Below are 41,167 nucleotides of genomic sequence, written 5' to 3'. Positions count from 1 at the left end.
TCTATAAAACTTAAATTACGTTTACTATTTTGTCGAAATATTTCATATTATTTAACCAATCGCAATTTTAATTGCCAATACATTCAACTGTTTGTTATATTTGCAGCCTTGCGAGTAAAGTAGATTTTAAATTATCATGGTCAATCTCATTTTATTTGGCCCTCCCGGTAGCGGTAAGGGTACACAGAGTGCTAAGATTATTGAAAAGTACGGGCTTATACACCTGTCTACCGGCGACTTGCTGCGTAATGAGATAGGCAGTAAAACCCCGTTGGGTCTGGAAGCCACCAAGTTTATGGATCAGGGTTTGCTGGTTCCTGATGAAGTGGTGATAGGTATGATCGGCTCTAAACTGGATGCAAACCCTGAGGCACGGGGTTTCATTTTTGACGGTTTCCCGCGCACTACTGCGCAGGCAGAGGCGCTGGACAAACTCCTGGCACTGAAGAAAACCTCCCTGTCACTTGTCTTATCCCTGGATGTACCTGAAGACGAACTGGTAAGGCGCTTGCTGAACCGAGGCCTGACCTCTGGCCGTAAAGACGATGCCAACGAAGAGGTGGTAAAAGCCCGTCTGGTAGAATACCATAACAAAACCGCTCCTGTGGCTGATCACTATGCTAAGTACGGTAAAGTGAAGAAAGTAAAGGGTGATGGCACTGAAGAAGAAGTATTCGAACTGCTTTGCAGGGAGATCAACGACCTGGTGGCCGAAAAGGTATAATTACCCGTTTATCCGCATACAGTACGGTTTTAACACCTTCATTCATATACGCAAAGATTAATAAGTTTCAGCTTAAAGCACATTCATTGTGCTAATTCGCTTAAACTTAACGATCTTTGCGTTTATTTTTTAGGCCGGTGACACGGCAAACTTGTTAAAATCTGAGACCAGTGGAAAAAGCGAACTTCGTAGATTATATCCGTGTATATTGTAAATCCGGCAAAGGCGGAGCAGGAAGTATGCATTTCATGCGTACCAAATTCAATGCACAAGCCGGTCCGGACGGAGGCGACGGAGGCAGAGGCGGACACGTTATATTAAGAGGCAACTCACAATTGTGGACACTGCTGCATCTGCGCTGGCACAAAAACCTGCTTGCGGAAGATGGTGAAAATGGTAGTGGCGACAACTGTACGGGGCGTTTCGGAAAGGATATTATCATAGAAGTACCGCTTGGCACACAGGCCAGAGACGAGGAAACCGGCGAGGTAGAAGCTGAGATTCTACACGACGGGCAGGAAGTGATCTGGATGCCGGGTGGTCAGGGTGGCCGCGGCAACGCCTACTTCAAATCCCCCACTAACCAGACTCCTGAGTATGCGCAACCAGGCATGCCAGGTATCGAAGGCTGGAAAGTAGTAGAACTGAAAGTACTGGCAGACGTTGGTCTTGTAGGGTTCCCGAATGCAGGAAAATCCACGCTCCTCTCTACTATTACTGCCGCTAAGCCTAAAGTGGCAGACTATGCATTCACCACGCTCACGCCCCAACTGGGCATGGTAGCATACCGTGATAACATGTCGTTCTGTATGGCCGATCTCCCGGGAATTATCGAAGGAGCACATGAAGGGAAAGGACTGGGACATCGCTTCCTCAGACATATTGAAAGAAACGCCGTATTATTATTTCTCATTCCGGCCGATAGTCCCGATCACCGCAGGGAATTTGAGGTACTGGTAAATGAGCTGGAACAATATAATCCCGAACTGCTGGACAAACAGTTTTTGCTGGCCATCAGCAAAAGCGACATGCTGGACGATGAATTGAAAGCCGCTATAGCAGAGGAACTTCCGAAAGGTGTACCACACGTATTCATTTCCTCTGTTACCCAACAAGGGCTTACTGAACTGAAAGACATGCTCTGGACTGCACTTACCGACAAAAACAACGAGGTAAATACAGCTGAAGCTAATGACGTTGCCGATCCGGAGTAGCCAACGCAGGTGCGGAGGATAACGTAATCGCCGTTTTTACAGGATCCCGCATACCATGAAAACACTTTTTTTAGGAGCAGCGTCTGCACTGACACTGCTGGCATGCCGACAAACCATGCCTCCGCATAAGGAAAGGCAGGTGCAAATCGATACAATGTTGCTGGTTGCCCCGTCAGACCAGCCACTTATGAAAGTTGCCTCCAACGAAGTATCCGTAGCAAGCAGAGACTCTACTACGTATATTCGTTTTGGTGGTTGCTATCTATCGCTTGACTGGATTGTTCCCGATGATGCGCGCAACAACTTTGAACTCCATCCAGATACTGTCTATCTCACTCTTCAACCAGGGCATTCGCTGGAAGGGCAAATGCTGACTGTTACTACCAATGACGCTGAAAAGATAAACGTCTGGCAAAGCTATGAAACCAGCCTTGTAGCAGGTAACTATCCCCTGAAACAATGGAAACACCACCGTTCCGGTTGGGAGTCGCTGCAAGCCGAAGCCAGCAATTTCTTTATCTGCAGAAAATATACTCCTGAAGAACGCCGCATGTTCCCCATAGTAAGCATTGCCACGCTGCATGCCTACGTTAAGAAATTTCTCGGCAAGGAGGTATATGCACGCATAGCAGGACAGGATACGCTTCCACACGCCGTCATCAGTAGCTACTACCTGAAAGTTAACACTATCAGGAAAAACTCTTCCATCAAAACCAGTAAGTTGCTCATTATAGAGGTGATGTGAAAATTAAAAACCGGCAATGCAGAAGCAGCGCCGGTTTGAACTGATACACTGTGCTTAACAGAACAGAGGGTTTTTATTGTGCTGACGGGTTGAATAACATTGCTGTACATAAACAGTTTCTGTAATTCTTTGCCGCCAGGATAGGATAGTTAATGCAACTTTTACATCCGTCCCAGAAATGGGCATCATGTGTTATTTCATTGTAAGTAACCGGCTCAAAGCCCAGCTTACTGTTCAGTTTCATCACTGCCAGACCGGTAGTGATACTGAAGATGCTGGCCGCCGGGTATAGTTTTCGGCTTAATTCAAAAATCTTCTGTTTGATAGCTGCAGCTACTTTCATTCCACGATAAGGTGGCGCTACAATCAAACCACTGTTGGACACGAAGCGGTCATTGTCGTAAGACTGGATATAGGAAAACCCGGCCCAGACACCGCTTTGGGTAAATGCAATTACGGCGTTCCCTTGCAGGATCTTTGCCCTGATCGCCATGGGATCGCGTTTTGCAATACCGGTACCTCTCGCTATTGCTGAGGCTTCCATTTCTGCCGCAATAGGCAGGGCAAAATCAACATCAAAAGGAGTGGCAATTCTGACGACTATATCTTCATCTGTTTCCATCGTTACTTAATTGTTGTTGTATATAAAGACTATAAATGGCATCTGGTATCAGGGAGTAGATCCTGATCCTGCTTACCGTGTCGCCTACGGGCACTTGGCATAAAGCAGGCAGGAACACACGGGTGATGGCGCTTTTCACCACTTCGTTGCCCCGCTCATAAAGTTTGCCGGCGAGTTTCAGACACTTTTCAGCCACCGGGAAGTTCTGTTCCCGCAGCTGCTTTCCGGTGTATTCACCTAGACAACTAACGGTTTCGTATATATGAAATATGGCCGGAAACTGATGTAGCGCTTTTCTGAGTGCCGGTATATTGTCTTCAATATAGGCCGGCACTTCATATTGATTAATCATGGCTGTGCATTGTTAATAATATGAGAGATATGCCAAACCTTATTCCATATTAGGTTAAAGAAGTGCAAAATGCAGTATTCACAGGGGCTGGGGACAACCGCTTCTTCATCAGGCTAACCATAAAGCCTTCCGTTTCTGAAAGGTTTTTTCAGTTTTTGAAAATAAAAAAGACGATCACGGTCGTAATCGTCTTTATGTCAATATCTTAAATGCTGATTTATGCCGTTGCTACAGCAGGCGACAGGCTTTGTCTGTTTCTTGCGCTCTTCGTCTTCTTGCGGGTCCTGTTGATCCAGAGGATGGTGCCGGTAACCGGGAAAGTGGCGCCCAGCAAGGCAAGTACCAATGCAAATATCTTTGAAGGCGTTCCGAAGATTGCGCCTGTATGCAACGGTTTGATAGTGCTGCGGATCTGCTGCCCAAGATTTTTCTGGGCAAACGTCTGCGACAACAGCACCTTACCTGTAAACTGGTCCAGGTAATAGCTGGTAGTGGCGCCTTCATGCGTGATACCAGCAGGAAGCAATGTCACCATAAAAGATGCTGTGGAATCTTTCGGGGCTGACAGGGAATAATAAATGGCGTCCGGCGCCTGCTGCTTCACCAGGGCCAGTGCCCCTTCATAAGAGATCGCAGCAGTGCCCGGCGCCGCTTCAGCAGCGGAAGCAGGGGCTTCTGTTGCCTTGGGAGAAGTACGTAAGGCGGCATACATTCCTTTACTGAACCATTCGAACGACCAGGTAAGACCAGTGAACGCCGAAACGAATAAGAAGATGGACGCATAAAACCCCAGTACAATATGCATATCGTGATTAAGACGTTTCCAGCCTCCATCCCATTTCACTTTGATCCGTTGTTTGAAAATATTACGTGTTTTAGGCCACCAGAGAACGATACCAGTGATGAGGATGAATAAAAAGATGAAGGTGCTGATCCCCACAATCACCTTTCCCGTAGAACCGGCCAGCAGCCTGCGATGTAAGGAGAATATCTTATAATAGAATGTTTCCTGGTAGCTGAAAAGGGCTATGACTTTACCTGTGTAGGGATTTACAAAGGCTGTGCGGCCTTTCTCTTTCCGGGGCGACGGCTTCGCTCCGGCGGCATTTTTCTCTTTACGATCTTTGCTTTCGCCTTCATGGTCTTCTTTCTTTTTCCCACCTTTCTTTCCTTCTTCCAGGCCTACTGCCATTGTACGAGACGGATCTGAAAACACCTGAATGCGGGTAATATTGGCGCCAGGCACCTGCTGCTTTACATTTGCAGCTATTTCGTCCAGGGTTAGGCGCCGGCCCATTTGCTGCACAAAGTAACGGTCACGATTAAATGCTTCCGTCAGCTCCTTTTCGAATACCAGCAAGGCACCGGTAAGACAACTGACGGTTATAACAAGACCTGCGGCCAGGCCAAGATATAAATGTATGCGGCGGAAAAATACTTTCATATCGGGTTGATCGAAGGGGCAAAGAAACGATCCCAACCGGGAAATATAAGTACGAAACCGGAAAAAGATTTACGCAATGCGAAATTTTTGGGGGGATTCAGAAATTTCGGAACCATGGGAATGTCAGAATTTTAAATACCAGAGAGATAAAGTAGTGTTACACCCATGTTTATCTTCCTCATTAACCAATTCAGAAATTCACATAATTCCGAAATCACCATATTATAACAGGTTGCCCAGCATGCCGCCGGCAGCATTCTTCATTTCAGCTTCCCATGCACCTTCAGCACTCTTCAGGGCACGGTTCAGGGCGGTGATCAGCAGATCTTCCAGTTCTTCCTTGTTATCTGCTGTAAGCAGGTGGGATGCCACATCGATGCTCTTTACCTGACGGTTGCCATCTACAGATACTTTCACGGCGCCATCAGCCGCTTCCCCTTCCAGGGTTACATTTGCCAAACGCTCTTTTCCTTCTTTCATTTTTTGCTGGATCTGAGTCAGCTTTCCAAATAGATCAAACATATTTCCGGAATTTTTTTGTACGAACCGCAAATATAGCGATTACCATGTTGGTTCTGTGTCGATTATTTTCCTCTCCGGTACCTCTACAGCCAACAATTCCGTATCTTACCGCACGTATAAGCATTAAGAAATAATGGAAACTAAAGTTTGTATCATTGGTGCCGGTCCTGGTGGTGCCTGCGCGGCATTACAACTGGCTCAACTCGGCATTGAATGTATCGTAGTGGATAAAGCTGTATTTCCGAGAGATAAAGTGTGTGGCGATGGACTCAGCGGAAAAGTACTCACCATCCTGGAAAGGATAGACAAAGGCATTGGCGAGCGCCTACAGAAAGCCGCCTTTAAAATGGATAGCTGGGGCGTGACCTTCGTAGCCCCCAACCGCATCGGGATGGATATTCCTTACAAACCCGACTACCAGAAACAAAAAAATGATCCCCGCGGATTTGTATGCAAGCGCATCGACTTCGATAACTTCCTGGTGGATGAGCTCAAACGTCGTTCCGAAATTCGTTTATTCGAAGGCGTTAGTATAGACAAATACCGGCTGGAGGAAGACGGATATTATCTTTCCAATAACGACGGTTCCTTCCAGGTGAAGGCGCAGATAGTATTGGTCGCCAATGGCGCGCATTCTTCCTTCACTAAGGATGTAGCCGGTATCAAAATGGAACCGGAGCATTATGTAGCTGGTATCAGAGCCTATTATAAAGGTATCAGCGGCCTGCATCCCGACAGTTTTATAGAACTTCACTTCCTGAAGAATATGCTGCCCGGCTATCTCTGGATCTTCCCGTTGCCAAATGGAGAAGCTAACGTGGGCGTAGGTATGCTCAGCAATACTGCCAGAAATAAAAAGGTAAATCTGAAAAAACTGATGTTGGATACTATTGCTACAGACCCCACCATGAAAGATCGCTTTCAAAATGCGGAACTGGTAGGCAGCATCGATGGCTATGGACTTCCGTTAGGCAGTAAGAAAAGGAAGCTGCACGGTGAGCGCTATATGCTCATCGGCGATGCCGGCTACCTCATTGACCCATTCACCGGGGAAGGTATAGGCAATGCGCTGTACTCCGGCAGAATAGCCGCTCAGCAAGCGGCAGCGGCTATTGAAGCCAATGATTACTCAGACCGTTTTTTGGATGCCTACGATGAAAACGTATACCGCATCCTTGGACCAGAACTGCAGGTGAGCACGAAACTGCAAAAGCTCATCAAATATCCCTGGCTCTTTAACATGCTGATGAAAATGGGCTCCCGCAACAGACAGCTAAAAGAACTTATGTCGTGCATGTTCCACGAGGTTGACCTTCGTAAGAAACTGGGCAAGCCGATGTTTTATGTAAAACTGTTATTTAACCGGTAGTTATAATTTTCTTCCTGTGAGATATTTAAACAGATTAGCCGTTCTTTTATTCTTTCCTGCCGCGCTGAGTGCGCAGCAGGCCAGCCATACAACCAGCGGAGAAGCAGGGGCATCCCGTATCTCCATGAATGCGAAAATAGCAGACCAGCTTGCAGGACTGCCGCTGAAATGCCTGGACCAGCCGTTTCCATATAAGACGGGGGTTGTTTTCACCGACAGCTCACTACTCACAGCACCGGTGAATTATCATCCTGCCTTCTACGGCTGCTTTGACTGGCATAGCAGCGTGCATGGCCACTGGATGCTGGTACGCCTGCTGAAAATGTTTCCTGATATGGAGAAGGCAGGTCTTATCCGTACCAAACTTGCGGAACATCTTTCAGCTGCCAATATCAATACCGAGCTGAAACTATTCAGCAGCAAGGATAACAAGAGCTTTGAACGCATCTATGGCTGGAGCTGGCTGCTGCAACTACAACGCGAGTTACTCACCTGGAATGATCCGCTGGGCAAGGAGTTGAGCCAAAACATACAACCACTGGCAACGCTGTTTTCCAAATCATATATCGACTTTCTGGGTAAGATTATGTATCCTATCCGCGTGGGCGAGCACACCAACCTGGCCTTTGGTCTGTGCCTCGCATGGGATTACGCTCAAACAACCAACGATACTGCGCTCCGCGATGCTATCCGTAAAACCGCGCTCCGCTTTTATGCAGCGGATAAGAACGCGCCAGTATCCTGGGAGCCAGGAGGTTACGACTTTCTCTCTCCCAGCCTCGAAGAGGCTGACCTGATGCGTCGCATACTTCCCGAAAAGGAATACCGCTCGTGGCTATACGCTTTTCTACCTGGTCTGTTCAAGTCTCCTATTACGATCCTGCAACCCGGACAGGTAAAGGATCGCAGCGACGGGAAGCTGGTGCACCTCGATGGCCTTAATCTGAGCAGGGCGTGGTGCCTTGAAGCCATTGCCCGGCACGGCGGTAAAAACCAAGTAGCTATACAAGCATTAGCTGACAAGCATCTTGCTACGTCATTTCACCAAGTGGCCAGCGGAGATTATATGGGCGAGCACTGGCTTGCATCATTTGCCGTATACCTTCTCACCGCAGAAAAACAGTAATAACTTATTGATCTTTCACAATAGCGGCTGACCCAAAAAGATCAGCCGCTATTGTGAAAGAAGGGCAAGCCCTTGATAAATTGAATTACCCAACCATTATGGTCAAAAGCGGCGCAGTCAAAAAAGCAAAAGTGCGCTTTTAACAGGCCTTTGACCGGAGGATGACCGGGGGATGACCGGGAGTATCTTAATTGAGAAACTGATCTGTTGTTACCACGGCAGCATAATAAAACGCCAATGCCCCCATCAGTGCTTTTTGTACCTGTAATGCATCCACCTTTTCACCGTTAACCTCCAGGTCTCTTGTGGCGCAAGCATCAGCGATGACTGTACAATTGTAACCCAAATCCTTGGCTGCCCTGGTAGTAGCATCTACGCATGCATGTGTCATCATGCCGGTAATGGTGAGGTCTGTAATGCCATTTTTTTGAAGATACTCCTGCAACTCTGTCTCCCTGAAGCTGTTGGGGTATTGTTTGGTGATTATCTTTTCTCCTGCTACCGGCGCCACTTTCTGGTTAATTTCAATGCCCGGCGTGTTTACCACCAGAAATCCGGCGGCAGGATCTGTAGCAACATGTTTAATGTAGATCACCGGAATATTTTTTTGACGGCTCCTTTCCAGCACTCTACGGATATTATCCGCAGCGCCCTCTGGATTTACCAGCTCCATTTTACCTCCTTTGAAGTAGTCGTTCTGAACATCGATGATAATTAATGCTTCTTTCTTCATTTTTCTTTGTTTAATAGTGGATTTTGCAAAAACACCCTGTGCAAAAAAGGTGACTAAGACGATTAATGAAATCAAAACTCTCATATGAAATATGGTTTAGTTAAACATGGGAATGCTGTATCCCAACGCAAAGGTTACGACAACACAACACATTATGATTGACCTAGGTCAATTGTAATGTCAGTATCCCATAAAGTGTTATTTGCGTTTTGATTTCAACATCCTGCTGAGAAAGGCAGGCGTAACGCCGATGAAAGAAGCGATCTGTTGTTGTGAGAGGGTGCCGGTAAGAGAGGGATACTGGATGCAGAATTTCTCGAAACGCTCCGCAGCAGTCAGGCTTAGGATGTCAGTGATGCGTTGCTGGCTCACGGCGAAAGCCCTTTCAGTAAGGACCCTGAAGTACTGTTCAAACTGGGGTACTTTTCTGAGCAGGTCCTGTCGTTTCTCTTTTGTGAGTACAAGCGTGCTGGTATCTGCAATAGCTTGAATAAACAGGTTTCCGGGTTTTTCGAAGACAAAACTCATATAATCCACCACCCACCAATCCACCGGCGCGATGGTCAATATGCGTTCTTCTCCTCTTTTATCCAGGAGATAACTTTTCACACATCCCTGGGTGATAAAGGTGAAATGGTTGGAATTACTGCCTTCCCGCTGCAGGTACTCTTTCCTTTGAAAGTCTTTTGCGTACAACAGCGACACGAAATAGTCTTTCTCTTCCTCAGAAAGAGAAATATGCTTACCAACGTTTTCCAATATCAGGGTGTGGTCATTCATTGCATGTTTTTATTCGACTGAAAAGGAAAAGGCCGTCTCAAAAGAAACGGCCTTTTCTTCTTATTGTTTCGTTATCAGATCGTTTCGGCATCAAAGATGACAACTTTCTCCCAGTACTGTTTACAGTTTTCCACGAAATTCAGGTGCACCGGGTGTACCTGATATTTGTCGTGCGCGTCCATATTATCAAACACGCAAATCAAGTTATAGCTGTAGCTTTTGTCTATTACCGGGCGAAAGGTCTCTGCAGGTTTCCCTACGTTGAAGATCTTTATCTCGTCGATAGTGTGCAGGCTGGTTACGCCGGCCTCAAACCTTCTTACGTCATCAGCGGACAGCCCGGGTTTGAGATAGAAATTAACTACGTGCACAAATTTTTTATCCAAGGGCTTCATGTTCTTACAGTTTAGGTCTTTTAAATTAAGAACTCATTTCTGGAAAAACAAATGCCCTCAGGCTTCCCTGTTCACATATTTATTTACTGTATATAGATTTACCGCATATACCAGGGCCAATACCAGCACAATACCGGCAAATACAGGGACACCAGGCCAGTGACTGACGATCATCTCATGCTGTGCCAACACCGCTGCGGCCCAGTATTGCAGACCAGATACCAGCAACAATGAAACGATACCAATAATGACATATAGCGGCACAAACTGACGGAGCAGATAGCGCCTCAGCTGGGCCGGGGCGGTACCCAGCATCACCAGTAGTTGTATTTCCCGTTTGCAGGAGGCTATCACCAGCTGAATGAACATACTGAAAACCAGCATAGCAAACAGCAGCAGTATCAATCCAAAAAATCCAACAACAGATACAATTGTCTGTACGATCATCCGGGTTTTACTGAACTTCAGCTTGTCCTGGTTGGTGGTATAGCCATTGTCTTCCAGGAACTTCACCAGTGACGGACTTGAAGGGTCCGGAGTTTTGATGATTATCCGGGAGGTAGGTGCTTCTCTGGATGTACCATACTTTTCGTTGGCCCACTCCATAAAGTTGGCGGGCACCAGGAAAGAGGAAATCCTGTCTGAGAATCCTACAACATGTCCCATGTATTGTTCTGAGATGATGTTATTGGAGATATTTACCTGCAGGGGAAGGGCTTTGACAGTTTCCTGCGAGATCTGCGGCAGATCCTGGCTCAGTGAGAATCCGAAGTTATAAAGGTTCAGGAAATCACTCGGCAGGACAATGGGGATAGTACGATCTCCAGGCTGCCATTTCCATTCATCATTTTTCACATCAATAAAGCTATCGGGTACGGACTCAAAAAACATTTCGGTGGCAAAGTGCAGATCGCCGGGGGCCTGTACCACTACTTTATAGCGGCTGGAGGTAATTAACCCGAACGCTTGTACGAAGGGTTGCTTTTTGATATTCCCGATTTCTTCAGGGGTAAAGGCGCTTTTGCCAGCCTGGCCCATAATAGCGTTGGTAATCTTTTTATTGATCACGAGAAAATCAGCAGTCTCATTTTGGTTTTTGGTGCTGTAGAGCAGCTGATTAAAATTGGAGTGCACCTGTATGGCTACCAGTATCAGCAACATAGCAATACCCAGCCCAACGGAAGCCATCAGGAAGCGGCTTTTGCCAACTCCGGTCTGTATTATTTTTTTAAGCAGATCAAAAAATGGGCGCATGAAAAACAATATTAAAGCTGATAATGCACATCATACTGAAAGTGCTGGTCATTATCCAGGTCTGTTAAAATAAAGCCTGCATTACGGGCTTTGCATTCTTCGGCGATGAGGGCGGCGGCGCGCTGGATATTTTCTTCATCCAGGTGGCTGAAGGGCTCGTCCATAAACAGCCATTGAAAAGGCTGTACCAGGGCCCTGATGATAGCGATACGCTGACGTTCGCCATAGGAAAGCGTTTTGCCGCTCTGGTGCAGGACGTGGGTGACATTCAGCCGGGCTGCCATCTCTTCCACTTTTTCCTGACTGCAATATGGTTGCTGTTGCATCACCCGTTTCAGGGAAATGTTTTCGAGGGCTGTGAGCTGCTCAAACAGGCGGAGGTCCTGAAACACGATACTGATTTGCTGCTGGCGCATAGTGGCCAGTGCATTTTTGTCGTACGACTGCCAGGGTTGCCTGTTAATCAGTATTTGCCCTGTATAGTCGTGTCTGATATTGTAGAGATAATGGACCAATGTGGTTTTGCCGGTGCCTGACGGTGCTTTGATCTTCACAAAGCTGCCTGGCTGAAAAGATACATCCTGGTTCCAGATACCGGAAGCGCGTTGCAGCAGCTTATCTTTAAGAGGTATTGGCAGCAGGTGATTGAGCTGAATTTGCATGACCGGGTTACTGTTTAACGATCGCTAATATAGCGTTTAATTTTACGATAAAGGGCAGATGAATTGAAGGGTATTCAATCCATCTGCCCTTTGAAATCGTTTTTGGTATGCTTAGTGAGCAGGGCTTACGACTGCATCAGCAGCGGCGGCGGAATCTACAGGAACAGCGAAGAGGCTGTCTTCAGCGGCTTTCTGTTTTGCCTTTTTAGCCTGATCCAGTTTAGACATTTCGGTAGCAAAGTTGATCAGCTGTACGAGGCTGTTTTCATCCTTGTTTTTCAGGGTGAGTACAGCTTCAGAGCGTTGAACATCACCACTGTAAGGCTGTCCGACAATAGTGAAGTCCTTGAGCAGGCCTTTAACTTTGGCCATCATGGCTTTTCCTTCATCGCTGTCTGCCTTATCAGCAGGAATGGTGTTGATCACTTTTTCGAGATCAGCATAACCGCCCAGCATGCTGCCTTTGATTTTGCTCTCGAGGCCTTCAGGCAGTTTGATGCTGCCTTTACCAGCCAGGTATTGTTGTAACAGCACACTGTCTGAACCAACTGTGATATTCTTTTCAGTAATGGAAACAGGTGGTACACCTGCTGCGACAGCGGGGCTGCTGATTACATAACGATCTCCTTCTTTGGTAAAGATGTCTTTCAACATTGGTGAGGTCATCACTTTGTTGAAGGCATCTTTGTTGCCCACTTTCATATTAAAGATCCATTTAGCGGAAGGCTCGTCCTTAAATTCTCCGGGGAAGTAAGGAGATTCTTTTTTGGTTACGGCGAAGTCGGAAGCGATATAGGTGAATTGACCGTCGAATGCATTAACAATATCGTCAAGAGAGAGGCTGGATTTAGCCAGGAACATATTCACCAGGCCGTCCATACCGGTTGACTTAATGATCTCAGCGATCATGTGCAGGTCAAACGCATAGGAGATAAAGCCGGTAACATTTTCTGAAGGGTATTTTTTCAGCGATTCGATATCGATCTCTTTCTTGCCATATTTTTTATAGATAGTGGCCATTTCTTTACCCATATAGGAGTTGCCGTTCATTACCACTTTACCTTTTTCGAAGTTAACGGTAGCGGTATAGAAGGCGCCATCCATCAGTTTTTTGAAGTTGGCAGGGATCATGGTGAACTGTCCGCTGTTATAGATAGCCTCCGGATTTACGAATACGCTCATGTCTGAATTTTCTTTCAGCAGCTTAGCAAAAGGTTCCAGAGAGCCGGCGGTTTCTTCTTTTTTGAGGTGGAACAGGTGATCCACTTCTGTTACGAGTTCCTTTGCGGCATCATCGTTGCTGGCGGTAACGAGGGCGGCCGGAGTAGCTGCTGCGGAGTCTGCAGCAACCTCAGTAGCGTCGCTGTCGTCCGGGCCGGGTGCACCGGGAACACCAGGGATAGCAGACGGGAGTTTGTTCAGGTTGTCTGTATCATACCCATAGATAGAGATTACGGTGTTTTTGTTCCAGGCAATCACTGCGCCTTCCTTGCTTTCCCAGATATACTTGAAGTCGTTCTGTGTTTTCAGGGAGAAGTCGGCAATATTTTTCTTCAGGTATGCTTCAAATTTATCAGCATCCTGAAGGCTTCCGGTAAGGCTGATGTAGGATCTTTTTTCCTGGAAGATGAAAGAGGCGAAGAAGTGGCCTTTCAGATCCACACCGGAATTTTCAGCATCTTTCCAGCTCTTCATTACTTCATTGGCAGTATCCTTGCTCTGTAAAGAAGTAAAAACTTTATCCATAGTAAGGCCACTGGTAACCAGTTTCTGGGTGATTTCCTTTGCGTTAAGCTCAAGAATTACGCCGGCCGTCTTAGGGATATGCTTACTTTCATCCGGTACCTTAGAGCAGGCGGACAGTATCACCGCTGCAGAAACAGCGGTTAACAAAACTTTGGAGATTGTTCTTTTCATAAAAGATATAAAAATTAATAATTAAACGTTGGAGTTACACACGACATACTTTCCCACTATCGTGGTATTTCAATCCCGCAAAAGTACGTATATTTTTGTAGCTTATATGTCCAATTTTCGTGGGGAGTATACAATAAATCTATATCGATATAGTTAATACCTTTGCTACTAATAACGTTACTACTAAACTAAGACTATGAATTTGCTACTTACTATGAAACTAAAACTTAAAACCATAGAAAAACCGTTATGTTCCTGATTTTATTACAGTACATCCGTCCTGTTGCGGCGATAGAGCACTTCATGGAGGCGCACACAGCGTTTCTGCAGAAGTATTATGACAGCGGCAAATTTATCATGTCTGGCAGAAGGAAGCCCAAATCCGGGTCTTTGATAGTGTGCCAGGCATCCAGCCGCAAAGAGGTGGAACAGATTATGAGCGAGGATCCTTTGGAAAGGCACCAGCTGGCATTGTATGAGATCATTGAGTTTGAGCCTACTGCTATGTCAGCGCCTGTTGCAAGATAGACTGTCACAGACTACGCCAACGATCTCCACCTAATTATTTTACACTGTTGATTACTGTATGAAGTAAATGACTTTAGTCAGCCATTTGCTACTGTCCTTCTCTATGCCCGGATCTGTCACATACATTTCCATCATGGGCGGCACAATTTTCTTTCCCTTATTTGCTGCAAACTGTTGTAAAGCAACGTGTGCATTGGCTGTTTTATCGTATGGGCCATAATAATCCACGTAGGCAGCTTTGGATGCGGGTAGTTTAATAATTTCAAAGCCGGGGCCGAGTGTGCTTCCTTCGGGTACCGGTATTGCAGCGGCCATATCGGTCTGATGCTTTTTTTCGTCCCAGGAGAAGAATAACCCGCAAGGCACGCCAGGCTGTAAATTGGCTGCTGTAGCTGCTTTATAGATTTTTCCAAGGTTAGATCGATAGAATGCGGAAATGTCTTTCATGGAAATAGTCTGGCGTATGGCTGCATAGGTAGTTGCGGGGAAGTCCATTTCTTTTACGGTAACATCGATGCCGTTGGGTGTGCCGGGGCCATCCTTGTCGGCCTCCGCCATGCTTTTAAGGTTATTGAGTCCTTGTTCGAAATCCTTTTCCAGCGAGCCTTTCATAAAGAGGGTCATTATATTTTGAGGGCGACCATAGTGTGCGTCAAAACCCCAGATGACCTTGGTTTTCCCGGCGGCCTCATTCAGGCTGAAGAAAACATCGGACTCTGATCTGAATGGAGATATAAAGGTGAGCTTCTGTTTTATGCTTTTATAGGGGTCCAGTTCGAGATGCTGCAACCGGCCTTCCCCGATCTTCTCCCCTTTCCAGCTGTCAATAGCACCAATGGTGCCATCATCGCCGGTAATAGTATACCTGGCAGTAGAGTCCATCTTCCGCCAGGTGCTCCATTCATTGAAACGGTTGAATTTCACAATATCTTCCCATACCATAGAAGCCGGGGCGTTAACCTCTACTGAGCGTTCTACATGTATACGGGTGGGTGCTGCAAAAACGAGTACAATAAAAATAAGCAAGAGAATACCTATGATCCAGGCGAGTGCTTTTAATACTTTCATAACTCCCGGGGATTGATTACAATAAAAATACGTTTTTTTATTGTGCCAGCCCGTGGGGAACGTTGGCATTACTGTGGGTCGTTGGCGGGTTATTCCTTTCCTTTCTCTTTTTCTTTATAGTGCTGATCTGCTTCCTTAGCTTTTTCAAAGTCAAGGATCACTGAGTTAATGCAGTAACGTAGTCCTGTAGGCGGGGGGCCGTCATCGAAAACATGTCCCAGGTGAGCCTTACAGCGGCCACACATTACTTCCGTCCGGTGCATGCCATGAGAATTGTCGGGGGCGTAGATTACACTTGCCTTTGTGATCGGCTCAAAAAAACTGGGCCAGCCGCAGCTGCTCTCAAATTTGGCATCGGAAACAAAAAGCGGATTACCGCATGCAGCACAGTAATAAGTGCCTTTGTCCTTACTATTCCAGTATTTCCCTGTAAACGCCCACTCGGTTCCTTTTTCTCTGGCAATGTTAAAAACGTCTTTGGAGAGGATATCCTTCCACTCCGCCTCCGTTTTATTCACTTTGCCGGTATCCGAATGGGAATAAAAGTCGCCCTTCTTTTTTTCTTCCATTGATTTCTTTTTTTCGCTGTTTTGCGAGTATGAACAGTTGGTTACTAAAAAAGTGAAACTCAAAAGTATCAGATTCCGCAGGTACATATATGCAGATTTGTATCGTTAACTTAGCATTAACACCGTCGTTGTGATGCTGTCATAAGCCAGAAAAAATTTCGTTCTATAAAATTACGTAGGAATAGGCCTAATGGATTGTTAATATCTCCCGGCATTTACAAAAGTGTTGGTATTTTGTTTGAAACCAGCTGATAATCACCGGCCAGCAACTCCATATAAATTACTAACTTTACGCCAAAAGGCTAGTAAGTGGCGGATATCATCAATTTATTACCAGACAATATAGCGAATCAGATAGCTGCGGGCGAAGTGATACAAAGGCCGGCATCGGCGGTAAAGGAATTACTGGAGAATGCAGTGGATGCAGGTGCAACGGAAATTCAGCTGATCATAAAAGATGCCGGCAAGGAATTAGTACAGGTAATTGATAACGGCGGCGGAATGAGTGAAACAGATGCCAGGATGTGTTTTGAACGCCATGCAACCTCGAAAATACAGTCAATAGAAGACCTTTTCCAGATCCGAACTATGGGCTTCCGGGGTGAGGCGCTGGCATCCATTGCAGCCGTTTCGCAGGTTGAACTCAAATCCCGTAAAAAGGGTGTTGACCTTGGCACCTATATAGAAATCGACAACAGCCGTGTAAATAAACAGGAACCCTGCCAGACTGCAGAAGGCACCAACATAGCCATGAAGAACCTGTTCTTCAACGTGCCGGCGCGCAGAAACTTCCTCAAAAGCAATACTGCTGAAATGCGGCATATTGTGGATGAATTCATCCGGGTAGCCATGGCGTTCCCCCAGCTTCAGTTCTCACTGGTAAGCAATAACCAGCAACTGTTCTACCTGGAGAAAGGTTCTCTGAAACAGCGCATTGTGGCTATCCTTGGCCAGCATTACAACTCCAGGCTGGTGAATGTAAAGGAAAGCACTGATTACATGAATGTATACGGTTTTGTGGGGAAACCGGAAACGGCGAAAAAGACACGTGGCGACCAATTCTTCTTCGTCAATAACCGTTTCATCAAGAGCCCTTACCTGCATCATGCAGTAATGAGCGCCTTTGCCGACATTATCCCGGCAGACAGCTTTCCGCTGTATGTGTTATTCATTGATGTAAATCCTGAGCACGTGGATATCAACGTACATCCGACGAAGCAGGAAATCAAGTTTGACGACGAAAAGGTAATGTACGCCTTCATACAAGCCACGGTGAAACATGCCCTGGCCCAGTTCAGCGTTACGCCTACCCTCGATTTTGATCTGGACCCCAATATCCAGTCACTTGATGCGGTCAGCAAACCTTTTACGGCACAGCAAAAGGAAGATTCCACCCAATCTCCACTATATAAATCTTTCACACAGGCTAACCAGGCGCATATGATCGACAAAAGTTCCAGCAGCAGTAACCTGCGCCACTGGAAAGATCTGTATGAAAAAACGCCTGCTGCGCCGGAGGAAAAATATACCGTCAGCGCCTATAGTGAAGAAGAGCCTGAAACGCGACCAGCTGTCACATATGAGAGCCAGCCGCATGCCACCGCTTCCGTTATTGATGAGCGCTGGCAGGATACACCTACTGATCAGAAAGTACCGGTACAGGTACATCAGCAATACATTTTATCGCAGATTAAATCAGGCTTTATCCTGATAGATCAGCATGCGGCGCATGAGCGCATTCTTTATGAACGTTACATGCGCGCCCTACAGGAAACTCCTATCGCCACGCAGCAAAGCCTGTTCCCGCAATCATTGCAGTTGCTGCCTGCCGATGCCGTAATGATCACGGAGATGCTGCCAGAGCTTCAGTCCCTGGGATATGAGCTGGAGCCCTTTGGGAATAATACTTTCGTGGTGCGTGGCACTCCGGCGGACCTGCAGGGAGGTAATGACCAGGCTACGATAGAAGGGCTGCTGGAACAGTTTAAGCACTTCAGTGAACTGAAACTGAACCGCCGTGAGCAATTAATCCGCTCCATGGCCCGCAACAATGCCATTCCCGCGGGGAAAGTGCTTTCCTCCCGCGAGATGCAGAACATCATTGATGAGCTCTTTGCCTGCAGCATGCCCAATGTGGCGCCCGGCGGGAAGTTCACCTTTATTTCATTTAAACTTACAGACCTAGCCCGGATGTTTGAAAGAGACCGGGGCTAACAAAGATATAACCGGCTTCCGGCAACATTTCAGCCTTGTGTACGGAAGCCGGCATCATATTGATCCAGCAGTTTATATAGAGATATGAACTGCTGGAATTTTTTTTCATACCCGTCTTTCTTCGACAAGTCAGGTTGAAAAATAGTCCCCTCTTCCTTATCCGCTTCTACAGTCAGCGGCAGGTTCAAGGCTTTAGCAGCCAGCATGATAGCACCCAGTACGGAGGCATCACTTTGCCGGCGCAGGTGCATGGGCTGACCAAAAATATCCGCCAGCAGCTGTACCCAGCCACGGGAGCTGGTAAAGCCACCGCTTACAGAAATTTCATTTACAGGACCACATGTTTCCTCCATCGCTTTCCTGATACTCAGCAGCGCAAAGCAGATACCTTCCAGTGTGGCACGGACAAAGTGGGCCGCTGTATGCCCAGCCTGTATACCAATAAACGCCGCCGTAGCCTGACTGTTCCATACAGGAGCACGCTCTCCCAGGAGATAAGGCATGCATAACAGTCGGCCGGCATCTGTCTGCAACGCAGCATCCACCAATGAAGGGAGATTTGCCAGCGGCTGTTGCAGAAAATCGCGTACCAGCCACTGCAATACCACCCCACCGTTATTGGAAGCACCGCCGGTGATGTAGACATCGTCCGTCAGCAGGTAGGTGAAGAGACGCCCTTCCGCATCAATGAGCGGTTGGCTTCCGGCCATGCGCATTGCGCCGCTGGTACCGATAGTAAGAGTAGCGTGCCCTGGGTTGAGGGCCTGGCTGCCCAGTTGCGCCAGACAACCGTCGCTACCACCCACAATAAAGGGGGTTTCAGGCGGGATGCCCAGTTCAGCGGCAATGGCTGGTTTGAGATCAGTAAGTACAAATGTGACCGGCACGGGTATGGGTAGGTGTGCGGTACTGATGCCTGCAAATGCCAGTGCGCCGGGATACCATTCCTTCCGCGCAATGTCAAACATGCCGGTGGCGGAGGCCATGGAATGATCCGTTACATATCTGCAGAAAAAATGGTGGAGTATATATTCTTTAATCCCTGCAAACATGACTGCGCGGGCAAACACTTCGGGCAGGTGTTGCTTCAGCCAGCGGATCTTGCAAAGCGGCGACATGGCATGTACGGGGGTTCCGGTATGGTGATAGATGTCCTTTCCCTGTTGGGTATTGCGCAGTGTGGTAGCGATTACGTCGCTGCGGTTATCAGCCCAGATAATGGCTGGTGTGAGTGGTTGCCCTGCGGCGTCCATGGCGATGAGGCTATGCATCGCGCAGCTGAAACTGATGGCTGCCGGAGGCTGGCCGGCTTTTGCCACCACTTCCCGGATACCGTTCTTCACGGCTGCCAGTAAAATAGCGGGATCCTGCTCACTGAATCCGGGAGCAGGATGAGTTGTTTCATATGCTGTCTGACAGCCTGCAATCACGCTCCCGTTGAGCCCAAGCCCAATCGTTTTAGCACTGCCTGTACCGATGTCCACTCCGATAATAAATGTTGTTTGGTCGCTCATATAAAAAACCTTCCATTTTCCGTATTTAATTTATAGATTTAAAACCGGTCTTTATAAAATCATGGTCTAAAAATTTCCACGCAAATGGCTTTTGAAATTAAGAAACAGGCTAAGCTTTATGATGTATGTATCGTTGGTTCCGGCGCCGGTGGCGGTATGGCAGCCAAAATGTTATCTGAAGCAGGCCTCAAGGTAGCCCTCCTGGAAGCAGGGCCTAAATATGATCCGGCCGACCCGGAGCAGGCCACCCAACTGAAATGGCCTTATGAATCACCCAGAAGAGGAGCCAGTACGACCCGACCTTTCGGCGACTTCGATGCAGCCTACGGTGGATGGGAGATCAACGGTGAGCCATATACGAAGAAGGGCGGCACCGAATTCGACTGGTTCCGTTCCCGTATGCTGGGAGGCCGTACCAATCACTGGGGACGCATTTCCTTACGCTTCGGAGAGCGTGATTTCAAACACAAAAGCTATGATGGTCTTGGTGATGACTGGCCAATCAGCTACCAGGATGTAGCGCCATACTACGACCGTGTAGATAAACTTATCGGGGTATTCGGCAGCCGGGAAAACCTGCCTAATGAACCAGATGGTTTCTTCCTTCCTCCTCCCAAACCCAGGCTGCATGAACTGATGGTAATGCGTGCCGGGAAAAAAATGGGATTACCGGTTATTCCTGCACGTTTATCTATCCTTACCAGATCTGTCAACAAAGACCGTAGCCCATGTTTCTACTGCAGCCAGTGTAGCCGCGGATGTACCGTATACGGCGACTTCTCCTCTTCTTCTGTGCTGGTAAAGCCTGCTTTGAAAAGCGGACATGTTGACCTTTACACGAATGCAATGGTGCGCGAAGTTCTGACAGACAAGGCTGGCCAAGCCTCTGGTGTAGCCTATATCGACAAAAGCGATATGCAGGAATACTCTGTCAATGCCAAAGTAGTGGTACTTGCTGCCAGTGCCTGCGAATCAGCCAGGTTGCTGCTCAATTCCAAATCTGCTGCACATCCCAATGGTCTTGCCAACTCCAGCGGCGTAGTGGGTAAATACCTGCATGACTCCACTGGCGCATCCAGATCGGGTTTTCTGCCCTTCCTGATGGATCGTAAACGTTACAATGAAGATGGCGTTGGCGGTATGCACGTATACGTTCCCTGGTGGCTCGATAATAAGAAACTGGACTTTCCCCGTGGTTATCATATAGAACTTGGTGGCGGTATGAATATGCCTTCCTACGGTTATGGCTTCAGCATGGAACGTATGAACGGCAAGTATCCGGGCCGTGATGGTAAACCTAAAGACGCTGGTGGTTATGGTAAATCACTTAAAGATGACTATCGCCGCTTTTATGGCGCTCATATAGGATTTGCGGGAAGAGGCGAATGTATTGCGCGGGAAAATAACTACTGCGAAATAGATCCCAATGTAGTAGACAAGTACGGCATTCCCGTTCTGCGCTTCAACTACACCTGGACCGATCATGAGATCAAACAGGCCAAACACATGCAGGATACTTTTGAACAGCTCATTACAGAAATGGGCGGTATCCCCAGCGGTACCAAACCCGGCGCTGATACCAACTACGGGCTTGAAAACCCGGGTCGTATCATTCACGAGGTAGGTACCACACGTATGGGCGATGATCCTAAGAGGTCCGTTCTCAATAAATTCAACCAGGCACACGATGTAAAGAACCTGTTTGTGGTGGATGGCGGCGCATTTGTATCGCAGGCTGACAAAAACCCAACCTGGACTATCCTCGCGCTTTCTATGCGGGCATCAGAATACATCGTTGATCAACTGAAAAAACAGAACATTTAAAATCTATTTTTATGGATAGACGCGAGTCGCTCAAAGCACTGGCACTTGGTACTTTATCTGTAGGCACCATCATATCAGCCACCGGTTGTGACGATAAAAAAACCGGCGACAAGAAAGAAACTGCGGGCAAAACGCCCGGCTATGGCCGTACTCCCGACGAAGTGAAAAGGGATCAGGAACTGATGGAAGAGAAATTCTTCACTCCCGAAGAAATGAAAACGATCACCATACTGGCAGATATTATCATTCCCGCCGACGAACATTCCGGTAGCGCTACAGATGCCAAAGTACCTGAGTTTATAGAATTCATTGTAAAAGATATGCCGCAGCATCAGCTGCCAATGCGCGGGGGACTGCGCTGGCTGGATGTTCAGTGTGCCAAACGATACAATAAATCATTTGCTGACTGCACCGAACAGCAACGCATTGAAATGGTAGATCTCATCGCCTACCCTGAAAAAGCAGCACCGGAAAATCAACCTGGTGTGGCCTTCTTCAACCGTATGCGAAACCTTACGGCCACAGGCTTCTTCACCAGCAAGATCGGCATCAAAGATCTTGACTACAAAGGGAATACCCCCAACGAATGGGACGGCGTACCTGCTGACGTGTTGAAGCAGTATGGCTACGAATATGATGAAAAAACCCTGGCCACCTGCCTCAAAATTGAAGATAGGGGCAAAATCATGACCTGGGACTAAGATATTTCGGGATTTTTTTATTTTGATATTTAGGTATTTAAAATGCAGCGAAGACTAATATTTGTGCTCTTCGCTGCATTTTAAATACCTAAATATCAAAATAAAAAAATCCCGAAATTTTTCTGACCTTCCTGCATATGACAGATACTCCTTCCCAGAAGCCCGTTTCCTTTTTTGCTACCGGCATCCTGTTTTCTATTCTGTGGGCATCTGCCGCGGCAGCCACCAAGATAGGATTACATACGGCACAACCATTTGTAATCTGTGTTTTCCGGTTTCTGATCGCCGGAAGTATCATGCTGTTTATTACGCACGTTCTGCTGAAAAACAAATTGCCGCAAGGAAAACAATGGCTTCAGATCTTTATTTACAGCCTGCTGAATATCAGCTTGTATCTGGGATTATATGTGCTGGGAATGCAACATATTTCCGCCGGGCTAGGTGCTTTAGCGCCGACAGCTAACCCTGTGCTTATCAGCGTGCTGTCTGTTTTCTTCCTCGGGCAGCGATTTACTTTCAGAATATTTGGGAGCCTTGTGTTGTGTATGCTGGGCGTTATAGTAGCTGCATATCCGCTGTTGCAGCGCAGTATGGCTACCTGGGAAGGAATCATCATCATCCTGCTTAGTATGCTCTCTTACTCCGGCGGCTCAATTTATTTTTCAAGAAAACAATGGGAGGGGCTGCATCTGCTTACCATCAACGGCTGGCAAACAATCATGGGCTGTGTCACGCTGCTGCCGGTTATGCTGTTCACTTACAATCCTGCGCTTAATCATTATAATGCCTCTTTCTGGGGATCAATCCTGTGGCTGGCTATCCCTGTATCTATTGCGGCAGTGCAGCTTTGGCTGCTTCTGTTGAGGCAGGATGCCGTAAAGGCCTCATACTGGCTATTTCTTTGTCCGGTGGCGGGCTTCGTGATTGCTGCTGCCGTCATGAGAGAGCCGCTGACCATGTGGACACTATATGGCGTGATACTGGTACTGACCGGATTGTACATCATTCAACGGAAAAAAAGTAGTTAGCATCGCGATATATCAGTGGATAATCAACTTCACTGTATCTGCTTTCAGCCGGTATTTGATCCATTGCTGTAACTTAAGCCTGTCTGCGAAGCCGGGAGGTTTATCAAAACTGACGGTGAGCAACGTTACTGTGTCTTGCTGTTGTGACTTCAATGTGTTCACAGTGGTTTTAGACAACGTGTAGTTTTGCATGCCCGGATACAATGTTCTGAGCTCGGCGCGCAGGTCTGGGAAAGTATCGGTGTGGAGAACCGGTGGTTCTGTTGTTTGAGCGCTGCCAGAATCTTTCCTGTACACATCTTCCAGGATGCTGGCTTTAATCTGGGCCAGGTCTATTTCCTGTTTAGCGTTTAGTCCCTGTCGTATGATCAGTCTGCAGTGTCCCAGCTTATAGGCCACCATGCGATTTTTCAGGGCATCTATCTCTGCTGGTGATATTTCATTACCAATCAGCAGCAAGTCTATCTCATTACCTTTACTGTTGTATCTGAACACCCGGTTTACTACCTGCGTACGACTGAACTGAAACTGCTCCTGTACAAATTTGCGTGCATTGTTTTCAAAGATGCTTTTCTCCACAATTCTGTAGGCCAGATATATACTGGGTAATGTGGTGATGATCACTATTAACAGGATATAACGGGAGACTTTCTTTTCATATTTTTTATCTTCAAACTCTTTCCTGTTAAAACCCAGAAACCGTACGATCAGGAAGGTACTGATGCAGATAAATACGCTGTTGATAAAATATAAGTATAATGCTCCGAGGAAATAGTAAAAGTTCCCATTGGCCAGTCCGAAACCGGCGGTGCATAGGGGCGGCATCAATGCGGTGGCTATAGCAACCCCGGGGATTACGTTGCTTTTCTCTCTACGCGTACCGGCTACAATGCCTGCCAGTCCGCCAAAGAGGGCGATGAACACATCCCATACTGAAGGAGTAGTTCTGGCCAGTAACTCACTTTGCGCCTCGTGCAACGGGGTGATCCAGAAGTATAAAGAAGAAGTGGCAATGCTAATGAAAGTAGCCATTGCCAGGTTGCGCAGCCCTTTCTTTACCAGGTCAAAGTCGTTGATGCCGATTCCCAGCCCTATTCCCATGATAGGTCCCATCAGTGGCGAGATCAGCATGGCTCCGATAATGACACCTGTGGAGTTTACATTCAGCCCAATAGAAGCAATCAGGATGGCAAATATCAGTGCCCATAAATTAGCCCCCCTGAAGTCAACATTTTTTCGAATAGAAGCGGTAATTTCGTTTTCCTCGGCTTTGTCTTCGTGAAGATTAAACCGGCTGGAAAGAAACCCGATGAAGGAACTAAAGATTTGCTTCATACTAGTACAGCTCGTTATACAAAAAGTTAACAGTCATAAAGATAGGCTATAGCATTGACATTGAAGCCCCTGGCCTTAGCCGTTCATATATCGGTTTGCTACATTCAGTTTTTTTATTTATATCTTGAAAAAAAAATTGCACTCATGGTTCCAGAAAAAAAGAATGAGGGAAGCCACGTATCCCGCAGATCATTCCTGAGAAACGGCGCACTTGCAGCGGCCGGTTTCATGATAGTTCCACGTCATGTTCTTGGTAGAGGTTTTGTAGCACCGAGTGACCGTCTGCGCGTTGCAGGTATTGGGGTTGGCGGTAAGGGCTATAGCGACATTGTTGAATTTACCAAAGGCCCTGCTGATATAGCTTTTCTGTGTGATGTGGATACCCGCCGCGCCGCAGATGCTGTTAAGAAATTCCCCAAAGCCAAATTCTACACTGATTTCAGGGAAATGTTCGACAAAGAACATAAAAACTTTGACGCTGTATCCGTATCCACTCCTGACCACACGCATGCAGTAGCCGCTATGGGTGCGATGCAGCTGAAGAAGCACGTATACGTTCAGAAGCCACTTACGCACGACATCTACGAAGCACGTATGCTTACGCAGGGTGCAAAAAAATATAAAGTGGTTAGCCAGATGGGTAACCAGGGCGCTTCCGGCGACGGTGTACGCCAGCTGATGGAATGGTACAATGCCGGCCTCGTTGGAGATGTACATACTGTTTACTGCTGGACAGACCGTCCAGTGTGGCCACAGGGTATTCCCTGGCCTACACAGAAAGCTGAAATACCCAAGGAGCTGAACTGGGATCTCTGGTTGGGTACGGCTCCTAAAAAAGATTATATAGGCAACCTGGTGCCCTTCAACTGGCGTGGTTGGTGGGATTATGGCACCGGCGCCATCGGCGATATGGGTTGTCATATTATAGAACCCCCTTTCCGCGTACTGGGCCTCGGTTACCCTACCTCTGTAGAATGCAGTGTGGGTAGCGTATACGTAGGAGAATTCTCCCGTGGTTATTTCCCTGAAAGCTGTCCTCCTTCTTCTCATGTGATTATGAAGTTCCCTGGCAAAAATGGCAAGGAGATAACACTTCACTGGATGGACGGAGGTATTCAACCTGAGCGCCCTGAAGAGCTGGGACCTAACGAAGTTATGGGTGATGGTGGTAACGGTGCTATCTTCATCGGTGATAAAGGCAAAATGATGTGCGGTACATATGGTATGTTCCCCAAACTATTACCAACTTCCCGTACTACTGAAGTAAACGTTCCGCAAACTATTGCGCGCGTGCCTGAAGGCCACTACGTACAATGGGTGAATGCAGCTATTGCCGGCTACAACAGCGATAAAGCAAAAACACTGAGCTCTCCGTTCGATATTGCCGGACCTCTTACAGAATCCATTCTGATGGCCAACCTGGCCATCCGCAGCTTCGACATCCGCACGCCGAAAGCTAACAAGCCTAACTCTTACGACTATCCCGGCCGCTACATCAAACTGCTGTGGGATGGCAACAATATGAAGATTACCAACTTTGATGCCGCCAATCAGTTCGTGAAACGCACTTACAGAGATGGCTGGTCACTTGGTGTTTAGTCTTCCTTGTGCAGATATTAAATGTAAAAGCCCCGCGGAGATTTCCACGGGGCTTTTACATTTAATACCTACAATATTATTTATATGGGACCTGCTGTTCGAGGTTCGGATTCTTCCTGATCTCCCCTATCGGAATAGGCAACAGGAAATGCTTTTCAGCAAAGGCACGGGACTGAATATTGAGAGGGCGGTAAATAAAAGGATGCCCTGCAATCTGCGAGCCCAGTACCTCTATACCTTTCGCACTTTCGTTAAATGCCGTCAGCGCATCCGTTTTCCATCTGCGTGCGTCAAAGAAGCGATGCTCTTCAAATGCAAGTTCATAGCGCCTTTCATACTTCAAGGCCTCTTTCAGCGCATCACCACTTGCTACTATCTGCGGCATTCCCGCACGTGTACGCACCTGATTAAGCACCAAGAGCCCACCGGCTTCATCGCCCGCCCATATACTGGCTTCTGCATAGTTCAGCAGTATTTCTGCATAACGGAAAAATATCCACGACTGGTCTCCACGGAAAAACTGCGCATCCAGGTTTTTATCCATGAACTTGCGGAGGTAGTACCCGGAGAAAGTACCATTCCAGTTTTCGATGGTACTATTGCGCGTATCAAGCCCCCATACACTGTCTGTACCATTTTTAGATTCATACTTACCGGTCTGTATAATTCCTATAGGGTCCACTTCGGCACCATCTTTCGGACGTTTTTTCCATGGTGCACCATCATAAAGAATGGTGGCGTAGAAACGCGGATCACGGTTAACATATGGCGCCTTCGCTTGGGCAGGGTTACTCCAGGAGAAGGTCGTGCCGTCTTTCATCTGATAACCAGTGACGAAGTTTTCCAGCGGCACATTGCCCCCCCAGTTATGATACCCATTGGGGCCATTGTAAAGATCATGACTGGTGCCCAGTAGCGCCTTATCATACAGCTTTACAAAGATTAACTCAGCATTGTCCTTATCAAGAAAAACGCGGGAATAATTCTCCGCAGCGGAATCAGTAGGCCGATAAAGGGAATAGATGTTCAAGTCCATCACTGCTTTAGCCGCAGCCTGCGCCAGCACAAAGCGAGCGCGCTGATCACCGGAGGCATATCCCATCAGCGGGCTTTTCACATCTTTATTATACACATCACTGGCTGCATATAACAGCACCCTTGACTTAAGTGATAAAGCTGCTCCTTTGGTACTCCTGCCCTTGCTGGCGATGTCGTCATATGTCTGTGGCAACAGTTTGGCGGCGCTATCGCACTGGCTTACGATGAAGTTGATACATTCTTCAAATGTATTCCTCTTGATGCTTAATATTTCCTGTTCATCTCCTTTTACACTAAAGGTTTTGGTAATCAACGGCACTCCGCCGAAATATTTCACCAGCATATGATAATACCACGCGCGCATAAAATATACCTCTCCTTTCAGGCGGGTACGTTGGGTTTCATCCGTGAACGGCACTGCATTTATTTTCTCAAAGAACATATTACAGTCGCGGATAGCTTTGTAATGGCCGTCCCAGCGGCTGAAATCCCCCAATGCGCCGAAATCATCGGGTGTTACGTTACCCTGCACTACACGGGAGGTATTATAATCATGAATAAAGCGGCTTTCGTCAGACATAGAAGAAAGCATCACCTCACCAAAGCCGGGGCGCATCTGCAGGTAAAGGTTATTCACAAAGCCCTGCACCAGGCCGGGATCTTTCCACACGTCCGATTCCTGGAACTCCGTCAGTGGCTTCTTCTCCAGGAAATCTTTACTACAGGAAGAAGCTATGGCACTGACCAGCAGTATTCCTGCAAAGTATTTTATGATGTTGATCTTTTTCATGGCTCGTTAGTTAAAAGGTTACATTTAATCCCACATTGTAGATTTTGGTCTGCGGATAAAACTGACCGCTACCACTTGGAGCTTCAGGGTCAAATATTTTTACCCTGTCGATGGTGATCAGGTTCTGGCCGCTCACGTATACGCGAAGATTCTGCAGACCAACTCTTTTACACAGTTTAGCGGGGAAGCTATACCCCAGATCGAGGGTTTTCAGGCGCATGTAATTGGTATTCCAGAACCAGAAGGTATTCTGACGACCTACCCAGTACTCACGGTCACGGTCATACGCTCTTGGCCAGGAACCATTGATGTTAGTTTCCGTCCAGCGGTCCTGCACATAGGCCATCGGGAAGTTCCCGATCAGTCCTGATTCTGTACGGAGATACTGGCTTGCTCCTGTAGCACCCTGCCACAGCATAGTGAGGTCAAAGTTTTTGAATTTACCCACCAATGTGAGCCCGAAGATCCAGGTAGGGTTTTCAGTGCGGTCTATTCTGATACGGTCAAGGTCATCGATTTTACCATCTCCATTGACGTCAGCAAAAATTACATCCCCAGCACGGGCGCCGCTGAGATGCGGCGATTTGTCCACTTCCTCCTGTGTTTTATAGATGCCGATAGCATTGTAATACAGAGGGGCATCTATCTGTTTTCCGGTAGAGCGCTGCCATTCAGGAACACTAGGCACTTCATCCCAGAAGAGTATCTTGTTTTTCGCGTGCGTTAATGTACCGATCACTTCATAGTGGAACTTTTTGATGTCATTTTTGTGCGTAAGCACCAGTTCAAAACCTTTGTTCTCCACCCGTCCGATGTTTTCCTGCGGTAGTGTCATACCGGTATATGCAGGTATTGACTGACTGCGGCTTACCAGGATGTTGGAGCGGCGGGTCAGGAAGTAGTCGCCTTCAAAGGTGAGCTTATCTCCCAGCAGTTTTGCTTCGATACCCACATCATAGTTGTTGGCAACCTCCCAGGTGATGGCTTCATTAGGAGAACGCAGCTGATAAATTCCTTTGTTGAGATCACCGCCGAACATTACGCCACCATCGCTGAAGCCGTAGGTACTGAGATACTGGAATGCTGGTATCAGGTCGTTACCCATCTGGCCCCAGGAAGCGCGGATCTTGAAATAATCCAGTGCATGGATACTTTGTTTCCAGAAGTTTTCATTAGAAATCACCCATCCTGCAGAAGCGCCGGGGAAGAAGCCAAAGCGGCGGTTGCTCGGGAAGTTCTGTGAACCGTCATAGCGGGCATTGAAATCGAACAGGTAGGTTTCTTTATAGTTATACGAAACGCGTCCAAAGTAGTTGCGGCGGGCATATTCGAAGCCGTTACCGGTGTTGTTCTTTTCTTTGTCGCCGCCGGCAAATAGCTGATCCAGTTTATCGCTGATAAAATACTTGCGGTTGGCTCCCAGCAGGTCACCTTTGTAGGTGCTCTGTTCGAATGCGATGAATGAGTTGAGGTTATGTTTGCCGAAAGAACGGACGTAGTTGATTTTGAAGTTTAATGTTGACTGGCGGTTAGTAGTGAACGTTTCGTCCAGCTGAGGAGCGCTTACCCCTCTGGTGGCAGCATTCAGCTTATGATCCGTGCTATTCGGATCGAGTGTGTACAGTGTCCAGGGCTTGATGAAAGATTTGTTGAACTGGAAGTTCTGATCGTAAGCAAAGCTACCGTCCACAAAGAGGCCCTGCACCCAGGGAATATTCACCACTGCTGCCACAGTGCCATTGAGTACGTAGTTTTTGTTATTCGTGTAACCGATGGCGTTAGTGCTCGTTACTACCGGGTTATCACCATATTCAATGTCCGGGCCTGGTAATCCATTGGGCCATATGGCATTTTCAGTGGGGCGGCCGCGCATCAGTGAGCGGAAGATAGAACCGGCGCTGCGCGGCGGGAAATTCCTGTTTTCCAGTCGGCCGGCGAGATCGAAGCGCAGGCGGATGTTTTCATTGACGGTAGCATCCAGGTTGGCGCGGATGTTCTGTTGTTTATAGTTGGTAGCGCTATTCTTGTAGATACCATCCTGGAAGAGGGAACCAAGTGAAACAAAGTAAGACATCTTATCGCTACCTCCTGTCAATGAGAGATCATGTCTGTTTTGCAAGGAGGTCTTTTTAATCGCGGCATCGTACCAGTTTGTATTGGGATAGAGCCAGGGATCGGAGCCATCGCCAAATTTTTTGATCTGGTCTTCCGTATAGCGGGGGGCATCGCCGCCATATTTCAGGATTTCATTCACTACGCGTGCATAGGTAGGTGCATCGGCCATTTTGGGCAGGCGTGTAGGCGTTACGAATGATTGATTGAAGCCATAGCTCACGGTGGGCTTTCCTCCTTTTCCGCGTTTGGTGGTAACGAGGATGACGCCGTTGGCGGCACGAGATCCGTAAATGGCCGCAGCAGCGTCTTTCAGGATAGATACACTCTCGATGTCGTTAGGGTTCATGCGCTCGAAGCCATCTCTCGGGAAACCGTCGATTACCACCAGCGGGCTACTGTTTCCCAGGGTACTACGCCCGCGGATGAACAGCCTGGAGCCATCATAACCTGGTTCACCACTATTGTTTACGGCGATAATACCGGGAATGCGGCCTACCAGCGAGTTGGAGATGTTCACATTGGGCGACTGCTGCAACTCAGCACCTTTTACAGAAGATACTGCGCCGGTTTTAGTTACTTTCTTTTGGGTACCATATCCCACCACTACATATTCATCCAGGCTTTTCTGGTTTTCCTTCATCACAACGCTGATCACGTCCTTTCCATCTACCCTTACTTCCTGCGCATCAAAACCTATGTACTGGAAAATGAGTACCGCATCTTTCTTTACATCAGTAATGGTGAAATTACCTTTATCATCAGTCGTTGCCCCTTTTCGTGTATCTTTAACGAGCACAGTTACCCCAGGTAACGGATTACCATTGAGGTCTTTCACTTTTCCCTTGACTGTAAGATTGACTTGTTGCCAGGCAGAAGGCAGCGGCGGATAAGCGCTGACGGGGCCCAGACCGGAGTTGAGCAGGCATAGCAATAGCAATGCCTTTGCATAACGTGGAACCATGATGTTTGATTTTGGGTGATAAATGTCTACGACTTCCCCTTTTTTCTCTGTGAAATGGGGAATCATAGCGACAGTTAATTTATCAAGAAATGCTTTAATTATTTTCTAAAAATAAGCGTGATTTTTACACTCTTTTTAAACAGAATTTTGCATAGAGAGAATAAATTACATTTGTAAAAAAACTCTAGTACGTCCCTAACTGTCCTTATTTGTAACTACTTATATACTATCTATGTACAAAAAAACGCTGTGGCTATTCGCCCTTGTTGTGTCCCTGATGGCCTGCGACAAGAGTATGGTAACTGTAGACAACCCACCTGTGATGAACCCTGGTACCTCTGTTCCAACTCCCCCCATTTCCGGCAAGCAGGTAGAAACCAGTGTGCAGGGTGTAATCCTGGATGAAAACAATGAGCCCTTGCCAGGGGTGATGGTAACCAGTGGCAATACACGTATCACCACAGATACACATGGCGCTTTCCTCCTACCGAAAATAACAGTATCGGACAACGCAGCAGTGGTGACTGCCCAAAAACCTGGTTACTTCAACGGCATACGCACCTTTATGGTATCAGGCGGCAATAAACTGCAATACCTTCAAATCAAGTTGCTCCGCCAACAGGCAGCAGGCACTTTTGATGCAACAGCCGGCGGCAATATTTCCGCGTCCAACGCACAGTTCAGCTTCCAGCCACAACATGTGCGTACGCTTAGCAATGTTGCTTACACCGGTAAGGTAACGTTGTTGTATGCACCCATCAACCCCGAAGATGAATCTTTCAGAGATATCATGCCGGGCGATCTTCGTGGCATCAATAGCAGCAGGACGATTACGGGACTTGAATCATACGGTATGATGGCGCTTGAACTGCGCGGCGAGAACGGGGAGAAACTCCAGCTGGATTCTACCAAAAGCCTGCTGTTCAAAATGAATATCCCCACATCGTTACGAGGTGCGGCGCCTGCTAATATTCCGCTGTGGTACTTTGATGAGGTATCCGGCCTGTGGAAAGAGGAAGGCAGCGCTTCCAAAATTGGCGACAGTTATGTTGGTAGTGTAAAGCACTTCTCTTTCTGGAACTGCGACGCCCAAATACCTATTATTACCTTCAAGGCGCTGATACAGAATGAGCAGGGGTCAGCACTGGCTAACACGTGTGTCATTATCAGCAGGAGCAATGGGAGTGAAATGGGAGGTTATACCAATGCTGATGGCGAAGTAAAAGGCTCCATCCCTGCCAATGAAACCCTCACACTAAAAATTCTGGACCATTGTGGTAAAGCGTTGTTTACCAAACAGATTGGCCCCTACCGCGATTCTGTTGACCTGGGCATACAAAAAGTACTGAACGATCTTTCCAGCATGCTCGTCATCACTGGTAATGTAAGCACCTGCGATGGCATGCCTGTTAAAAATGGCTATGTGAACATTGCACTGAATAGCATCCGTTTTTCTGCGAGGGTGCAGAACGGCAGTTACAGGATCTCCTTCCTTTATTGCGGGGGCCCCGCTGATATTACCATCAATGCCGTGGATGAAGATGCCCGAAAGTCGTCACTGGTGACCATGCAGGTAAAGCCCGGCAGCTATATCCAGCACCTGCAAGCCTGCGATGTGATGGAAGCCAGCACCGGGAACTTTGTGCTTGAAGGGAAAACATTCGCCTTCAATAGTATCAATGATACACTACGGCTCCAAAGTTATCTCAACAGTGATTCGTTGTACACTGCAGAATTTAAACAACCACTTCCTAAACAGGACCGCTTCAGTTGGCAATTCGATAATATCCAAAGCGCAACCACTTCAATACGCAACTTTACCGCGAGTGCGGGCGGCACCAATTATTCCGCCCAGCTGCTGAATTGTACCATCACCGCCAACGGCGGTATAGGAAAATACCTTGAAGGCACGATCAGCGGAAATGTACTGAACAAGACCACCAATCAACAGGTGCCTATTACAGGCTCCTTCAAACTAAGACAGTGATAAAAATCAGGAGTTAGCTATCCGTTGATAATTAATAGCTAACTCCTCCTAAATAATGTTCGATTATTTGCATAAATTCATATTCGTAAACGTTCTTTTAGAAGAACAGTGAAGAACCAGATCTGATGTTTATGAAACGTATCCACCGTATCCTCTTACTTTTTGCTGCGGCGGGCTTAGTGCTGACATCCTGCAGCAAGGAAATGAGCAAGGAGGGCGATGCTCCTCAGGGTACCCCGTGTGAATATGCTCCATATACCAATGGTTCATCATTTTCCTTCCTTAATATCAGTCAGGCCGGAGATACTCAACGCTATACCCTCACTGTATCCGGAGATACCACCATCAACGGAGTTACATACAAAAAAGTGGGCGACGACAACGTATTTACCTGCTCCAGCTGTAAGGATGGCATCTATACTCAGATTGCCAGTCTTACTTTCCAGACATACAAGGCTGATGATCTGCAACTTACCTACCTGAAAGACAATGTTGCCCCTGGTGCATCCTGGTCAGACACTATTACTGTGAAAGATGGCGCCAACACTACAACAGGTATACTTCAACATACCGTTACCGGTAAGGGCATCACCAAAAGAGTGCTGAATAAAGATTTTCTGGATGTGATTGTTGTGAGAACAGATGCATTCGCCCTGTTATCAGGCAATACAGTGCCGGCAGGAAATGTATCTACCAGCTATTACGCCAAAGGTATTGGTCTAGTTGAAGCAGATCAGCCACAGGACACGATCAAGCTCGTTGACTATATCCTCAAACCCTGATTAGTAATTCTTCCAGATCATCGTGAGCAGCTGCTCAACAGCTCTTCTTACATAGACGGCTTTCCCCATGTGATTGTTCACCAACACACTGAACACCAATGTTTTGTTTTTCTTCGTTACAAGATATCCGCTCAATGCCACTACTCCACTCAAGGTACCTGTTTTGGCATGTATAAACTGTTCTTTATAGTAATTCCGCAACGTGCCTTTACCACCAGTTGGGAAGATCTGCCAGAGCCTTTCCTTCGGGTATTCGTTGTACATCATGGTAAGCACAGTGACAAAATCGCGTGGGGTAAAAAGATTGTAGCGGGATAAACCGGAACCGTCTTCCCACTGCGGCGGATGTGGTAATGACCGCAGGCTGCCGTTCAGCATATAGTCGATGCACCGGCGGGTGCTGATTGTATCCCTGAGCAGGGCCCAGCTCATCATCATGGTCTGTTCTGCAAACAGGTTGTCGCTCCGATGCATCATAGGCGTAAAGAGGGAATCAACGGGGATACTATGCAGTACCTTGAATGGCGCTACCGGTATACTAACAGCCAGGGATATATGCTTATGCAGCGTGTCTTCGAGGCGGCTGCGCAACTGTTGTTCAGAACCGGTAATAAAAGGTACTTCTGCCTTGATAATGCTTTTGTCCTTGCTATTGTATTTAAGTGAAAAGGTGTTATTTCGTTCATCCCTTTCCGTTACAGCCTCACTGAGTGTATCGTCTTTCTGGGTTTTCAGATCGTAGGTTGCTGGAGTGATCGCGCTAGTGTCTCCGTGGTGGTATACCCTGGCTACATTACCGTACATCGGCCATTCACTGAGTTCCGGCTGGTAATAGTCCGCATAGTCTGCCCAGCTCCAGCCCGGCCCGAAACGTTTGTTTTCATTGGCTGCCGGTATAACATATATTTTTTTGGAGGTCTCCTGCATCAATTGCATCACCCGTTGCAGCTGGAAGTCGGGATGCAGGAAAGAAGGGTCGCCCATTCCCTTTACAAACAGCGCTGTATCATTTTCGTAATAACGGATGCCGGGGAGGGAATCTCCGAGTATTTTCAACCCGGTATAAAGCGAGAATATCTTTGTGTTGGATGCGGGGGTAAAATATTTATCGTCCTGGTACTGGTACCAGTATTTGCCGGTGGCGGGCTCATAGATGGAAATACCTACATGCGCTTGTTGCAACGGCTCTTCATGTAGTATATGTGTGTTTGCCCATTTCGAAATGACTGCTGACTGTCCCTTTCCTGTCAGGAAAGGGATCGGCAGTATAATAATAAGCAATAAACATCTTCTAATACAGATCATGCAATATAAAGGGTAAGATTTCCAAAATACAAAAAAATCCACACCCATGGTCTCTGCCGGGGACGCTGGCTAGTTACGGATACCCAGGATTCTTTCAAACATACTCTGGCGACCTGTAATTACTTCCGCCCCTGCCCGACATCCCAGGACGCAGATCAAATGATTTTTCAACATGAATGCAGTCATATATTCGTAGGCGATTTCCTGGCTACGTACCATACCCGGCTGGAAGCGATACGACATATTTTCCTGGAATCGCCTGGGGGTGAAAAACATGATGATAAAGAATGGGAGAATGAAATGGAAGAGCTATTGGTAAGAGCATGTGTGGCTCGTATTATAGCCGTGCGGAACGGAGTTGCAGCAGGAAATAAGGAATGTAAGCTACAAGCGGGAGGATACAAGTATATAACCGGTCTTTACAAATTGTTGGGCAAATACAGCGCCAACAGGCATCAATATAAAGCAATACAGGATTTCTATCCGGAAATAATGGCATGGTTCGAAAAGATAGCTACTTCCGCAGGTTGATCTGTTCAAAAAAAGCTGCCTTAAAGGTTATACCTATCGGAAGGTTAATCACCGTTCCGTCTTTAAGACGCAGAACTACCTGGTTGCCTTCAATGGAAACAATGCGGTTAAGCGCAATGATAAACGAATTATGTATCCGGACAAACTGTTTTTTAGGCAATGTGTTTTCCAGATCTTTCATGTTCATGAGTGCCATTAGTTTTGATTTGTGGCCGTGAAAAGCAACATAGTTTTTAATTCCTTCTATGTATTCTATCTCTTCAAAATTGACCTTTATTTGTTTACCCTTCTGTTCTGCTTTCACAAAAATATAATCCTGGAGTGTTTCAGGTTTTCGCAGTACATTATCTGTGGTCTGAAAATAATGAAGCGCCTTCTGTGTTGCTTTGAGGAAACGCTGATAGGTAATAGGTTTCAGCAAATAATCAATCACATCGAACTCAAATCCTTCAAATGCATATTCACTGTAGGCGGTGGTAAGTATTACCTTCGTTGTGTTACCAACTATCTTGAGAATGTCTATCCCTGAAATCTCCGGCATATGGATATCAAGGAAAATAAGTTTGATACTACCTGTACTGATAGACTTGAGTGCTTCCAGTGCATTGGAAGAGCTTCCAGTCAGCTCCAGGTAAGGCGTCTGAGCTACATACTTCGTCAGTAGGTCTATTGAATGTTGCTCGTCATCTATGATGTAACAAGTAATCATGTTAGGAATAAGTTCAATTATTTCTGATAATAAGGCTTACCGTATATGTGTATGCCATGTTCTCAATAGAAAGGGTATGTCGGTTAGGATACATTACTTCCAGGTGTTTTGCCACATATTGCAGGCCTACGCTATTTGAAATTTCCTTCGGTCCAAATCTCTTTTTATTATGGACATGAAAGTCAATATCCCTGTCATCCACTTTGAGCATAATCACCAGAGGATTGTTCTGGTCATGCAGGTCTCCGTGTTTAAATGCATTTTCCACCAGTGTTATCAGGATATGTGGCATAATTCTCAGGTTACACTCTGCTGGTCTGTCAAAGGAAATATACACATGGTTGTTGTATCTCATGCGATAAATGCTAATGAGGTACTCTATATTCTCCAACTCTTCTTCCAGCGGCACAAGACCATCAGGACCTTTCTTCCGGATAGAGGATCTCATGATATTCGTAAGAGCCACTACCGCCTGCGCTACGTCCGGGTGTGTGTCAGAAACTTTGTTATAAAAGTATCCCAGTGTATTGAAAAGGAAATGCGGATTGATCTGTGCGCGTAGAAAAGCATTCTCCAGTTCCAGTTTTTCCTGTCGCAGTTTGAGTTGCTCTGTCTCTTTAACAGAAATCTCCCCTCTCACCATATTTACTTCCTGCTCCCGCTTAATAGACACTTTCGCAAACCAGTATCCGAAAGAAAACAACGTGCCCTGAAACCACCACCAGGCTGCAATAATAATAAACTGAGATGTGCTAAGTCTTGCAATCGAAGACGGTTGCCCGGTCAGCAGGGGGTTTATTTGAAAACATAACAGGTAGCGTATACCCAGGTTGTAAAGAAACAGCATTATAATACAGCCTGCATATTGTGTGTATTTCTTTCGTTCAAAAAAAACCGGCAGAAAATAATCTGAATTGGAATAAAATATCGATGCGCAGATAAGAAATGTCTGTAACGTTTCCAGGGCAACGATTTTGGGATGTGCATTCGAGTTTGCATAAACAAAAAGTGTGACAGCCGCATATAAAATCCATACAATGAAATGCAGCAAAATGGTAAGCGTAGAATATCGCTTGTATTTTCCCATGTATTACTTAATAATTAATAAACGTGGTTAATGGTTCTTTAGCTCCCTGGCTGCAGTGGCTATCCAATCTGCTTCCAGGTCACTGATTACGACATCCGGGGCGATTCCAATATTGTCAATCGGATGTAGCGGCAGGCGGTTGCTTTTGCCTGTAGGACAATAAAGCAGGTAATGGTTACAGGGCAGGGATCGTGGCCCTACAATATTTGTGTAGTCTATAATTCCAGCTGTTCGATGTCCCATGATCACACACTTGCTGCTTTGTTTAGCTTTCAAAACAAGATGCTCCGTGGAGCTTGCTGATTTTTCGTTCACCAAAATCGCTATCTTCTGCGGATACCTGTAAATCGTATCCTGTTTATATACCTCATCTTCTTCTACCAGATAACCGTTCTTTTTCTCTTTCAGTTGCCGGATAAGTTCAGCAATTTTCTGTCGCTGAAGGGAGTCTATATTATTGTTGGTCAGCAGGCCTTCGTAAAGTGCTATATTATCTGGAGTAGCAAGAATTTTTATCCCTGAAGATATTACCGGCTTTGTGTACAGCAATGGCAACAGTTTTTCAAATGCGATGTTATAGCCACCCTTATTGTCTCTCACATCTACTATCAGATAAGGCTTTCCAGTTATAGCAGTCATATTGGCGCCAATGATGCTATCGACTAGTCCTTTAAAATCGAGCAGGAAGCTCGATAATCGCAGTACATTCGTCTGGCTGTCCAGCTCTTTGAAATAAAACGACAGTTGTTCCTCCGGTTTCCGCACACCGGTTACAGGTAGTGTTTTTACCCAACGGCTATCATCTATTTTTAATATGCCGGTTTCCGGCTGTAGTACCACATTAGATTCCTCGGTAGTATGTTGCTTGCTCTTAAATACAACACGATATTTTTTATTGCCCAGAGGATGTAGTGTGAATTTCACCTGACCAGGCATCCAGAAAAGGCTGTCCGCTTTCAGTGTAACGCCTGCAAATGTGTTGCTATTCTGCATTCTGACAATGGCTACTTCAAAATTGCCGCCGTCCATCTGCCAGATCCCTTCCATAGGATCTTTTATACCATATGTACTATATCTTTTTACCAGGGAATCTCTCTGAAGAGGTATTTTTTGCTCCCCTTCAAAAACAGCTCTGATAAAGGCGGCGCTGGCTGGCTGCGAATTGAGCACCACTCCCAGATGCAGGTCATCAAAAAACTGTATCCATTTATCCATTATCCGAAAACAGGTCGTTTCACCAGCGCTTATCGCTGCCTTGCGCAGGCTGTCTGTCAAATTTCTGAAAGCCTTATTTTTAACCGGTGTGATTTTATCCGGAAAGCCAGGATAATTTTCTGTCACCTGCTTAATAAGTGCTTCAAAATTAACTGTACAGTTGCATTGTTGTGAAAATGCAGCCAGGGATACTATTGTCAGAAATAAAGTAATAATGGTTTTCTTAATCATGTTCTTTTTTTGATGGCAGAGCAACATGGGGCATGGCTCTGGATTATATCAGCCAGGGAAACTGATGGGTTTCCAACTGTTCTTCATACCTAATTTAAGCATTAGGCACCTAACATTAAAAATTAATGTCCCTACCACCAACATTCTCTTTTGTTTTCTTACGCGTGGTAGGCACACAGCCCATTGAGTCGTCGCTTCTCTGATTTCCGCCATTTATGTATAACATCTGACGCGGGGTAAGGGCAGCAAGAACGGTTTTGGAGAGGGAGAGTCTTCCGGGTTTGTTAAACTTTTTCATACAACAAAAATTAAGGGTTTTAAGAATTGCCATCTGCGGTGTGTGGCATTAATACCATGTTGATGTAAAGCTATTAGGGAAACAGAAGAGCAAAAATTTAATTACACATTTTCACATTTGGCTGGTATGGATTTAAGGATTGCTGATATTTTTTTACCGGAGGGAGTCAGGAAGCCGGGATTTGGCCGTAGTATTTTCTATAATCAGGTATAACAAAGGCAGTAGAGAAAATATACGCTGGTGAACTATGCGTTCAGTTCACCAGCGTATCGTAGTAATCAGCTAAAATATTTGGTGATACCAGGTCTTGCATAGGCATAATTACCTGATGCGTCCGGCATTACAGGCGGCGGTGCGTCAAATGCATAGGTTTTAGGTTGCAGATCCAGGCCGGAATTCAGGGCAGTATTCCACTCGATTACCTGGCCAGAGTAGGTGGCCAGACGTCCGATGATGGCTGAGAGCGTGGCCTGCGCCCCCCTTTCGGCATCCTGGAATTTGAACTCTCCTTTGGCAATAGAGTCAAACAGTTCATCGTGTTCTGTCTGGTAAGGGTTATTTTCTTTCTTTTTATCGAACTGATACAGCACCTTTCCTTTGTGGTCCACAATCTGCGCTCTGTCGCAATAGATACGGCCTTTTGTTCCCACGATCTCCTCGTCTACCTTGCTGGGCGCGTCTTTCCAGTGGCGACATTGGCTGTTCATCGCAACACCGTCGGCAAAGCGGTATTCCACCGCATGATGATCGAAGATCTCTCCATATTCTTTGCCAGTGCGCACAGCGCGGCCGCCCATACCCACAGCACTGGCAGGAGTAGCATTCTTGAACCAGTTGCCTACGTCTATATTGTGAATATGCTGCTCTACGATATGATCACCGCAAAGCCAGTTGAAGTAGTACCAGTTGCGCATCTGGTATTCCATCTCTGTATATTCGGGTTTGCGTGGTTTTACCCAGAGCGCGCCCTGGTTCCACCATACCTGTACGGAGAGAATATCTCCAATGATACCATCCTGCGCGCGTTTGTACAGTTCGCGGTAAGAGTTCTGGTAGCGGCGTTGCAGCCCTACTACCACGTTCAGTTTTTTCTGTTTGGCCACTGCAGCGGCTTCCAGTACTTTTTTAATCCCCGCAGGATCTGTTGCCACCGGTTTTTCCATGAATACATGTTTGCCCTGTGCAATCGCTTCTTCAAAATGAATGGGTCTGAAGCCCGGAGGTGTAGTAAGGATCACAACATCTGCCTCTGCGATAGCTTTTTTATAAGCATCGAAGCCAACAAACCTGTTGTTGTCCGACACTTTCAGGCGATCGGATTTCCCTGCTTCATTCAGGGCGTCCTTGATATTATCATAACTGCCCTGCAGTCTGTCTGCAAAGGCATCGGCCATGGCCACCAGTTGTACATTCTGCTTTGTGCTGAGGGCCTGTATAGCAGCACCAGTACCGCGGCCGCCGCAGCCGATAAGAGCAATTTTGATCACATCAGAGGAGCCTGAAAAATAGTTTGCTTTAGACAAGAGTGGCATTGCCAGTAATCCGCCAGCAATCAAGGAAGATTGCTTTACGAATTTACGACGTCCTTCACCGTGGAATTTTTGATTGTCGCGTTCCATAAATAACGTTTGAGATTTAGTTTTTAAGTTGATGCTATCTCGCTCCTTTATATTTATCTATCATTTCTTCGAAAAACTGCTGTGCCTCATCAGGAGTAGGCTGCTTGGCAGGCCTCACAATCCTGAAGCCAATAAAAGGCGCATCTGCGTTCCACCAGAGGCTTTTAGGGATCTGTGGATCGCGCCGGTTCCAAGTCGGGTCCGATTTAAGACGGGCAGCACTGCGCAGTTGTGATGCAGCATCATTGTAATTGCCGCCT

Annotated in this window: 36 protein-coding genes and 1 pseudogene; 14 read left to right on the top strand and 23 right to left on the bottom strand. The window is 46.7% G+C overall.

Annotation, left to right across the window (positions count from 1 at the left end; translation table 11 throughout):
• The first annotated feature begins 136 nt into the window (after positions 1 to 136).
• The 3 genes from VM802_RS13850 to VM802_RS13840 all read left to right on the top strand — a co-directional run bounded on the left by VM802_RS13850 (position 137) and on the right by VM802_RS13840 (position 2,683).
• On the top strand, positions 137 to 724 hold the full coding sequence (locus tag VM802_RS13850) for an adenylate kinase (RefSeq protein WP_325531422.1): 588 nt from the start codon (positions 137 to 139) through the stop codon (positions 722 to 724).
• 170 nt (positions 725 to 894) lie between these two features.
• Entirely contained in the window at positions 895 to 1,938 is a 1,044-nt protein-coding gene (gene obgE, locus VM802_RS13845; protein ID WP_325531420.1) for a GTPase ObgE, read from the top strand.
• Positions 1,939 to 1,993: 55 nt separating this feature from the next.
• Positions 1,994 to 2,683: a hypothetical protein gene (locus tag VM802_RS13840; protein ID WP_325531418.1), complete on the top strand. Its 690-nt coding sequence runs from the start codon at positions 1,994 to 1,996 to the stop codon at positions 2,681 to 2,683.
• A gap of 73 nt (positions 2,684 to 2,756) precedes the next feature.
• On the opposite strand, the gene VM802_RS13835 is transcribed toward VM802_RS13840, so the two are convergent.
• From VM802_RS13835 to VM802_RS13820, 4 genes are all read right to left on the bottom strand, one after another.
• Positions 2,757 to 3,305 carry a GNAT family N-acetyltransferase gene (locus VM802_RS13835; RefSeq protein ID WP_325531417.1) on the bottom strand — a complete coding sequence of 183 codons (549 nt, stop codon included), beginning with the start codon at positions 3,303 to 3,305 and terminating at the stop codon, positions 2,757 to 2,759.
• A complete protein-coding gene (locus tag VM802_RS13830) occupies positions 3,292 to 3,657 on the bottom strand; it encodes a DUF7674 family protein (protein ID WP_325531415.1) in 366 nt (121 codons plus the stop codon). Before VM802_RS13830 ends, VM802_RS13835 begins: the two co-directional genes overlap by 14 nt.
• Before the next feature lie 217 nt (positions 3,658 to 3,874).
• Entirely contained in the window at positions 3,875 to 5,101 is a 1,227-nt protein-coding gene (locus tag VM802_RS13825) for a PepSY-associated TM helix domain-containing protein (RefSeq protein WP_325531413.1), read from the bottom strand.
• Between the two features lie 222 nt (positions 5,102 to 5,323).
• On the bottom strand, positions 5,324 to 5,623 hold the full coding sequence (locus tag VM802_RS13820; protein WP_325531411.1) for a YbaB/EbfC family nucleoid-associated protein: 300 nt from the start codon (positions 5,621 to 5,623) through the stop codon (positions 5,324 to 5,326).
• Positions 5,624 to 5,756: 133 nt separating this feature from the next.
• On the opposite strand from VM802_RS13820, the gene VM802_RS13815 reads away from it, so the two are divergent.
• Together VM802_RS13815 and VM802_RS13810 are read left to right on the top strand one after the other, a co-directional pair.
• The gene (locus VM802_RS13815; RefSeq protein WP_325531409.1) at positions 5,757 to 6,992 is read left to right on the top strand and encodes an NAD(P)/FAD-dependent oxidoreductase; all 1,236 of its coding nucleotides are present in this window, start codon (positions 5,757 to 5,759) and stop codon (positions 6,990 to 6,992) included.
• Between the two features lie 16 nt (positions 6,993 to 7,008).
• Entirely contained in the window at positions 7,009 to 8,118 is a 1,110-nt protein-coding gene (locus VM802_RS13810; RefSeq protein ID WP_325531407.1) for a DUF2891 domain-containing protein, read from the top strand.
• A 187-nt stretch (positions 8,119 to 8,305) separates the two neighbouring features.
• On the opposite strand, the gene VM802_RS13805 is transcribed toward VM802_RS13810, so the two are convergent.
• From VM802_RS13805 to VM802_RS13780, 6 genes are all read right to left on the bottom strand, one after another.
• Positions 8,306 to 8,851 (bottom strand): cysteine hydrolase family protein, encoded by a 546-nt coding sequence (locus VM802_RS13805; protein ID WP_325531405.1) that lies wholly within the window; start codon positions 8,849 to 8,851, stop codon positions 8,306 to 8,308.
• Between the two features lie 198 nt (positions 8,852 to 9,049).
• The gene (locus VM802_RS13800) at positions 9,050 to 9,631 is read right to left on the bottom strand and encodes a Crp/Fnr family transcriptional regulator (protein WP_325531403.1); all 582 of its coding nucleotides are present in this window, start codon (positions 9,629 to 9,631) and stop codon (positions 9,050 to 9,052) included.
• A gap of 74 nt (positions 9,632 to 9,705) precedes the next feature.
• Positions 9,706 to 10,026, bottom strand: a complete 321-nt coding sequence (locus VM802_RS13795; RefSeq protein ID WP_325531401.1) for a Dabb family protein — start codon at positions 10,024 to 10,026, stop codon at positions 9,706 to 9,708.
• Positions 10,027 to 10,083: 57 nt separating this feature from the next.
• Positions 10,084 to 11,280, bottom strand: coding sequence for a transporter (locus tag VM802_RS13790; RefSeq protein WP_325531399.1), 1,197 nt, complete (start codon positions 11,278 to 11,280; stop codon positions 10,084 to 10,086).
• An 11-nt stretch (positions 11,281 to 11,291) separates the two neighbouring features.
• Complete coding sequence (locus tag VM802_RS13785) at positions 11,292 to 11,942, bottom strand: ATP-binding cassette domain-containing protein (RefSeq protein WP_325531397.1); 651 nt, start codon at positions 11,940 to 11,942, stop codon at positions 11,292 to 11,294.
• Positions 11,943 to 12,053: 111 nt separating this feature from the next.
• Positions 12,054 to 13,859, bottom strand: a complete 1,806-nt coding sequence (locus VM802_RS13780; RefSeq protein WP_325531395.1) for a DUF4836 family protein — start codon at positions 13,857 to 13,859, stop codon at positions 12,054 to 12,056.
• 249 nt (positions 13,860 to 14,108) lie between these two features.
• Here VM802_RS13780 and VM802_RS13775 point away from each other — a divergent pair, with 249 nt between their 5' ends.
• Positions 14,109 to 14,387 carry a YciI family protein gene (locus VM802_RS13775; protein ID WP_325531393.1) on the top strand — a complete coding sequence of 93 codons (279 nt, stop codon included), beginning with the start codon at positions 14,109 to 14,111 and terminating at the stop codon, positions 14,385 to 14,387.
• A gap of 51 nt (positions 14,388 to 14,438) precedes the next feature.
• On the opposite strand, the gene VM802_RS13770 is transcribed toward VM802_RS13775, so the two are convergent.
• Positions 14,439 to 15,455, bottom strand: a complete 1,017-nt coding sequence (locus VM802_RS13770) for an SRPBCC family protein (protein WP_325531392.1) — start codon at positions 15,453 to 15,455, stop codon at positions 14,439 to 14,441.
• Positions 15,456 to 15,544: 89 nt separating this feature from the next.
• Complete coding sequence (gene msrB / locus VM802_RS13765) at positions 15,545 to 16,024, bottom strand: peptide-methionine (R)-S-oxide reductase MsrB (RefSeq protein WP_325531390.1); 480 nt, start codon at positions 16,022 to 16,024, stop codon at positions 15,545 to 15,547.
• Positions 16,025 to 16,333: 309 nt separating this feature from the next.
• Between msrB and mutL the strand changes: the two genes are divergently transcribed.
• On the top strand, positions 16,334 to 18,238 hold the full coding sequence (gene mutL / locus VM802_RS13760; protein ID WP_325531388.1) for a DNA mismatch repair endonuclease MutL: 1,905 nt from the start codon (positions 16,334 to 16,336) through the stop codon (positions 18,236 to 18,238).
• 29 nt (positions 18,239 to 18,267) lie between these two features.
• On the opposite strand, the gene VM802_RS13755 is transcribed toward mutL, so the two are convergent.
• Positions 18,268 to 19,752 (bottom strand): gluconokinase, encoded by a 1,485-nt coding sequence (locus tag VM802_RS13755; RefSeq protein WP_325531386.1) that lies wholly within the window; start codon positions 19,750 to 19,752, stop codon positions 18,268 to 18,270.
• Positions 19,753 to 19,836: 84 nt separating this feature from the next.
• Between VM802_RS13755 and VM802_RS13750 the strand changes: the two genes are divergently transcribed.
• The 3 genes from VM802_RS13750 (at position 19,837) to VM802_RS13740 (ending at position 23,305) form a co-directional block, all read left to right on the top strand.
• A complete protein-coding gene (locus tag VM802_RS13750) occupies positions 19,837 to 21,576 on the top strand; it encodes a GMC family oxidoreductase (RefSeq protein ID WP_325531384.1) in 1,740 nt (579 codons plus the stop codon).
• 11 nt (positions 21,577 to 21,587) lie between these two features.
• Entirely contained in the window at positions 21,588 to 22,277 is a 690-nt protein-coding gene (locus VM802_RS13745; protein WP_325531382.1) for a gluconate 2-dehydrogenase subunit 3 family protein, read from the top strand.
• A 137-nt stretch (positions 22,278 to 22,414) separates the two neighbouring features.
• Positions 22,415 to 23,305, top strand: coding sequence for a DMT family transporter (locus VM802_RS13740; protein WP_325531380.1), 891 nt, complete (start codon positions 22,415 to 22,417; stop codon positions 23,303 to 23,305).
• 12 nt (positions 23,306 to 23,317) lie between these two features.
• Here the strand turns inward: VM802_RS13740 and VM802_RS13735 are convergent, their stop codons facing one another.
• Entirely contained in the window at positions 23,318 to 24,640 is a 1,323-nt protein-coding gene (locus VM802_RS13735) for a TIGR00341 family protein (protein WP_325531378.1), read from the bottom strand.
• Positions 24,641 to 24,784: 144 nt separating this feature from the next.
• Between VM802_RS13735 and VM802_RS13730 the strand changes: the two genes are divergently transcribed.
• Positions 24,785 to 26,239: a Gfo/Idh/MocA family protein gene (locus VM802_RS13730; RefSeq protein ID WP_325531376.1), complete on the top strand. Its 1,455-nt coding sequence runs from the start codon at positions 24,785 to 24,787 to the stop codon at positions 26,237 to 26,239.
• A 76-nt stretch (positions 26,240 to 26,315) separates the two neighbouring features.
• On the opposite strand, the gene VM802_RS13725 is transcribed toward VM802_RS13730, so the two are convergent.
• Complete coding sequence (locus VM802_RS13725) at positions 26,316 to 28,067, bottom strand: RagB/SusD family nutrient uptake outer membrane protein (RefSeq protein WP_325531374.1); 1,752 nt, start codon at positions 28,065 to 28,067, stop codon at positions 26,316 to 26,318.
• A gap of 10 nt (positions 28,068 to 28,077) precedes the next feature.
• Entirely contained in the window at positions 28,078 to 31,143 is a 3,066-nt protein-coding gene (locus VM802_RS13720) for a SusC/RagA family TonB-linked outer membrane protein (protein WP_325531372.1), read from the bottom strand.
• 232 nt (positions 31,144 to 31,375) lie between these two features.
• Here VM802_RS13720 and VM802_RS13715 point away from each other — a divergent pair, with 232 nt between their 5' ends.
• Together VM802_RS13715 and VM802_RS13710 are read left to right on the top strand one after the other, a co-directional pair.
• On the top strand, positions 31,376 to 33,130 hold the full coding sequence (locus VM802_RS13715) for a carboxypeptidase-like regulatory domain-containing protein (protein WP_325531370.1): 1,755 nt from the start codon (positions 31,376 to 31,378) through the stop codon (positions 33,128 to 33,130).
• Positions 33,131 to 33,261: 131 nt separating this feature from the next.
• Complete coding sequence (locus VM802_RS13710) at positions 33,262 to 33,912, top strand: hypothetical protein (RefSeq protein ID WP_325531368.1); 651 nt, start codon at positions 33,262 to 33,264, stop codon at positions 33,910 to 33,912.
• Here VM802_RS13710 and VM802_RS13705 read toward each other — a convergent pair whose 3' ends face one another.
• A complete protein-coding gene (locus VM802_RS13705; RefSeq protein ID WP_325531366.1) occupies positions 33,913 to 35,193 on the bottom strand; it encodes a D-alanyl-D-alanine carboxypeptidase in 1,281 nt (426 codons plus the stop codon).
• Between the two features lie 183 nt (positions 35,194 to 35,376).
• On the opposite strand from VM802_RS13705, the gene VM802_RS13700 reads away from it, so the two are divergent.
• The gene (locus VM802_RS13700) at positions 35,377 to 35,748 is read left to right on the top strand and encodes a DUF4932 domain-containing protein (protein ID WP_325531364.1); all 372 of its coding nucleotides are present in this window, start codon (positions 35,377 to 35,379) and stop codon (positions 35,746 to 35,748) included.
• On the opposite strand, the gene VM802_RS13695 is transcribed toward VM802_RS13700, so the two are convergent.
• The 6 genes and pseudogenes from VM802_RS13695 to VM802_RS13675 form a co-directional block, all read right to left on the bottom strand.
• A complete protein-coding gene (locus tag VM802_RS13695; protein WP_325531362.1) occupies positions 35,732 to 36,457 on the bottom strand; it encodes a LytR/AlgR family response regulator transcription factor in 726 nt (241 codons plus the stop codon). The two genes, VM802_RS13700 and VM802_RS13695, sit on opposite strands and share 17 nt — an antisense overlap.
• 13 nt (positions 36,458 to 36,470) lie before the next feature.
• A complete protein-coding gene (locus VM802_RS13690) occupies positions 36,471 to 37,544 on the bottom strand; it encodes a sensor histidine kinase (RefSeq protein WP_325531360.1) in 1,074 nt (357 codons plus the stop codon).
• Positions 37,545 to 37,571: 27 nt separating this feature from the next.
• Positions 37,572 to 38,990, bottom strand: a complete 1,419-nt coding sequence (locus tag VM802_RS13685) for a S41 family peptidase (RefSeq protein WP_325531358.1) — start codon at positions 38,988 to 38,990, stop codon at positions 37,572 to 37,574.
• Between the two features lie 115 nt (positions 38,991 to 39,105).
• A complete protein-coding gene (locus tag VM802_RS32360; RefSeq protein WP_414647082.1) occupies positions 39,106 to 39,288 on the bottom strand; it encodes a class I lanthipeptide in 183 nt (60 codons plus the stop codon).
• A gap of 278 nt (positions 39,289 to 39,566) precedes the next feature.
• The gene (locus VM802_RS13680; protein WP_325531356.1) at positions 39,567 to 40,907 is read right to left on the bottom strand and encodes a Gfo/Idh/MocA family protein; all 1,341 of its coding nucleotides are present in this window, start codon (positions 40,905 to 40,907) and stop codon (positions 39,567 to 39,569) included.
• Between the two features lie 34 nt (positions 40,908 to 40,941).
• Positions 40,942 to 41,167, bottom strand: a pseudogene (locus tag VM802_RS13675) (formylglycine-generating enzyme family protein); the annotation flags it as partial.

The organism is Chitinophaga sp., assembly GCF_035538455.1.
Taxonomy (GTDB): Bacteria; Bacteroidota; Bacteroidia; order Chitinophagales; family Chitinophagaceae; genus Chitinophaga.
The sequence above is the reverse complement of the archived record's forward strand: the minus strand, read 5'-3'. Positions and strand labels throughout refer to the sequence as shown.

Coding starts and splice junctions, on each gene's coding strand:
- VM802_RS13835 (WP_325531417.1), bottom strand. CDS start 3,305: ATGGAAACAGATGAAGATATAGTCGTCAGAATTGCCACTCCTTTTGAT.
- VM802_RS13725 (WP_325531374.1), bottom strand. CDS start 28,067: ATGAAAAAGATCAACATCATAAAATACTTTGCAGGAATACTGCTGGTC.
- VM802_RS13680 (WP_325531356.1), bottom strand. CDS start 40,907: ATGGAACGCGACAATCAAAAATTCCACGGTGAAGGACGTCGTAAATTC.
- VM802_RS13780 (WP_325531395.1), bottom strand. CDS start 13,859: ATGAAAAGAACAATCTCCAAAGTTTTGTTAACCGCTGTTTCTGCAGCG.
- VM802_RS13750 (WP_325531384.1), top strand. CDS start 19,837: ATGGCTTTTGAAATTAAGAAACAGGCTAAGCTTTATGATGTATGTATC.
- VM802_RS13805 (WP_325531405.1), bottom strand. CDS start 8,851: ATGAAGAAAGAAGCATTAATTATCATCGATGTTCAGAACGACTACTTC.
- VM802_RS13740 (WP_325531380.1), top strand. CDS start 22,415: ATGACAGATACTCCTTCCCAGAAGCCCGTTTCCTTTTTTGCTACCGGC.
- VM802_RS13840 (WP_325531418.1), top strand. CDS start 1,994: ATGAAAACACTTTTTTTAGGAGCAGCGTCTGCACTGACACTGCTGGCA.
- VM802_RS13820 (WP_325531411.1), bottom strand. CDS start 5,623: ATGTTTGATCTATTTGGAAAGCTGACTCAGATCCAGCAAAAAATGAAA.
- VM802_RS13800 (WP_325531403.1), bottom strand. CDS start 9,631: ATGAATGACCACACCCTGATATTGGAAAACGTTGGTAAGCATATTTCT.
- VM802_RS13715 (WP_325531370.1), top strand. CDS start 31,376: ATGTACAAAAAAACGCTGTGGCTATTCGCCCTTGTTGTGTCCCTGATG.
- VM802_RS13850 (WP_325531422.1), top strand. CDS start 137: ATGGTCAATCTCATTTTATTTGGCCCTCCCGGTAGCGGTAAGGGTACA.
- VM802_RS13775 (WP_325531393.1), top strand. CDS start 14,109: ATGTTCCTGATTTTATTACAGTACATCCGTCCTGTTGCGGCGATAGAG.
- VM802_RS13825 (WP_325531413.1), bottom strand. CDS start 5,101: ATGAAAGTATTTTTCCGCCGCATACATTTATATCTTGGCCTGGCCGCA.
- VM802_RS13755 (WP_325531386.1), bottom strand. CDS start 19,752: ATGAGCGACCAAACAACATTTATTATCGGAGTGGACATCGGTACAGGC.
- VM802_RS13770 (WP_325531392.1), bottom strand. CDS start 15,455: ATGAAAGTATTAAAAGCACTCGCCTGGATCATAGGTATTCTCTTGCTT.
- VM802_RS13790 (WP_325531399.1), bottom strand. CDS start 11,280: ATGCGCCCATTTTTTGATCTGCTTAAAAAAATAATACAGACCGGAGTT.
- VM802_RS13830 (WP_325531415.1), bottom strand. CDS start 3,657: ATGATTAATCAATATGAAGTGCCGGCCTATATTGAAGACAATATACCG.
- VM802_RS13720 (WP_325531372.1), bottom strand. CDS start 31,143: ATGGTTCCACGTTATGCAAAGGCATTGCTATTGCTATGCCTGCTCAAC.
- VM802_RS13695 (WP_325531362.1), bottom strand. CDS start 36,457: ATGATTACTTGTTACATCATAGATGACGAGCAACATTCAATAGACCTA.
- VM802_RS13745 (WP_325531382.1), top strand. CDS start 21,588: ATGGATAGACGCGAGTCGCTCAAAGCACTGGCACTTGGTACTTTATCT.
- VM802_RS13785 (WP_325531397.1), bottom strand. CDS start 11,942: ATGCAAATTCAGCTCAATCACCTGCTGCCAATACCTCTTAAAGATAAG.
- VM802_RS13710 (WP_325531368.1), top strand. CDS start 33,262: ATGAAACGTATCCACCGTATCCTCTTACTTTTTGCTGCGGCGGGCTTA.
- msrB (WP_325531390.1), bottom strand. CDS start 16,024: ATGGAAGAAAAAAAGAAGGGCGACTTTTATTCCCATTCGGATACCGGC.
- VM802_RS13815 (WP_325531409.1), top strand. CDS start 5,757: ATGGAAACTAAAGTTTGTATCATTGGTGCCGGTCCTGGTGGTGCCTGC.
- VM802_RS13730 (WP_325531376.1), top strand. CDS start 24,785: ATGGTTCCAGAAAAAAAGAATGAGGGAAGCCACGTATCCCGCAGATCA.
- VM802_RS13735 (WP_325531378.1), bottom strand. CDS start 24,640: ATGAAGCAAATCTTTAGTTCCTTCATCGGGTTTCTTTCCAGCCGGTTT.
- VM802_RS32360 (WP_414647082.1), bottom strand. CDS start 39,288: ATGAAAAAGTTTAACAAACCCGGAAGACTCTCCCTCTCCAAAACCGTT.
- VM802_RS13685 (WP_325531358.1), bottom strand. CDS start 38,990: ATGATTAAGAAAACCATTATTACTTTATTTCTGACAATAGTATCCCTG.
- VM802_RS13795 (WP_325531401.1), bottom strand. CDS start 10,026: ATGAAGCCCTTGGATAAAAAATTTGTGCACGTAGTTAATTTCTATCTC.
- VM802_RS13700 (WP_325531364.1), top strand. CDS start 35,377: ATGATTTTTCAACATGAATGCAGTCATATATTCGTAGGCGATTTCCTG.
- VM802_RS13690 (WP_325531360.1), bottom strand. CDS start 37,544: ATGGGAAAATACAAGCGATATTCTACGCTTACCATTTTGCTGCATTTC.